We start from the raw sequence: 57,671 nt of genomic DNA, 5'->3' as shown, positions 1-57,671 counted from the left end.
AGCAACAGCATGACGATGCAGGTGAGACGAATCTCAAAGACAGGTCGAAATAGAGCCGTTTGCTTCTAAAAAGAAATGCTTGATTGAACCTTCGCGAAGGCTTAATCAAGCATTTCCTGTATGTTATAATTTACTCAGACGTTGTGCGTATTCACCCGGTCAAGAACGAACTGAAGTTGTTCTTGCTCATTGAGCTCGGTATTGTCTAAAATAATCGCGTCATGCGCTCTAACCAGCGGACTCTCTTTTCTGGTCGTGTCAATGTAATCTCTATGAGCGATATTTTCAAAGACCTCTTCCATAGAGGTACTCTCTCCCTTAGCCAAAAGTTCCTTGTACCTGCGTTCTGCTCTGATCTTCGGGTCAGCAGTCATGAAGATTTTCACCGCCGCATCAGGAAAGACAATCGTTCCGATATCCCGCCCATCCATCACTACGTTCTTTGATCTTCCCATACGTTGCTGCTGTTTTACCAGCTCCTTACGTACAGACTTGATCGTACTGACTTCGCTTACCAGTTGTGATACGTCCATTCTTCTGATTTCTTCAGACACCTCCTCATTATTCAATGTGATATGCGTCTGATAGTCTCTTGAGTGGAAGTTAAGATGGATATTTTTCAACGCTTCCTTGATCTGCTCTTCATTATTCAGGTCGATACGGTTGCGCTGAAAATAAAGGGTAACCGCCCGATACATCGCCCCTGTATCAATATATATATAGTGTAGCTTTTTGGCCAGGGCTTTTGCGAGGGTGCTTTTACCACAGGAGGAATAACCGTCTATGGCAATTACAATGTTATTTGTCATCTATGCAAAGTTATTATTTAAAGGGAAACAGCTAAAATAATTCAACGATTCTAACATAACTGCCAGAGAAATCATCCCGCTATTTGCCGAAACTGTAATGAAGACTTGCGGAGCCATACTGGTGCGACTTTACCTGTGACCGGAGCTCCTTGGTTTTGAAAATCGCTGCAAAGCTCAGCATCCAGCGGGCCTGTGCATATTTGACACCCACTTCCTGACTGTAGACCAATCTGTTAGGCTTATATGTAACGGGTCCTTTATCATCCCGGAAGAGTCCGCCCTGAATGGTTGCGTCGTAAACCACCACTTGAAGTGTCGGTTGGGTATAAAAGAAGAACTCCTTGTGGGGAACTACCGATCCTTGTTGGTTAGAGATTCGGCTGCCTGAACTAACAGACTGAAAAAGTTCGTTGATATCACCGGCTCTGAACAGGATTCCGGCCGCGGCGCCAGTGAAGGTTGTACCGAGCGAAGCCTGGGTACTCAGGCTGAAGTCGGTAGTCGCTCCTGTACGCGCCAGCGGACGTTTGTATTCAAACAGGGCGTTAACACCCAACTCATTTTTTACCTGATATTGCCAGCCGTTGATTTCATAGAATCCTACTACATCATGCAGTAGTTCCTGCGCATCCTGCGCAAGCGAAGTTGGGCCGATGCTGCCAATATTTATACCTGCACTAAGATGTTCTCCTTCTCTGGTGAACCAGTTCATTTTTGCAGAACCATATAGGAAACCGGCAAAGGGTCGGTCAACATAGCTGATGTCGGGTACGGCTCCGGTCTGCGCGTTATAAATAGATTGTCCTAGTTCCGCTTCCCAGGTACGTTTGATAAACTTCCCGCTTGTATCGGTTTGTCGTATCGCGCGACTGTAGTTTATAAAGAGTCCGTTTGTATAGTATCTGTCTGAACCAAATCCGAGATAGGCATCGTTTTCTGTACGAAAACCGAAGCTGTTCTTGTAGTTATTTGTCTGTGCTGAAATCGACGATGCCATGAGCAGCATGAGCGCCACGGCTATTTGATTGAGTCTGGTCATATTGGATAAAAGGCAAATATGTAAATAAATTCAGGGTCAGCCCAGCCTTACTTGAATATTTCTGGTAAGTAGCACCGGCCTGTTTTATATTCTTACTGAAGGGATGTTTAAATGAAAGGACCATGGCCATATTGATGATAATGATAGGGGACTTTCTTAAGATCTCTTAAGGCGACCTTTATATGCGGGCGATATTAGGCTTACTTTCTGCCGGGATGAGTCCGACTTTAATAACGAAAAGTCGGACTCATCCCGGCTTTATATCCCCTTGAATGCCCCTTCATATAAAAGAGCGTTAAGCTCGGGCATCTGCTATGATTAATGCAGATTTAGAACTTTCTTCAACAAAAAAGGGGCTGATCATCTCTTTGATGATGCAGCCCCTTTTTCCGCGAGGTATGAATTCCTACGCTTCTTTTATAGTAAGATCGATTGGATCTTTAACTCTGTCTTCTGAAAGAGCAAGGTCAATTACCTGTTTCATTTCTGTAACGTAATGAAACCTCAGATCTTTAATATAGCTTTCTTTGATCTCCCGGATGTCTTTCTCATTGGACTTCGAAAGGATGATGTCCTTAATATTTGCACGCTTTGCAGCAAGGATCTTTTCTTTTATACCACCTACGGGAAGTACCTTACCTCTAAGAGTGATTTCACCAGTCATCGCCAAATGCTGTTTTACCTGGCGTTGAGTAAAAGCTGACGTAAGTGCAGTAAGCATCGTGATGCCCGCTGAAGGGCCGTCTTTTGGAGTCGCACCTGCAGGAACGTGAATGTGAATATCCCATAGATCAAACAAGCGATTGTCGATGCCGAACTTGCCAGCATGTGCCCGCAAATAGGCCATGGCTATGGTAGCCGACTCCTTCATTACATCGCCAAGATTCCCTGTCAGCGACATCTTGCCCTTGCCTGGGCTCAGGCTCGCTTCAATGAATAAAATGTCACCACCAACCTGTGTCCATGCAAGTCCGGTCACCACTCCAGCAACGTCATTGCCTTCATATAGATCCTTATCAAAAATAGGTGGGCCAAGAATAGTTTCGACATCATTCTTATTAAGGGCAGAGGTATACTCTGTTTCCATAGCGATCTTTGTCGCGATACCCCTTACCAGTGAGCCAATTTTCTTTTCCAAACCACGAACGCCGGACTCCCGGGTATAGTCTTCAATGATCTTCTCGATAACGGCCGGTTTAAGGGTTACATCCTTCTTGTTCAATCCGTGCTGATCGATCTGCTTCTGCAAAAGGTGTTGTTTGGCGATCTCAATTTTCTCTTCGATCGTATAGCCGTTCACCTCTATGATTTCCATACGGTCAAGTAAGGCGGGATGAATAGAGCTTAGCGAGTTTGCTGTTGCAATAAACATGACGTTCGACAGATCATAGTCAAGTTCTACATAATGATCATAGAAAGCGTTATTCTGCTCAGGATCCAGCACTTCAAGGAGTGCAGAAGAAGGGTCACCCCGGAAGTCGTTACCGACCTTGTCTATTTCGTCAAGCACAAAAACCGGATTGGATGTTCCTGCCTTCTTAAGCGACTGGATAATTCGGCCAGGCATTGCGCCGATATAAGTTTTTCTGTGACCCCTGATTTCAGCTTCGTCATGAACACCTCCAAGCGCAATACGAACATATTTTCTTCCCAGTGCACGGGCAATAGATTTACCCAATGACGTCTTTCCGACTCCAGGAGGGCCGGCCAGGCATAGGATGGGAGCCTTCATGTTTTGCTTCAGCTTCAGCACCGCCAGATACTCGATGATCCGTCGCTTTACTTTCTCCAGGCCGTAATGATCCTTATCGAGGATTTTCTCGGCCCGTTTGAGGTCAAAGTTATCTTTTGAAAATTCGTTCCAGGGAAGGTCGAGTATGAGTTCCAGATAGTTTACCTGGACGGAATAATCCGCAGCAGCGGGGTTCATTCTCCCCAGCTTTTCCAGTTCCTTGCCGAAATGCTGACCGATATCGGCGGGCCACTTCTTTTTTGCAGCGCGCTCGCGCAGATTTTCGAGTTCAAGATCGGGACTGTTGCCACCCAGTTCTTCCTGAATGGTTTTTAGCTGCTGGTTAAGAAAATAGTCTCTCTGTTGTTTGTCCAAATCGGTACGGACTTTCGACTGTATCTGGTTTTTGAGCTCCAGCATCTGAAGGTCAACGGTGAGGTGTTCCAGAACCAATGTAGCTCTTTCGTGCAGATTGGCGACTTCAAGCATTTTTTGCTTGACAGTAACGTCCGCATTCATATTCGACGATATGAAGTTGATCAGGAAAGAAGGACTTTCGATATTCTTTATGGCGATGCCCGCTTCGCTTGGAAGGTGCGGAGAAAGCTGGATGATCTGCATGGCCAGATCTTTGATGGAGCCGACCATAGCTTTGAACTGCTTGTCTGATTTCGGGCGAATTTCTTCAAACTTGACAATCGTAGCCTTCATATACGGTTCCACCTGAACTTCTTCATTCAGCTTGAAACGTTGTTTGCCCTGGATGATGACCGTGGTGCTGCCGTCAGGCATCTGAAGCATTTTGATAATCAAAGCAACGGTACCCACCTTGTTCAGTTGGTCAAACGTTGGATCCTCAACCGCAACATCTCTCTGTGATACCACTCCGATCGTACGGTCTCCTTTGTAAGCATCCTTAATGAGTTTGATGGATTTGTCCCTTCCAACAGTTATAGGAATAACGACCCCCGGAAATAACACTGTGTTCCTTAACGGCAATATTGACAGCATTTCCGGAGTATCTTCATTGTTCATTTCCTCCTCATCTTCCTGAGACATAAGCGGAAAGAACTCGGTATCTTCATTTATAATAGGTAATGAGTGATTAAAATCAAGGAGGTTATTCATTTATATCCCTTTTTAACGTCATTCTGACAGTGAATTATTAATTGAACTGGTATTTTTAAATAAGATACTATAGGTACAAGCCGTATGCCAAAAGTATTTAACTATCAGAAATCATACACGGGAGATCTTTTTTAAAACAAATTTTTGCGGATTACGCTTTTAATGGACATATATATACTCGATGACTTTGAGTATTTATATTTTGTAAATAGTAAAAATAGAAATAATATTACACCTCATTCGTTATAAGACGATCAGAACTTAAGTTTTTTAAAATGAAATTAATTGCATCAGTTTTTTCTTTTGTGTTTTTATTAGGCTCAGTAGCAAGTGCACAACAGAGTCAGGAAATTAAGAATAACAATGTTAAACAAGGACAGAAGGCCCTCATGGACGGTGATTTTAAGCAGGCAGTTGTTCATCTCGAAAAGGCTATCCCGGCCGAAGGTTCCAATCCTGACGTGCTTTATATGTTAGGATACTCATATTACCACTCTGGTAACTACAGCAAAGCAATAAGCACTTTTGGCCAGGTGGTTGGTCTTAAGCCGAATAACGTTTCAGCATACTATTACCGCGGTAAGGCAAGAAACGTGCTGGGAACGCAAATGAATTCCACATTATCCGCTACTGAAAAAGAAAAGCTTCTTTTGGCCTCTATAAGAGATTACAGCAAAGCCATCGAGCTCAATGCTGAGGATCAGAAGTTATATCAGAACCGTGCGATTGCTTATCGTGATTATGGTATTTTAAAGGGACAGAAGATTCCTAAGTTCTATGATAAAGCTGCGGCTTCCAACTCTTTCAAATCATGTATCGGGGATCTTCAGAAGGTATTGGATGCGAATCCTGGTAGAAAGGATATAACAGATGAGATGAAGAAGGCGAAGGTTTATATGGCTAATTTAGACAGATAAATCCACATCAAGATATTCTTCTAAAAAATAAAACCCTGGGCTCAGACGAGTTCAGGGTTTTATTTTGCCGTTTATTTTGTAGGTATTGTTTCCGAGTCCTCTGACGTCCTGTTCCTTTTTAATAGAGTAGAGGGAGTCTGGGTAGTACTTGAGCGTCTCGGAAGACGTATAGATTTCGTTATTGACCCGGCTGTTGATTTCAATGGCGGAAATCTTTCTTCCGGATCGCTCTATGCTAATCTTTCTCACCTTGAGGCTGGTATCAAGTGCGGTGTAGCTCGTTACGTTTTTTTCTTTTTTTACGGCATAACTGTTTTTCCAGGACGGCTTGTTGATATCGGAGGAAATGAATAGGTCCAGCTCCTTTTTCCAGTCGGTAATTTTGACTTCTTGCTCCTCAATCTTTCCATTGTGATCTACCTGCTTTAACACGCCCTGATCCTTGCGGTTCAAACGTTCTGCCTCAGTAGTAAAAAAGCCCCCGATATCAAAAAAAGTATTCTGATTATCCGGAGCTTTTTTATCTCCTGTACACGATGTCGCGTACAGAAGAATGAATGTTGTAAAAACTTGTCTATATAAGGACATTACCAGTCATTTTTTCAGGAATAGGGACCCCCAGAAGACGCAGGACGGTAGGCGCAATATCTCCCAGTTTTCCATCAGCCACTTTCGTGCAATCTTTATCGATAAGAATGCAAGGAACCAGGTTCGTGGTATGAGCAGTGTTAACAGATCCGTCTTCGTTGACCATGTAATCAGCGTTACCATGGTCTGCGATAATGATGAATGAGTATCCATTCTTCAAACCACACTCTACGACGTCTTTGAGACAGCTATCAACCGTTTCAACAGCCTTAACTACTGCCGAGAAGACACCTGTATGGCCTACCATATCCGGATTCGCGAAGTTGAGGCATATGAAGTCTGGCTTTCCTTCGGGGATTTCTTCGCAAATGGCGTCTCTGATGCCCAGAGCACTCATCTCTGGTTGCAGGTCATAAGTTGCCACTTTCGGCGAAGGAACTAATAAGCGTTTTTCACCAACGAAGGGTGTTTCTTTACCTCCGGAGAAGAAAAATGTCACGTGTGGATATTTTTCCGTCTCGGCAATTCTTACCTGAGTTTTGTTATTATTCTCCAGCACCTCACCTAAAGTTTCCGAAAGGTCGTCCTTTGTGAATATCGTTTGAACACCTTTGAATGTATCATCGTAAGTGGTCATGGTAACATACCGAAGATTTAGAGGTACCATGTCATAATCAGGGAATGCTTTTTGAGTCAGCGCTACAGTGATTTCACGGCCTCTGTCTGTTCTGAAGTTGAAGCATATGACGACATCGCCCTCTTTGATGCGGGTAATAGGCGCACCGAACTCATCAACCTTAATTGTGGGTTTGATAAACTCGTCTGTAATGCCTTCTGCATAAGACTCCTCCAGGGAAGCAATTAGATCCTGCGTATGTGAGCCGGTTCCGTGAACAAGAAGATCATAAGCTTGCTTCACACGTTCCCATCTGTTGTCGCGATCCATTGCGTAGTACCGGCCGATAAGAGAAGCGATCTGTACCTGTGAATCTGCTGTGTAATCAAGCAGGTCCTTAATATATGCTCTTCCTCCGTTAGGGTCTGTGTCACGTCCGTCAGTGAAGGCGTGCAGGAATACACCCGGGACTGCAGCGGCCTTTGCGGCATCGCATAATCCTTTAATATGTTTAATATGTGAATGAACACCACCGTCAGATACAAGTCCGATCAGATGTACATTCTTATTTTCCGCGATAGCGTATTTAAAAGCGTCCTGAATAACCGGGTTCGTGTTGAACTCCAGATCGTCAACGGCTTTATGAATTCTTCCAAGTTCCTGATACACCACGCGACCTGCGCCGAGGTTCATGTGTCCAACTTCTGAATTCCCCATTTGCCCTGCGGGTAAACCAACAGCGACGCCTGAAGCTTCGAGCTTAGAATTTGGATACGTTTCTATAAGGTGATCGAAGAAGGGTGTTTTTGCTGCTATGATCGCGTTGGAAGCATCAGCCTTGCCATAGCCCCAACCATCAAGAATTATAAGTGCTACTTTTTTATTTTCCACAGAACAAATATAGGCTTGAATAATTAGTATGCAAAGTGAGCTGAATCATATTATTATGTTTTGTAGGATAACAAAACGATAATTTTAATGTATTTGTTAATTTAGCGGACTTTATGAAAGAATACGAAGATTTACTTGACCAATTCATCACAAACGCCCTTTTAGAAGATATTGGATCGGGCGACCATACATCGCTCGCTACAATTCCGGGAGAAAAGCAGGGAGCAGCCCGCTTAATAATTAAAGAGGAGGGGGTTTTGGCCGGGGTTGAAGTGGCGCTGGCAATCTTTCAGCGTGTTGATCCAAAATTAGCAGTTACGGTTCATATCGAAGACGGGGCAAAAGTCTCTTATGGGGATATCGCCCTCACGGTAAAGGGAAATGTGTATTCTATTCTTACCGCAGAGCGCCTGGTTTTAAATACCATGCAGAGAATGAGTGGTATAGCCTCTACAACCTCGAGGATCGTGTCAAGACTGGAAGGTACCGGTACGCGCGTACTTGACACCAGAAAGACGACTCCTAATTTGAGATTTTTGGAAAAAAAGGCTGTTGAAATTGGAGGAGGAGTGAATCATCGCTTTGGGTTGTACGACATGATCCTGATTAAGGATAATCATGTTGACTACGCAGGTGGCATAAAGAATGCTTTAACGGCCACCCGTGAGTATTTAAAGAAAAACTCGTTGTCACTAGAGGTCGAAATTGAAGTAAGAAATCTAGTGGAGCTGGAAGAAGTGATGGAAGCGGGAGGGGCAGACAGAATTCTTCTAGATAATTTTAAATATGACGATCTCAAGAAGGCTGTCAAAATGATCGGTGGTAAGTACGCTACGGAAGCTTCGGGCGGTATTGTGGAAGAGGAAATAGCACATTATGCAGCATGCGGCGTCGATTTTATTTCAATGGGTGCACTTACTCATTCTGTTAAGAGTTTGGATATGAGTTTGAAAGCTATTAGTTAGCTGTCGAACTAAAACAATAGAGCCAATTAATTCTTGATAATTAGTATTATTGCATACTGAATGATATCCATATATTCTATTGCAGCTATTTTCGCTGCTTATCTTTTTGGATCGGTTCCCAGTGCGGTCTGGATCGGACAAGCTTTTTACGGGATCGACGTTCGTGAGTACGGAAGCGGAAATGCAGGCGCCACAAATACGTTTAGGGTACTGGGAACTAAGGCCGGCATTACGGTGATGGTTCTGGACATTTTAAAAGGATTCACCGCCACGAATCTGGCTTACTTCATAGGGCTTTCCATTACAGGACCTCATAACTCGGTGCAATTTGTAAATTATCAGCTCGCCCTCGGTATCACAGCAGTGATGGGACACTTGTTTCCTATTTTTGCCGGATTCAGAGGCGGTAAGGGAATCGCTACCTTGTTTGGGATGGTGTTAGCAGTACATTTTCAGGCTTCTGTAGTCTGTGTTTCGGTGTTTTTAACCGTGCTGATGCTAACCAGGTATGTGTCCCTGAGCTCGATCATTGCGGGATTCTCGTTTCCGTTAAGCATTATATTTATTTTTCATTCGCCGCTCCGGTCTATCGTTTTGTATGGAATGTGCATCTGCGTGCTGATTCTGATAACACATCAGAAAAACATCGAAAGACTGCTAAAAGGGAAGGAATCCAAGATAAATATGTTCAAAAAGAAAACCGCCGTATAGTTTTTTTGTTGCATTGAGAAATCACACACAAGGTTATGAAAAGAATAAAAACCCCATTTACTTTTATACTTATAGCCGTATTAGCGGCATGCTCTACTGTTCCATTGACCGGAAGAAGACAACTAAATCTGGCGAATTCACAGGAAATTCAGACACAATCGGTGCAAGCCTATCGTGAGTTTCTTAAGGATCCGAAAAATGTAGTCGTGACGTCAGGTGCGGATGCACAGCGTGTAAAACAGGTAGGTAGTAAGATTGCCGCTGCAATCGACCGATATCTGCGTGAGAACGGGTACGCGAACCAATATAATTTTACCTGGGAGTTCAACCTGGTAAAGAGCAATGATATTAATGCCTGGTGCATGCCGGGTGGTAAGGTAGCGGTTTACACCGGAATTTTACCAGTAACTCAAACCGAGGCAGGTTTAGCAACCGTTATGGGGCATGAAATTGCGCATGCTATAGCCAGACACTCTGAGGAGCGTTATTCTCAAACCTTGGGTGCTCAGGCTCTGGGAGGAGTTGTAGGTGCAGCAACTGGTTCTGAAGGTATTTCGCAACTTTATGGTCTGGGCGGTCAGCTGGCGCTTCTAAAATACGGCAGAAGTCAGGAGTCGGAAGCCGATCGTTTGGGACTTATATTTATGGCGATGGCCGGATATAACCCAAGCAACGCAGTATCTTTCTGGCAACGCATGGCTTCGGCTAAGCAGAACAACGGGGCAACTCCGGAATTCCTGAGTACGCACCCTAGCGACGCCACGCGTATCAACGATATTCAAAAGCGCTTACCTGAAGCGATGAAGTATTATACAGGCAAATAATCACTATTGGCCTAAAACATCTAACATAGCCTTTGCTTTAAGCATGCATTCCTTGTATTCAAGTTCTGCATCTGAAGCAAAGGTTATTGCACTACCTACCTGAAATGAAAGATACTGATTGGTCTGGTTGTAAATCAGGCTTCTGATCACCACATTAAAATCGAAGTCTTTTTCCACAGTAAAATAGCCTACAGCGCCTGAATAGATGCCTCTTTTAGTCTCTTCAAATTGCTCAATAAGCTCCATGGAGCGAACCTTCGGGGCACCGGTCATTGATCCCATAGGGAATGCATCTTTGATGATAGAAACGACGCTGGTGTCGTCGGACACTTTAGATGTTACCGTCGATATCATCTGATGTACTTGTTGGAATGAATAAATTTTGCAAAGTTCTTCAACCTTTACGGTCCCAGGTATTGCCGATTTGGTCAGGTCATTTCTGACGAGATCTACAATCATGATATTTTCGGCAAGTTCCTTATCATTTTCCAGTAACGTGCGCTTAAGCTCTTCATCCTCTTTCTGATCCGCTCCGCGCGCAGCCGTTCCTTTGATGGGCTGTGATATCACTTTCGCTCCGATTTTTTTCATGAAGCGCTCGGGGGATGAGGACATGATGTACTTGTCGCGCAGCTTAAAGAAGGAGGAAAAGGGTGCGGGCGACAGTCGATTTAGTTGGATAAAAGCCGTAAGTGGATCGATATCTGCGTCCTCAGAAAAGAACTGCTGACAGAAGTTCATCTCGTAAATATCGCCTCTCCGAATGTGCTCCCTGATTCTATTTACTTTTTGGATATATGATTCCCTTGAAATGCTGGATTGCATTTTGCCATCAAAGTTTAACTTTCGCGTTATTGGTTTGACCGCGTTGATCTTCTCAAACAAAGAGGGAGTGTCTGAAAGGATCTCGACCGTATTGTCTTTTATCAATAAGAGATGCTGGGGCACGAAAAAGTACATATCCGGAAAATGGAGCCTGTCGGGATTAGACGAGTTCAGGTCTTCAAGCTCATTTTTTACGTCATAGCAAATGAATCCGGGGGTAAAGGCCGCGTTCTCGTTCAGGAAATCACTCAATCCGCTGAAAGTGTCGTCACTTGTGGGTACAAACTCTTTTTTTACGCCTGCAGCAATAATAGCAGTATAACTCGAGTAACGGTCTTTGTACTCATTGGAATCAAAAAAACAAGCCACTTCGAATGAAGTGGCCCATTGCAAAGCTTTACGCTTAAATTCGGATATACTATCAAGAATACAATCCACAGATTGCATAATCAGAATACTTTAGTTTAAAACCAGAGTCTGAACACGGTCGGGACCGACAGAAAGGTACTTTACCGGTACTCCGACATGCTGCTCTATATACTTGACGTAAGCAGAAAGTCTCTCAGGAATCTCCTCTATGGTCTTGATACCTGTCAGATCCTCATTCCATCCTGGGATTTCTTCGAGGATCGGCTTCGCAGGAACACTGCAGATATCATAAGGCATATAATCGATCGTTTCGCCATTGTAATCGTAATGTGTACAAGCGTAGATCTTATCAAAGCCACTCAGTACGTCTGCTTTGGTCATAACCAGCTCTGTCACTCCGTTCAGCATGACTGCGTATCTAAGAGCAGGAATATCAATCCATCCACATCTTCTCGGTCTTCCGGTAGTTGCACCAAATTCATGTCCGATCTGACGAAGCTGTTCGCCTGTCTCATCGAATAATTCGGTAGGGAAGGGGCCACTGCCGACCCGGGTACAATATGCTTTAAATATCCCGATTACTGAACCGATCTTTTGCGGAGCAATACCCAAGCCTGTGCAAGCTCCGGCAGCTGTCGTGTTTGAAGAAGTAACAAAGGGATAAGAACCGAAATCAACATCCAACATCGCGCCCTGAGCTCCTTCAGCAAGAACAGTCTTGCCTTCCTGCAGGTATTGGTTCACGAAATGCTCGCTATCGACCATTGGAATAGATTTCAGGTACTCTATCGCATCAAAGAAAGTCTTTTCTTTTTCGGAAAAGTCAGGGATCTCTCCATAATGGGAAAGAATGGATTTATGCTTAGCGACGAGTTTGTCATAGCGTTCCTTAAAGTCAGGTAGTTGGGCATCACCTACACGGAGTCCGTTACGGCCTGTTTTGTCCATGTAAGTAGGGCCAATTCCTTTCAGTGTAGAACCAATTTTGTCTTCGCCCATTTTGCTTTCAGACGCTGCGTCAAGAAGCTGATGTGTAGGCAGGATCAAATGAGCTTTACGCGCAATAACCAGCTTTTTAGCGGCTACAGGGTCGAACCCACTTGTTTTAAGATTGTCCAGTTCACGCTTTAAAATTATAGGATCTATGACCACACCATTTCCGATCAGATTCATCGTCTTTGCGTTGAAGATGCCGGAAGGAATAGTGTTCAATACATATTTTTGATTGTCGAACTCCAGGGTGTGCCCTGCGTTCGGTCCGCCCTGAAATCTTGCGATCAGATCGTAATTTTGACTAAGGACATCAACGATTTTTCCTTTGCCTTCGTCGCCCCATTGGAGGCCTAAAAGTACATCAACTGCCATGAGTGATTGTGGTAATATTAATTTTTAGAATATGAATCACAGTATCCTTCCTTTAGTTTGGAACAGTTACCGTAAAGATTAAGTGAATGATGCTTGATTTCAAATTTCAGAAGGTCTCCCATCATACTTTGAATTTGTCCGATACGTGGATCACAGAATTCGACTACTTTTCCGCAGTCTATGCAAATGATATGATCATGTTGCTTGTAACCGTAAGATTTCTCAAACTGAGCCATGTTCTTGCCAAACTGGTGTTTGGTAACCAGGTCGCATGATACGAGGAGTTCCAGGGTATTGTACACCGTCGCGCGGCTGACCCTGTACTTCTTGTTTTTCATATGGATGTATAACGACTCGACATCGAAATGGTCGTTACGTGAATAGATTTCTTCAAGAATGGCAAAACGCTCAGGGGTTCTCCTTAGACTTTTATTTTCAAGGTAAGCCTCAAAAATCTTTTTAACCATTGCTATAGTTTCTTGTAAAGGCATATTCTTTTTAGACTCAGCGTTCAAATTTATCCAAAATATTAACAAAACTTAAATTTCTTTACGATGCCTTAGTAATGTTACGCGGTTCAGAGTCAAATCGTGTTACTGCGGTGACGCCTTTAACCTGTTTCAGTTTTCGGATCAGGTTTTCGAGATGGTGGGTGTCGTTGACATATACCATAATGGAGCCTTCAAAAATGCCTTCGTTGCTATCTACGGTAATCGATCTCATGTTGACTTTAAAGTCGTTTGAGATAACCGTGGTTAATTTGTTGATCAGGCCAACTTCATCTATGCCGGTGATTCTTAGGCCGGTCAGGAACGCAAGTTCTTTTTGGGAAGTCCATTTGGCCTTTACAACACGGTAGCCATAATTTGCCATTAGCTTGGTTGCATTCGGACAGTTTGTGCGGTGAATTTTGATGCCGTCATTAACGGTTATAAATCCAAACACGTCGTCTCCCGGGATAGGATTGCAGCAGTTTGATAGCTTGTAATCAATCTTTTGCAGGTCTTCACCAATGAGTAAGGTATCACTCTCCTTGGCTTTTACCTTGTTCATAATGCCCTCCAGCTGGGTGGCAGCAATCCTTTCAGGAGTACGGCTCTCCACTACCTTTTCAGACGCCTGGAACTCTTTCAGGTTTTTCAGGTCGATACCGCCTTTTGCGATCGTATAGAATAGGTCAAGCGTATTGTTAAACTTGAAGTAGAACGCTATTTTATGGATGTTTTCGGTGTTGTAGGTGATCTTCAGAGACTTTAGCTTTCTCTCAAGAATTTCTTTCCCTTCTTCCGCAACGCGGCGCTTCTCTTCCTTAAGCGAAGATTTGATCTTGGACTTAGCCTTCGCTGTAACCACGAAATTCAGCCAGTCTTCTTTGGGCGATTGCTTACTTGAGGTGATAATTTCAACCTGATCTCCGTTCTGAAGCTTGTGAGATAGCGGTACCAGCTTATGGTTAACCTTGGCACCAATACATCTGATACCGATATCGGAATGAATCTCAAACGCAAAGTCAAGTGCTGTAGCATCCAACGGTAGCTGCATTAACGCACCCTTTGGGGTAAAGATGAAAATCTCGTCCGAAAACAGGTTCATCTTGAAGTCGTCCAGAAAGTCGAGGGCGTTTGACTCCGGATTTTTCAGAAGCTCGCGCACTTTTTGGATCCAAAGATCCAGTCCGCTGTCGGCTGATGATTCTTTGTACTTCCAATGTGCGGCGAATCCTTTCTCCGCAATCTCGTTCATTCGTTGTGTTCTGATCTGTACTTCTACCCATTGACCTTTGGGGCCCATTACAGTGGTGTGCAATGATTCATAACCGTTGGCCTTGGGCGAAGAAACCCAGTCGCGCAGCCGGTCGGGGTTGGGTCTGTAAAGGTCAGTAACGATGGAATAAGCTTTCCATGCATCTGCCTTTTCAGTTTCGGGTTTGCTGTCGAGAATAATCCGGATCGCGAAAAGGTCATAGACTTCTTCAAAGGGAACTCCCTTTTTACGCATTTTGTTCCAGATGGAGTGGATGGATTTGGGTCTTCCGTATACGTCGGCATTCAGACCCTGCGCAGCAAGTATATCTTTGATCGGTCCGGCGAATTCTTTTATGTAAGATTCCCGTTCCGCTTTTTTCTCGTTCAATTTTCTGGCAACGAACTTGTACGTTTCTCTCTCCGTGTACTTCATGGAAAGGTCTTCCAGTTCGGATTTCATGGCGTACAGACCGAGGCGGTGTGCCAGGGGTGCATACAGATAGATCGTTTCAGATGAGATCTTCAGCTGCTTGTCGCGCGGCATGTGGTCCATCGTGCGCATATTGTGCAGACGGTCCGCTAGTTTTATGAGGATCACCCTGACGTCGTCGGCCAGAGTGAGCAACATTTTGCGAAAATTTTCCGCCTGTAAGGAGCTGTTATAATCGAATACTCCGGAAATTTTAGTGAGCCCGTCAATGATCTTGGCTACCTTTTTTCCGAACTCGCGTTCAATATCTTCGAGGGTAATGGCTGTATCTTCGACAACATCATGTAAAAGCGCACACACGATAGAGGTTGTGCCGAGGCCAATCTCCTGTGCGGCGATCTGGGCAACCGCAATGGGGTGGTAGATATAAGGCTCACCCGATTTCCTCCGCATATCTTTGTGACTATCCAAGGCAAGATCAAAAGCCTGTCTTATCAGCCTTTTATCGCCCTTTTGCATGGTAGGCTTGCAAGCTTTTAATAGGGCTCTGTAACGCTTAAGAATTTCGTTCTTCTCCGCTTCAATATCTATCACCAATTCGTTCATCTTCAATTGCTCAGGATTTCGTATTCTTTATACTTATTTACAACTATTTGGGTTACATTTACGTATTGCCGAAATAAATATATATACGATTAAGGGTGTATGTTTCTATTAACTAAGATATGAAAAAAATTACTTTTTTCTTCATTACGGTGATGTTATTGACCGGTTTTGCATACGGTCAGAGCAATAATGACATTCCCGTGAAAGGAATTAACGATACCATCCGCGTAGCTATTACTCGGGATGACATGGGCTATATGATTCCCTGGATACCACTCTCAGATGTTTGGATTACGAACACACGCATTTTCAAATCTCCAGAGGCCAGGCAAAAATTCAACAGGTTGAGATATAACGTTCTTAAGGTGCTTCCTTATGCGAAGTTTGCACGCAGCCGCTACAGCAGATTGCATGAGGAGCTTGAGCTGACCGAGAATAAAAAGGAGCAAAGAAAGCTGGTAAAGGCCTGCGAAAAGGAAATCAAAGACATGTTCAATAAGGAGATCAAGAATATGACCATTACTCAAGGAGAGATTCTGATTAAACTGATTGACAGGGAAACCGGGAACAGTAGTTATGAGTTGGTGAAAGAGCTTAAAGGTGGTTTCAGGGCCTTTTGTTATCAGTCGGTAGCTAAGGTGTTTGGTCATAACCTAAAGCAGAAATATGACCCTGCTCAGGAACGTGACATCGAAAATATCATTCAACGTTCAGGTTATTACGGCAGCTATAGCTTTAACTAACGATCGGATGACTTTTGTTTTTTTGTAAAGTCTTATTTTTGGCCTTACATGAAACTAGATATACTCGTCTTTGCGGTCCACCCGGACGATGCTGAACTTGGATGTTCGGGAACCTTATTGAAACATAAAGCCGCCGGAAAAAAGGTGGGAATTATAGATCTTACCCGGGGAGAGCTCGGAAGCAGGGGCTCCGCCGAGATCCGTGATGCAGAGGCCAGGGACGCGGCTTCGATCCTGGACCTGGACATTCGCGAAAACCTGGCTATGAGGGACGGCTTTTTTAAGAATGATGAGGAGCATCTTTTGGAAGTGATCCGGAAAATCCGCCAGTACCAGCCACACATTGTAATCGGAAATGCATTAACAGACAGGCATCCTGATCATGGGAGGGCATCTAAACTGATCAACGATGCCGTGTTTTTATCGGGGCTGGTTAAGATCCAGACAGAGATGGATGGCCTTCCTCAGCAGCAATGGCGCCCTGATCTTTTGCTTCACTTTATTCAGGATACTTATATCAAACCGGATGTAGTTATCGATGTGACGGAGTTTTGGGACAAGAAAATGGAATCTATCCATGCGTATAAAACCCAGTTCTATTCTCCGGATTATGATGAGGAGAACCAAACTTACATTTCTAATCCGGATTTCGTGAGATCGATAGAGGCCCGGGCGCGTGATTATGGCAAAAGCATAGGGGTAAGGTTTGCAGAGGGCTTTACATCATCCAAGCTACTTGGAGTGGAAAGTTTGTTTGATCTCAGGTAGCGCGCTGGCTTCCTTTGAGGGCATCGGCGATTTGTTCCTTCATACCCAACAACCCAAACAGTCCGCCCGTATGGATCGCCAGGATAGTTGACCCTTTCGGAAAGTGGTCCTTTCGGATCAGGTCATAAAGGGCAAACATCATTTTTCCGGTGTAGACAGGGTCCAGAAGGATTCCCGTCTTTGAGGTAAAATAACCTATGAACTCAAGTAGTTCGGTTGTTGTTCTGGCATAGCCACCAAAGTTATAGTCGTTATGAAAGCTATAGGATGGTGGTGAGTCAAAATATGCATTGATTTCTTCTTTTAAAAAATCCGCACCTTTTAGTACCGGTATGCAGTGGCAGTGAGTGTATAGGTGAGCGTCTTGCATTCCTTTAACAAGCCCCGCGAATGTAGTGCCTGTGCCAGCGGCACAAAATAGGTGATCGTAGGGCCGCTTCAGCTCTGCAACGATGTCCGCACATCCCTGCATGGCATGATATCCGGCACCCCCCTCGTCTATGAATATCGCCTTGGGATCTTGAGAAAACTTTTCATCGAAGAGAGTTTTTTTATCGCGGTAAGCAGTCCGGTCAGTAAAAATAAGTTCCATCCCAAACACTCTGCAGAGAACAAGCACGTCTGAATTGACGTCTTCGCCGCGAACGAAAGCCGTGCTTTTTAATCCATATTTAGCTGCAGCGCATGCGGTGGCCAAAAGATGATTGGACCAAACACCACCGAAAGTTACCAAATGATCCTGGTTTTTATTCTTTGCCTCCTGGATATTCAATTTTAGTTTTCGCCACTTATTCCCTGATATAAAGGGATGTATCATATCATCGCGTTTAAGAAATACCCGTATGCCCTTATCGGTGAAGAGTGGATCATGAAATTGTTCCTCGGGGCTGTATATCTGAAATTCGTTCATATTCGATGATAAGGGTCAAAAATAAAGTAAAATCTTACTTTTGTGCCATGTTGGAAGAACAAGATAGCGTTGAGCAGGAAGAACAGGACTTGTATGAACACTTTAGTATAGTCGTTGATAAGGGACAGTCTCTTTTGCGTATAGATAAATTTCTGATGAACAGAATCGAGAATGCGTCCAGAAACAGGATTCAGAACGCTATTGATGCAGGAAGCGTTCTGGTGAATGAGAAGGTGGTAAAACCCAGTTATAAGGTTAAACCCCTGGATGTAATTTCCATCGTTCTGGCCCATCCGCCAAGAGATACAGAAGTGTATCCGGAAGATCTTCCAATCAACATTGTTCATGAAGATGATGATCTGTTGATCATTAATAAGGTGCCGGGTATGGTTGTTCACCCCGGTTATAACAATTACTCGGGTACGCTTGTAAACGCATTGGTGTACCATTTTCAGCAGCTGCCGCAAATGCCGGGCAATGACGGAAGACCCGGGTTGGTTCATCGTATTGATAAAGATACATCGGGCTTGCTGGTGATTAGCAAGAATGAATATTCCATGGCTTACCTGGCGAAGCAGTTCTTTGACCACTCTATTGAACGGAAGTATTTGGCACTGGTATGGGGTGATCTGACCGAGGATGGCACGGTGACGGGCTATATAGGGAGGAGTTTGAAAGATCGCAGAGTAATGGACAATTATGATGACGAAACGCGAGGTAGATGGTCTGTAACCCACTACAGGATCGTAGAGCGTTTGGGTTATGTAACGCTTATAGAGTGTCAGCTGGAAACAGGCAGGACGCATCAGATTCGTGCGCATATGAAGCATATAGGTCATCCGCTTTTCAACGATGCTATCTATGGTGGCGACAAGATTTTAAAGGGGACTATCTTCAACAAGTACAGGCAGTTTGTAGATAACTGCTTCCAGATCATGCCGAGGCAGGCGCTTCATGCGCGTTCACTTGGGTTCGTTCATCCGAAAACGAAGAAGTCTGTGCTCTTCGAGTCGGAGCTTCCTGAAGATTTTCAGGGAGTTTTAGAAAAATGGAGAAATTATCTCGAGCATCGCAAGGAGGATTAGTGTTAAGAGTAGAATTGTAAAAATGAGCTTTATAAATATAAACGGAGAAATTTTAGCGTCGGGTCAGGCCAATATCAGTGTAGGGAACAGGGCGTTTAAATATGGAGATGGTTTATTCGAGTCCATGCGCATGATGAGGGGAAAGCTTATGTTTGCAGACCTTCATGCACAGCGGTTGAGAGAGGGGATGGATGTTCTTCATATAGATGGTGCGGCCATTATCACGCAGGAATTTCTCGAAGAAAAAGTACGGCAATTGGCTATCCGTAATAATATTAGAGATAATGCCCGGGTGAGGTTAACTGTATTTCGCGATGGAGATGGTCTGTATAGTCCGGTGAGCAACGATATAGGATACGTAATAGAGATGTCGCGCACCGACCAGCAGGACTACACTGCTAACTATAAAGGCTTGATCGCACAGGTGTATGAAGATATGACGAAGCCGATCAACATGCTTTCCAATTTGAAAACGTGCAATTCGTTGTTATACGTAATGGCGGGAATTTTTCGAAAGAAGAATTCGCTGGATGAGGTGTTTATTCTGAATCAGAAAGGCTTTTTGTGTGAAGGGATGAGCACGAACCTGTTTGTTCTTTATCAACAGCATCTTTATACTCCATCGCTGGAAGAGGGCTGTATTGCCGGGGTGATGCGTTCGGTTGTGATTCGCCTGGCAGAAGACAACGGTATCGAGGTAATCGAGGCTCAGATAAATCCGGACATATTGAACGAAGCAGACGAGGTCTTTGTAACCAATGCAACCACGGGTATCCAATGGATAATGGGTTTTAATGGGAAAAGATACTTTAATAAGCTTTCAAATGAGTTTTTGGGATATCTGAATGCAATCGCTTAAAACGTTTCGTCGCTCTCGTCGAAAGTCGCTGCGTGGCTCAAAACATATTTTAAAAATCCTAGTATTATTCCAATGCTGATGATGAGTGCCATAACTACGTGGTTTTAATTCCTTGCCACGTAACAAATGTGGGTATTTATACGTATTTATAATATGATCATCAGATCGTAATAATATGATCTCTCGCATAAATTCTTTGTGTTATCGCACAAAGACTCGGGTGATTTTGCTGGCTTTATGACTAACTCAGTTCATGCTTAGATTCTTTGTACTTGTACTCGTGTTTGTTTGCGCTTCGAATGCTTTCTGCCAGGACGTGAAAGACATTTATGGGTCTGTTACGGACGATACCAATACACCTGTTTCTTTTGCGTCGGTCTTTGTGAAGGATATGAATGTCAGCACGATGGCTAATGAGAACGGTTACTTCAAGTTGAGCATCAAGCCGGGGACCTATACCCTTGTTTTCAGATTTGTAGGTTATAAGAGCGTTGAGCGTCAGATTGAGCTTATTGAGTCGACGCGTGAAGACGTGATATTGTCAAAGGACAGTTACACCCTCGACGAAGTTCATATAACAGAGAAGAAAGAGGATCCGGCTAACGCGGTCATTCGTAATATTATTTCTAAAAGGAAATATTTACGGTCTACGCCGTCTTATGAATGTGATGTTTATACAAAAGGCGTACAGAAGTTGATGGACGCTCCGAAGCGCATCTTGGGCGAGAACGTTGGTAAGACCCTAAAACTAGACTCGAACAGAAGAGGGATTTTATATCAGTCGGAAACACAGTCGAAGCTTTTCTTTCGATACCCTGAGCGGAAGGAGATTATGCTGGCATCTAAAGTGGCGGGCGACAACCAGGGCTTCAGCTTCAACCGCGCACTTGATCTTCAGATAAACTTTTATGATAATACCATAAAATGGGCAGCATTTGGAAATCTGCAGTTCGTTTCGCCAGTAGCCGACAATGCATTTCAATATTATTCGTATCAACTGATGGGCACCATCATTGAAAATGGCCTTGAAATAGAAAAGATTAAGGTTAGCCCCTTGAAAAAATATGCGCCTACGTTCAGCGGTTTTATCTATGTGATTAAGGGCGATGGGCGACTGTATAGTGTGGATCTCTACCTCACTGACGAATCACGGATTAATTTCGTGGACACTATGCATATTTCCCAGCATTACCGGGAAGTGCAAAAAACACACTGGCTCCCGTCTGACATAACCATACGGTTTAAAGGGAAGGTGCTTGGATTCGAGTTTGCCGGTTACTATACGGGGCTATACAGCAACTATCGGCCAAATCCGGTATTTCCAGAGAATTTTTTCAGAGACGAGATATTGCGCATTGAGCCCAGTGTAAATACTTTTGATGACGGCTGGTGGGATGAAAGCCGGCCCGTTCCGCTGACAAAGGAAGAGGAACAGAATTACTCTGATAAAAAGGATGTTTTGAAGAGGACGGAATCTAAAGCATACCGGGATTCGCTGCAGAGGGAAGCAAACAAGTTTAAGCCTGTAAGGTATGCGCTGGTTGGACAGCGAATCGAAAATATAGAGAACAACAGCTATTGGTTTATTTATCCGTTGCATAACACGGTATTCTATAACACAGTGGAAGGATGGGGCGCCAGGCTGCGGGCTCGCCATGTAAAACGCTATGGTTTTAAGCGTTCTCTCGAGATTGAGCCTAATCTGCGCTATGGTACTTCCAGTAAAACAACAAACGCGAATGTTGAAGTGACCTACCGTGTTGACACTTTACATCACGCCAGTTTTTCTTTTAGAGGAGGAAGTGACTTTCTCGATCTGAACAGCCGCGGTACGGTCAATCTTTTCTATAATACGCTGACTACGCTTTTTGAGGGGAAGAACTATCTGAAATTATATCGGTCCAATTTCGCCGCGTTTAGTGCTCAGAGAGAAATTCTCGACGGATTGATGCTGAATGTCGGAACAGAGGTTTCGAGGAGGATTCCGATGCGAAACTCGTCATTCAGTTCGATATTTGACCGTACGGCAAAGATGATCACCTCCAATAATCCACTCGATCCAGCGACTGAAGAAGATGTGTTTCCTATAAACAACGCCTTCAGTATCGAGGCGAAGCTTTCCTATACTTATGGCCAGAAATATACCACGCGGCCCGATGGAAAAATTTATGAGCCGGCGAGATATCCTACCCTGATGGTTAACTACCGAAAGGGCATACCAGGCGCTTTTAATTCCGCTGTAAATTACGATTTCTTCGCTATAGACCTTTTTCAGGACAAGATTTCCGCAGGCTTATGGGGGTATAGCTCTTTTTATATTTCTGCCGGTAAGTTTCTTAACTCAAAATCACTGTTTTATCCGGATATGAGACATTTTACGGGTAACCAGACCGCTATTTATAATCCATTGTTTCCTAATTTTCACTTTCTTGATTTCTACGCTTATACTACGAACGACAGGTATATTGAGGCGCATTATGAGCATAATTTTGCAGGGAAGTTTCTCAGTAAAGTTCCGCTTATCAGAAAGTTAAAATTGGAGGAGATTGTTGGGGGAGCTGTGTTAGCTCAGCCTGTGACGAACTATCAGGAAGCATATATAGGGCTTCAGCGACTTGTATTTCGGATCGACTATGGGTTATCATGGACTCCTGATAAGAAAGTGTATCAGGCGTTCCGCTTCTTCTATGGTTTTTAAGAATTGCTGTTAGAACCAATCATCGCTTACTAATTTCTTTTCAGAAGATAATATCTGGTTTTTCATGAACAAGAGATGTTTATTGTTGATTTTATCTGATAGTTATTTTGTTCTGATGGTGTTATTTGCTGAATCATGGGCCTTTTTGTTCTGATATTTGTTGATGTTGCGTATTTTGTGAACAGTTTTTTGAGATTTTATCTCGAAAAAATTACTTTTTCCGTTTGTTTAATAATTTAATTAGCTAAATTCATTAAAAAGTTACTTAAATCTTGGATAAATGAAAAAAGTATTACCGTTTCTACTACTGATCGCCGCAGTTGTACTGGGATTGATCTTTCCGTCGGTTGAGCCGACGATGGCAAAAGAAAGCACACTTGATTCGGGGGACACTGCCTGGTTGCTGGTTTCTACAGCACTGGTGTTATTGATGACCCCCGGCCTTGCTTTTTTTTATGGAGGTATGGTGAGAAAAAAGAACGTGATTTCTACCATGTTACAGAGCTTTGTGTGTATGGGTTTGATCACTGTCTTATGGGTGGTTTTTGGTTTCAGCCTCGCGTTTGGTGACGATATAGGAGGGATTATCGGAGATCCTTCTACCTTTTTCATGATGAAAGGTATGCTGGGCGATTCTTCCTGGCCGATGATGCCTACGGTTCCCTTAGTATTATTTGCCATGTTTCAGCTGAAATTTGCGGTAATTACGCCCGCACTCATCACTGGTGCATTCGCTGAGAGAATTCGCTTTAATTCCTACCTGATTTTCCTTTGTCTTTTCATGATCGTAATATATGTTCCCTTGGCACATGCAACATGGCATCCGGAGGGGATACTCTTCCAAAAAGGCGTTCTTGATTTCGCCGGGGGTACCGTAGTGCATATGTCTGCGGGCTGGGCAGCACTTGCGTCTGCAATATTCCTGAAGGGTAGGACCTCTCCAGAACACGCCCCTGCACGAATTAGTTATGTGATGCTGGGAACCGGACTTCTTTGGTTTGGCTGGTTTGGTTTCAATGCTGGATCTGCAGGAGGAGCCGGACCGCTCGCAGCAACCGCTCTGGCGACAACCACGACTGCCTCCGCAGCAGCGGCAATGGCCTGGGTATTTTTCGATATGTTTAGAGGAAAACGACCAACAGCCATTGGAGCATGCATAGGTGCGGTTGTTGGTTTGGTAGCGATTACTCCCGCCGCAGGCTTTGTATCAGTGCCTCATTCATTGGTGATTGGTACTGTAGCAGCTGTTGTAAGCAACCTCGTTGTGATCTGGAGAGGCAGGACCAAGATCGATGATACACTGGATGTGTTTCCCTGCCATGGCGTAGGTGGAATGGTGGGTATGTTATTGACAGGCGTGTTTGCTAACCAGAATGTAAATGCCGGAAATACCACTGGAAACGGTTTGTATTTTGGTGAGACTCACTTGTTTTTCACCCACCTGGTTACCCTGATTGTTGTTTCGATTTTCGCATTTGTTGGGTCCTATGTTTTATTGTTGGTTACAAATGCTATCAGCCCGCTGAGAGTTTCGGAAGAAGATGAGATTCTAGGTCTCGACGCAACTCAGCATGGTGAAGAGCTTTAGTCACATTATTATTAGTTAGCGTTTGTAACACTCATCTTAAACAGGTGGGTGTTTTTTTTGGGTGGTATAATTGCCTACATTTGCGTCTTTATGGAAGCACATTCGTTACGCAGAAACCGCCCCGTAGCAATCTGGTTATACATCGGGGCAATTATGATCGTTGTACAGATCTTGCTTGGAGGAATAACCCGTCTAACAGGCTCAGGGCTATCTATTACAGAGTGGCAGCCCATTCTTGGCGCTTTGCCACCTATGAACGAAGAGGCCTGGCAGCAGGCTTTTCATAAGTACCAGCAAATAGCCCAGTTTAAATACATCAATAACCATTTTGATCTCGAAGATTTTAAAGCTATTTACTTTTGGGAATGGCTGCACAGAGACTGGGGGCGTCTTCTGGGTTTTGTGTTCCTTTTTCCGTTTATATATTTCGTTGTAAAGAAGAAAATCGGGAAGTCGATGATTGGCCCAATGATCATTTTATTTCTGCTGGGCGGCCTGCAGGGTGTGATAGGGTGGATCATGGTAAAGAGTGGAATTGGTACGGATCTGGTGTACGTCAGCCATATTCGCCTCGCTGTTCACTTTATTGCTGCCCTGGTACTGCTTGCTTATGTGATTTGGTTTGCATTGAAGATCACGGTACCGAGCGGAAGACTTACAGATAGCAGGCCATTGAAGCGATTGAATTTCTGGTTGCTGGTCGCAATTACGATCCAGCTGGTATACGGTGCATTTATGGCAGGAACGCACGCAGCATTAGCGGCGCCGACCTGGCCGGATATAAACGGACATTGGGTGCCTTCTCAGCAAATGCTGAATCAGGGAAGTTTTATTGCTGACATTACACACAATCTTATCAGTATACAGTTTATACATCGGACTCTGGCTTATCTGATCACCGCACTAATAGTTATCTGGACGTTTAAATCGACGAAATTACCTGTAGATAGTATGTTATACCGGGTAAGATTTATTCCACTGGCTGTTGTTTTGCTTCAGGTGTTGCTAGGGGTCCTCTCTCTCGTAAATAGTATGAATGACATGATGTTAACGTACAGTATATTACATCAATTCGGAGGAATTGTGCTGATGTCAGTAATGGTGTTTACCTATTTTTACAGCAGAGGAGGGAAAATAAGAGGTTAACAAGAAAAACACTACCTATGTCGAACAAATTAATCAATGAAACTTCTCCATACCTTCAGCAGCATGCTTACAACCCCGTGGATTGGTATCCGTGGGGCGAAGAAGCGCTTGAAAAAGCCCGCCTTGAGAATAAGCTGATACTTGTTAGCATCGGTTATTCAGCTTGTCACTGGTGCCATGTTATGGAGCATGAATCTTTTGAGGATGACTCAGTAGCCGCAATTATGAACGAGAATTACGTTTGTATAAAAGTGGACCGGGAAGAGCGTCCGGATGTGGATCAGATCTATATGCATGCGGTGCAGCTTATGACAGGACAGGGAGGATGGCCATTAAATTGTATCTGCCTTCCTGATCAGCGGCCAATATATGGAGGCACGTACTTCCGAAAGGATGATTGGAAAAATGTGCTGTCTCAGTTGGCAGAATTTTGGCAGGAAAAGCCTGAAGAGGCGATTGGATATGCGGAGAGACTGACAGAAGGGGTACAGCAGGTTGAGAAGCTCAATCTCTCCACAGACGAGATCGAATATTCCCAGCAGGATCTGGTAGACATTTACAGACCATGGAAAAGAACTTTCGATTTTGAGGAGGGCGGTTATAAGCGCGCTCCTAAATTCCCCCTACCAAACAACTGGCAGTTTATGCTTCGCTACGGGCATTTTATGAACGACCCCTCGGCTAAAGAAATTACCCATTTTACGCTGAGTAAGCTCGCGTATGGTGGTATTTATGACCAGTTGGGCGGGGGCTTTGCCCGTTATTCTGTTGACGGAGAGTGGCATGTTCCGCATTTTGAAAAGATGCTGTATGACAACGCCCAGCTGGTTAGTCTGTATGCAGAAGCTTATCAGTCAGAACCCCAGGTGCTTTATAGGCAAGTGATTTACGAAACTCTTGACTGGGTGGAAAGGGAAATGCTATCGGACCAAGGTGGTTTTTATTCTGCACTTGATGCTGATAGCGAAGGTGTTGAAGGTAAGTTTTACACCTTTACGCTTGCTGAACTAGAGGCAATACTGGATCCGGAGGAAAGTACGGTATTTAACTCCTTCTACTCGGTAACGCCAGATGGAAACTGGGAGGAAGAACACACCAATATTTTGAAGCGATCTGTCGACATTCATGGGCTTGCTGAAAAATTGACCATGTCTGCCGATGCAGCTGAGGCTCTATTAGCCGCGGCGAGATCGAAAGTGTTTGCTTATAGGAGTAAGCGCGTCAGACCCGGGCTTGATGACAAGATAATAGCCGGTTGGAACGGCATGATGTTGAGGGGATATGTAGATGCATACAAGGCCTTTCATGATGAAAGATTCCTTCAGGTTGCCATCCGGAACGCGAACTTCATTCTAGACAATATGGTCGATCAAAATGGTGCATTGCGCAGGATCTATAAAAAGGAGATTGCCGGAAGTGTTCCTTTGTCCGCTTTCCTCGACGACTATTCCTTCGTAATTGATGCTTTTATCGCCTTATACGAGGCTACATTCGACGAACGTTGGTTGAATGAAGCACGGCAGCTTTCTGAGTATGTGATCAAAAACTTTTTTGACGCAGGCACGGGACTCTTTTTCTATACTTCGCAGACAGATAAGGAGCTTATTGCGAGAAAGCATGAGATTATGGATAACGTTATTCCGTCTTCGAACTCGTCGATGGCCATCAATCTTTTCAAACTTGGACATCTGTTTCAGGAGGAAATGTATCTTTCGCAGTCTGCTGAAATGCTGAGAACAGTATTCCCTTCAATAAAATCGTATGGCTCCGCCTACTCCAATTGGGGCATTTTACTGATGAACATCGTTTTTGGTGTTTATGAAATAGCGATTACAGGATCAGAAAACGAGCGATTAAGGGCAGAACTGGAAAATAATTTCATTCCGAATAAAATTCTCTTGGGAGGAAGCACAGGAACATTACCTTTGCTGCAGGATAAATTTGTTGGGGAGACCAAAATATTTGTTTGTAAAAACAGAACTTGCCGCTTGCCTGTTACAACTGTATCCGAAGCACTAGGGCAACTTACTTAATTTTTTAGGGGTCTGTGTTTCTTTTTGAATAGAAGCAGACCGAATTTATATAATATGAAAATTCAACCAAACAGCGTGGTGGCGCTTACATACGATCTGTATACCACTCAAGATGGAGAAGAAGTGTTTGTAGAAAAGGCAACAGAAGAACAGCCTCTGGTTTTTCTTTATGGTGTAGGGATGATGCTTCCAAAATTCGAAGAAAACTTAACAGGACTTGGAACCGGAGACGCGTATGACTTCCATTTAACCGCTGCTGATGCATATGGTTTGAAAGATGATAACGCCGTTACTGAGCTGCCTTCTGATATGTTCCAGGGAATGGATGTCCCTGAAGTCGGTTCGGTTCTTCCTTTACAAGATAATCAGGGCAATCAGTTCCGCGCTCGCGTTACGAGTGTATCTGAAACAGGCGTGCAGGTTGATTTGAATCACCCGATGGCAGGTCAGGATCTACATTTCAAAGGTCAGATCTTGAATGTACGTGAGGCTACTGAAGAGGAGCTTTCTCATGGTCACGCTCATGGCGCTGACGGCCATTCAGGTCACTAATTGTTTAATAGCATATTCTTAAGCCATTTCGAGTTATCGGAATGGCTTTTTTTATGTCTGAACTTTCTTGATACATATGTAAGGTTTTGGAATTAAAATAATAGTCTATTGAGTTGGTAGATTAAAGATAAGCTTCTATATTTGAGGTGTTAGACGGGCAGCTGTCGCCCTGATTGCCGGGTGACAAGAAGCATACGGCGTCTTGAAAACTCATTATGATGCAAAAAATATCGGCTTTATTCCTATTGTCATTTCTACACGCATGTTCGGCTGATACCGTTCGCTATCAGGAGTTACAGACAGAGCAAGCAAACTTCAGTGAGGAGACCCCGGACAATTGGCCGAAGAGCTTTGGTTTGGGAAAGGAGGCAAGCGTTGCCAGGATATCATCTATGGATATTGATGTCAGACCCGACGGAAAGGGCCTTCCGTCCGGATCAGGAACTGTTGCCTATGGTAGATCTTTGTATCTGACAAAGTGTGTTTCCTGTCATGGTAGTAAAACTTCCAGCGGTATTTATGATCGGCTGTTCTCGTATGATCAATCGAGAGTACATCCAGATTCGCTTAAGGGGAACAAGCGTAATAAAACTATTGGAAACTATTGGCCTTACGCCACTACACTCTACGATTACATCAATCGGGCGATGCCTTTCAATGCTCCTGGCTCTCTTCGTCCGAATGAAGTTTACAGTCTCACAGCATATCTGTTATATGAAAACAGTATCATCGATGAGAATACAGTGTTAACTGCTATGTCGCTTCCCCGCGTAAAAATGCCGGCTCAAAAGAGGTTTGTAAATGATACTCGCAAGGGTGGAGCAGAGGTGGAATAAATACTAATGGGAAAAATAAATATGGAAAATCCGGGCAGTGGCGGCAGGATGAGTCGCAGAAAATTACTGCTTGGTGGGGCAGCCACTGCGGCAGTTGTTCTGGTAAAATCGACTTTTGGGAAGATGGTTCAGACCTCGCTCCCGGAATCGTCGCTACTGTTAGCTGACCCTACAAAAGTACCGGGGCCTTTTCCCGGAGAAATTGGCACACGATCGGAATTTGAGTCCCTGGCTAAGAAAGCTACTCTTACATCCTCACGAACGCCGCTGCAGTCTTTATACGGAACTATAACACCTTCAGATCTTCATTTTGAGAGGCATCATGCAGGTGTTCCGGTAATGGATCCGGAGAAGTACGAATTGCTGATTCACGGTATGGTGGATAAGGCAATGGTCTTTTCGCTTAATGATTTGAAGCGATTTCCCTCGGTCACCCGGATAGCCTTTCTGGAGTGCTCTGGAAATTTTCGAACCGGTAAGGTCGAGATGTCTCCGCAGGATATCTGTGGGCTTACTAGTCAGAGTGAATGGACAGGTGTGATGTTGTCAACCTTGCTGCGGGAAGCCGGTCTGCAATCCGGTGCTAGCTGGCTACTGGCAGAAGGATCAGATGCTGCGGTTATGACAAGAAGTATTCCAATGAGGAAAGCACTCGATGATGCAATGATCGTCTACGCGCAAAATGGGGAAGCCATTAGGCCGGAACAAGGTTATCCTGCCCGTTTGTTTTTGCCAGGCTGGGAAGGTAATACTTCGATCAAGTGGATCAGAAGAATCGAAGTAGGTGATCAGCCCTATATGACCCGTGAGGAGACGTCTAAGTATACAGAGGAAGTCAAAGATGGCAAAATTCGGCAATTTAGTTTTGACATGGATGCGCGATCCATTATCACCTTTCCCGCCTTCCCGCAACAGATCGAGAGGGGGTGGGTAGAGATTAGAGGAATTGCATGGAGTGGGAGAGGTAGAATTGTAAAAGTTGAAGTTAGCACCGATGCAGGTAAAAGCTGGGATGCTGCAGGTTTGACCGGACCAGTTCTGGATAAAGCTCATACCCAGTTTAAATTATTGTGGCATTGGAAGGGGCAGGAAACCGAGATATTGAGTCGCGCTACAGATGAAACCGGATATCTGCAGCCCACTATGCATCAGTTGATTGCGGCAAGGGGCGAAAGTATGGGCGGATATCATCTGAATCCAATAACAGCCTGGTATGTCAAAAAGGACGGTCAGGTTTTACACAGGCCTGAAAGATGATAACTAAATACAGTTCTCTTTGTATAGCTTGAACAAAAGTAGGTGAATGATTGTGATAATTCAGTTGACAATCAAACATTTACCCTGATTTTGTATTTATATGTTAGTATATCAATCTAAGTCTTATGAAAGTATTAAAACCGGAGGACTTCCTAATCGGAGACATTGTACAGCTGAAGTCAGGTGGACCCAAAATGACCGTTATTGAGATTGAGCTTAATTTCATAAAGTCCAAATACTGGAATATTGATAAAGGTACGTTTGAATACGATCACTCAGATTTTGAAACGTTGATTAATTTCACGGCAGAGAAGAGAGATTAAGGAATTGTTGTCATCTTTCGTGACAAGGTTCAGCCTTCCAAGAGATTATAGGATTAGATTTCAGGATGCTTAACCTTCCGGTTAATGCGTTTCCTGTTTTTCTTCATTTTCGCAATAAAAAGTGATTTTCAATTTCCAGTAAATGAATTTTATCGTATTTTTGACGCAGTTCTGTAGTGTAATGGCTACCACGTCAGATTCTGGTTCTGAAGATCTAGGTTCGAGCCCTAGCAGGACTGCTCAATAATGCAAAAACCCTCTTTAAATGCGTTTAAAGAGGGTTTTTTATTTTTTGTCGTCAGGTTTAGGTGTTAGCCCTTCTTTAATTTAGCCAACGAACTTTTAATCTTCTCGATATCTTTGTTTATGCGTTTCGCGGTGACAACGAGGCTATTACTCATCTCAGCAAACAGAGCTGGGTCTATCAGCTGCTCTTCCCTGTCGCCTAAGTCTTCAATATGCTCGTAGGAATGACCGAGAAACTCCTGCATTTCCTCCCAGCTTGCACCCATATTTTTGTTTTCAATCCCTTGAGCGATCCGGATTCTTTTTTCAATAAGTGCAAGTTGGTCTTCTTTCGTTTTAAGCTGTAGTTCTAAAATCTCTTTCATTTTTCGTTATACTGAAAGGCATCATCGCCAAGAGGGGAGATGTCTAGTGTTCAACCCTTATATAATATTAAATGTACGGCAATCTCAGGGCAATAAAGAACCAAGGGTTTACTCTTCTCCCTCGTTCAATATAGCCTCGCCTAATGCCGCTTCAAGAGGGAGAAACCCGGCAGGGCAATTTACAGGGTCTGCGATTTTGAACACCCCATCCGGATTGACTTCCATATGAAACCGATGCCTTGTCTCGCCTTGATTTACGTACACTTGGAACAGTTGTAATTTCAGGATGTTCATTGGGTTAAATTCGAATTCTGTGCCTTCTATTTCCTTGGTGAATTTTCTGATCATGGCGTAAAGATAGCTATTTACCCGTAATTAGGCTATTTAATCGCCATATATAGCGATTTTATCAATTTATCGTATTTTAAGGCGATATTATTGTATAATCGCTATATATGGCTATATTCGTGTATGGAATCAAATAAAGCGGTGCTCACAGCTGATATTGTTAATTCATCCTTAATGGAGGGAAAGGACCTCAACGACCTTATCGTAATGATTCGCTCGGAATTCAAAAAAGCGAAGGTTGCGTCCGAGTTTTACAGAGGCGACAGTTTTCATCTTTTAACTGATGTAAAGGATGCTTTCAAAATGGCTTTATCATTACGGGTTTTGGCGCGTCAGATTCCTAATGCGGGTACGGGAGAGAATGCGGACATAAGAATCGCCATTGGATTAGGCAAAGTGCAGGATGGAATAAAAAGCATGGCTTTAGGAAAAGGGGAAGCGTTTCTGTTATCAGGCCGGGAGCTGGATGCCATCAGCAAGTCATCAGTACGTCTGTCTATCCGCTGTTCTGACGACAAAATTGGAGCGGGTATGGAGGCTCTCGCTCTCCTGGCTGATATGATATTAAAAGAGCTTTCAATAAAGCAGGCAGAAGTAGTAAGCGAATTACTGATGGGCTATACTCAGATGGAAGTAGCTTTGAAATTAAAAAAGAGTCAATCCACTATAAATAAACTTGCCCAGGCAGGGAAGTGGTCGCAGCTGGAAAAAGCTTCACAAATATATCGTAAACTTGCAAACTATATTCTGGATTGATATGCTTTTACTCTGGTATCTGAAAATGTTTGCTGCACATCTACTTACGGATTTTGCTCTGCAGCCAAATTCCTGGGTGGAGGGTAGAAATGCGCATCATTATAAATCCAGGCATATCTACTATCACATTGCTATAACAGTGCTAATAGCTTGTTTATTTGATGGTTTTACCAACTGGATAGTGCCCGTCGTTATTGGACTGTCACATTTTTTTATAGATCTCTGGAAGTCGTACAAACCGCAAAGGATACAGTATTTTGTGCTGGATCAAGCCCTGCATCTTTTGATTATCCTGGTAACTGGATTGCTGCTATACGCACCCGATCCCGCAATCGCAACTTCTTTTAAGTCCATATTTAACAATGAGAATTATTGGGCTGTAACGCTTGCTCTGGTGTTCCTGGCTCAACCATCAGGTATCATTATAGGAATGCTGACCCGCAGGTGGCGAGAACAACTCGCCGATACATCAAACAGTCTGGCAGATGCGGGCAAGTGGATTGGGATACTCGAACGGCTGATCATATTTGTGCTGGTTGTCTTTAATCAGTATGCAGCAATAGCCTTGCTAACCGCTGCTAAGTCGATCTTGCGCTTTTCAGAGAGTAAAAATGCTCAGGAGAGAAGCGAGTATGTTTTGATCGGCACATTAATTAGTATCACATTTGCCCTGGTCGCGGGATTAATTATTAAAACCTTTCTGCCGTTATCGATCTGATACACCACCCAGGCAGACATCATAAAAAAATATTGTTTTACAAATGATTACACATGTAAGAAAGATTGCGGAAGAGCTGAATATCGCTGAAAAGCAGGTGACCACTACGTTGACTCTGCTTGACGAGGGAGCAACCGTTCCATTTATTTCGCGATATAGAAAAGAGATGACGGGCAGCCTGGACGAAGTGCAGGTAGCTGCCATCCGCGACCGGGCTGAACAGCTTCGCGAACTGGATAAAAGAAGACAAGCGATCCTTAAATCACTCACTGAGCTGGGAAAATTGGATGCCACCCTTGAAAAGAAGATCATGGATGCGCTGACAATGGTTGAACTGGAGGATATCTATCTTCCCTACAGACCGAAAAGAAAGACCAGGGCGAGCATTGCAAGAGAAAGGAACCTGCAGCCTTTGGCGGATAAGTTAATGGAACAGGGGGCTTTTAACGTTCTGGAGGTAGCCTCTAAATATGTAGATGACGCTAAGGGCGTGAGTTCAGATGTCGAAGCGCTGGCAGGTGCGCGGGACATCCTCGCAGAGCTCATCAATGAAGATGCAGAGGCTCGTGCTAAGATCAGGCAGCTGTTTCTTGAGAAAGGTCAGTTTGTGTCGAAAGTCATTGAAGGCAAAGAAGAGGCCGGACAGAAATACAAAGACTATTTTAACTGGACAGACTCGGTTAAAGACGCACCCTCGCACCGTATTCTGGCGATGAGGAGGGGTGAGAAAGAACTTATCCTTACGCTCGATATCATGCCGCCAGAGGAGGAGGCCCTCGCTCTGCTTGATCGTCAATTTGTGAAAAGTAATTCAGAGGCGTCCAGTCAGGTACGACTTGCTATCGCGGACTGTTACAAGCGGCTGCTAAAGCCTTCTATGGAAACCGAAATTCGGTTGCATACTAAAAAGCGGGCTGATGAAGAGGCAATAAGGGTGTTTGCAGACAATGCAAAACAACTGCTGATGTCCCCGCCATTAGGACAAAGAAATATTCTTGCTATCGATCCGGGATTCCGAACCGGATGTAAAGTGGTTTGTCTTAATGAACAAGGTAAGCTTTTGATTAATACTACTATATATCCACATAGTGGAGCCGGAGGCTTGGCGGAAGCAAACAAGGTGATTAAACAATTAGCAGGTGAATATTCGATTGATACGATCGCCATCGGTAATGGAACCGCCGGGCGCGAGACGGAGGTTTTTGTTAAAAACCTCAAACTATCAGATGTGAAAATCATGATGGTGAACGAGAGCGGAGCTTCCATTTACTCTGCCTCAGACGCCGCCAGAGAAGAATTTCCCGATAAAGACATAACGGTTAGGGGAGCTGTTTCGATTGGGCGGCGACTGATGGATCCCTTAGCGGAGCTTGTCAAGATAGATCCCAAGTCGATAGGCGTAGGGCAGTACCAGCATGATGTCGACCAAAATAAGTTGCAATCGTCTCTCGATGACACGGTAATCAGCTGCGTAAACGCTGTGGGCGTTGAACTGAATACGGCTTCGAAACAAATTTTGTCATATATCTCGGGGCTCGGTCCTCAGTTGGCTAAGAATATTGTAGAGTATAGAGAAACAAACGGCGCCTTTAAAAAGAGGTCTGAGTTAAAGAAAATCCCCAGGCTGGGAGAGAAAGCTTTTGAACAGGCTGCGGGCTTCCTGAGGATTCATAATGCGGTTAATCCACTCGACAGGAGTGCTATACATCCGGAAAGATATGCTGTCGTAGAGCAAATGGCAGCAGACCTTGGTTGTACGATACATGACTTGATGAAAGATGAGGCCCTTCGAAAAAGAATACGTTCCGAAAAATATATCAGTGATTCCATTGGCTTACCAACTATAACGGATATTCTTGAGCAGCTCGCTAAGCCGGGGAGGGATCCCAGGGAGCAATTCGAGGCTTTTAGCTTTACAGACGGAGTCAATGCAATCAGCGACCTAAAAGTGGGAATGGTCCTTCCGGGAATTGTGACAAATATAACCAGTTTTGGAGCGTTCGTGGATCTCGGCGTACACCAGGACGGCCTTGTGCATTTAAGTCAGTTGGCCGACAGGTTCATAAAAGACCCTAATGAGGTGGTAAAAGTACACCAGAAAGTGACGGTCAGGGTTACAGAAGTAGACGAAGCACGTAAGCGGATTGCGCTCTCCATGAAGATGGAGGGGGCGAAGAGTTCGTCTAAGGGCGAAGCGGGTACAGAAAGGAAGGCATCATCGGTTAAAAATAGCGGACACGGGAAGAGTGCTGGGCCAAAAGAAGACTTCAAGGATAAGCTGGCGGCGTTAAAGAATAAATTCTCTTAGAGACTTGCATTGATTGTCGATAGCTTTCAACGAATGTTAAAAAAACTGTAAAAACATAAGAACAAATTCCTTCCATCGAAGGTTATCCATCTATGGGAACTGATATGAGCAACTTGGAACAGCATGCTTCAACCTGCTACAATTTCTTTGTTAACTTATTTGACAATGGTGAGTTCAACGAAATTGTAGTTACTCAGAACCAGGATGGTTATAGTGTGAACCTGGAAGACAATACATTCCTGGGCACGCTCGCACGAAACAGCGATCATTCATGGAGTCTGGTTAAAGGAAATATGCCTGCTTATCTGTTTAATGAAATTATAAAAAGCATTAATCAGAAAATTAAAAATTAATTGTTGGTATAACCTCAGAAATGAGGCAGGTGAACAAATATGTTCTTTAAAAGGGCGATACCACTAAAGTATCGCCCTTTTAATTTGAGTATAAGTATTTGTAGGACAAGGATGTCGTATTATCCATCTTTGCTAATACTTGATTTAGTATACTTTTTCTGATCTCAATCGTAATAGTACAATCATTGTCAAAGACCTGCTCAATAATGCGCAAGTCATTATCCTTTAAGATCCTCATGACAGCGTTCATTTGCAGATAGTCAAAATGAATACTATAAACGTCTGTCAAGTTAAGCTCAACAATCTCGCTCGCCTTCAAAGCTTCTATCGACGCTGCTTTATAAGCATTAATCAGACCCGGGATTCCAAGCAAAGTACCTCCAAAATAGCGAACTACGATAACCGCAACATTGGTAAGATCTTGCGAGAGAAGTGTATTGAGGATGGGTCGTCCTGCGCTACCAGATGGCTCCCCATCATCGTTAAGCTTGAAAACTGAGCGATCAGTAGTGAAGCGCGCCGCCCAGCAGTAATGTCTTGCCTTCGGATGTTCCGCCCGAATAGCAGCAAGGCGATCTTTTAGCTCATCTTCAGTGCGCGTGGCAAACGCGTAGCCGATAAACTTGCTGCCTTTATCCCTGAAAATGCCTTCGCCCGGCCGGCCTATAGTTCTATAGGTGTCATCAAACAACATATGACAATGATAACCAAATTGCGTAAATTATAAAAATATGGCACTTTTATTCAGAATTTATCCCTAGCTTAATAAATATTTTCGAAGCATTTTAAATGAAGAGGATAAAGGCTTGTTATGTATGACCTTATGATCGCTTTCACAAGGTGTTCAAACGCTTAATCCTCTAAGTTTTATAGACTATACCGTTTTAACGGCAATAAAAAATTTTGTGAAATGCTTTATCCTTTTAATTTTGTTTAAAACAAGTACACTTAATAAATGAAACTTAGCCAGAAAGAAGCAGTCTTTGCTAGTGAGGTGGTAACACGATTTGAGTTATATAATAGCTTATTCCTGACCCTTCCTTTTTACCGTGTAAAACATACAGGCACCCTGTTGCCATTCTTTACCTCTCATTGCGAAGAAAGTGTCAAACAGAACATTGCTCCATCTGATATAATTGAGAGTTTCTTTGGTCAGTACGAACAATACGTTCAGGCTTCTGATCGCTTTGACTTGCTGTTTCGTTTCATACAATATATCGAGAGACAAGTTGTGCTGTTTGATGCGATAGAAGACTCAGCTTTCAACAAAACGCATTCCGCCGACGAAGTAGGTTCGCTAGCTGTATTGCTTCAGCACGCATCCTCTAATCCTTCTATGAAGGCAGATATACGCAAGATGCTGGAAGACTTCTCATTGAGACTCGTTCTTACGGCTCACCCCACCCAGTTCTACCCGGGTAGGGTCCTGGCCATTATCACCGATCTCACAGAGGCGTTGAAGACCAACGATATCAATAGCGTTCACTTGCTGTTGCAGCAACTGGGCAAAACCCCTTTCTTCAATAAAACTAAACCCACACCGGTAAATGAGGCTGTAAGCCTAGCCTGGTTTCTGGAGAACGTGTTTTATAACGTCGTTTCGAGCATACAGAAGCAGGTCGAGAATGAGTTCGAAACACCGATCTTCAACACCCATCAGCTGATAGAACTTGGATTCTGGCCGGGAGGCGACCGTGACGGAAATCCTAATGTAACATGCGAAAGTACAAAGACAGTTTCTGAGTTGCTCAGGGAACTGCTCTTCCGTTGCTACTACCGGGACTTCAGGGTTCTCAAACGTCGAATCACGTTCAGAGGGGTGGAAGAGTATATGGAGCGTTTACAGCACCTTTTTTATCAGAATAGTTTCATCAAAACTGAGGAGCCAACTGATTTACGCGACGAGATATTAGCAAACCTGAACTCTGTCAAAGACGTTCTTGTCCGTGCTCATGACGGCCTGTTTGTAGATGCCGTTGAGGACCTTATTCATAAGGTTAAATTATTTGGTTGTTACTTCGCATCTCTCGATATCAGACAGGATAGCAGGGTTCTCAGAAAAGCGCATGCTGAATTGAGGGGCGCCATATCGCATGCTTTCCCCGAAGGCTATGATGAGTTAAACGAAGAAGAGAAACTTCAGTCCATTCGCTTCGATGAGGCGGATGCTCCGGCCTCGGGATTTGAACCGCTAAGTGATGATACGTTTCAAACGATCAGACTGATGAAGAAAATGCAGTTTGCGGGCGGAGAAAAAGCCTCACATCGCTTCATCATCAGTAACTGCCAGAAAGCTTCTGATATTTTGCAGTTGATCAACCTGTTCCTTTGGAGCGGCTGGAAGAAAGACGAACTGAGCGTAGACTTCGTTCCTTTGTTTGAAACCGTACAGGATCTCGCTCTGGCAGGACCTGTTATGGAAACGCTGTATACACATCCGTTCTATAAAGAGCATCTTGCCAAGAGAGGTAACAAGCAAATTATCATGCTTGGCTTCTCCGACAGTACCAAAGATGGCGGTTACCTGATGGCAAACTGGTCTATCTATAAAGCGAAAGTCGTACTGACAACACTCGCCAGAAAGAACGGTATTCAACTAGCTTTCTTTGATGGTCGTGGTGGTCCTCCTGCTCGCGGAGGTGGTAAAACGCACCGCTTCTATGCTTCCATGGGAAGCGAAATTGCCAATGACCATATACAGCTCACCATTCAGGGCCAAACCATCAGCAGCCAGTATGGCTCTTTTGATACGGCCTACTTCAATATTGAACAGATGGTAAATGCAGGGATCGTTTCTGCTTTGGATACCAGTGATAAAAATACTTTTACTCCCACTCAGAAGTCGATAATCGACGGCATGGCCGATACAAGCCATCGTGCTTTCGTAGCATTGAGGGAGGACCCGCTATTCCTGCGGTACCTGGAGCAGCTAAGTCCGCTTAAACTTCTTGCTCATATAAATATCAGCAGCCGTCCGGTTAAACGTGACTCCGGAGCCGAGCTTAAGCTGGAAGACCTCCGTGCCATTAGCTTTGTTACTTCCTGGAGCCAGCTCAAGCAGAATGTCCCTGGCTTCTACGGCGTAGGTTCTGCATTAAAGAAGGCTAAGGAAGACGGTGTTTGGGATGACGTGAAAAGTATGTATGAAACTTCCGGACAGTTTAAAACAATGATCGACAATTGTATCATGTCGATGTCTAAAGTAAACTTCAACATTACATCTTTCCTTGCCAACGATAAGGTATATGGCGAATTCTGGACGAAGCTTAAAACCGAATACGACCTGACGAAGTCGCTAATGCTGGAGCTTACAGGAACTACCGTGCTTATGGAGCTTTATCCTGTAGAACGCCGCTCTATTGCCTTGAGAGAACGCATTGTTCTGCCTCTGGTAATCATTCAGCACTACGCGCTGCAGCAATTGGATAAGCATAAAGACGACGAGGAGAAGGTGAAAATATTTAACAAGCTGGTAATCCGCACAGTGTATGGTATCGTAAACGCGGGTAGAAATCTTGCATAAATTAAAAGGATGACTTATTGTCTGGCGATTAAGGTTAAAGAAGGTCTTGTGGCAATTGCCGACACCCGTATTACTTCGGGAACGGATACCACCGTTAAAAAAAAGGTGTTTGTTGATCAGAAAAATCAACACTCCCTTTTTATCATGACCAGTGGCTTGAGATCTGTAAGGGATAAAGCAATCATCTACTTCCGTGAGCTTATTGACGGCGGCGCTGAATACAATAAACTCTATAAGGCAGTCAATGCGTTCGGACAGCAGGTTCGCCGGGTTGCTGAGGAGGATAGAGGGCCTCTTGAAAAATCCGGATTCAAATTTAATCTGAACACCATAATAGGGGGGCAGCTATCAGACGATGATGAGCACAAACTCTTTCTTCTTTACCCTGAAGGTAACTGGGTAGAGCTCGACCAGGGTTCACCCTTTGTAATCATCGGCAACTCTGGTCCTGGAAAACCTATTCTCAACCGTACGCTCAAGGAAGATTCTTCTATGAAGCTGGCGCTGAAAACGGGCTTCTTATCCTTTGATTCTACACGTACAAGTACTAATGACGTCGATTTTCCAATTGACGTCATTCTTTATAACAAGGATAGCTTTGCAATGAGCGAATACCGGTTTGAAAAGCAAGACCTGGAGCACATATCAGCTCAATGGGCGAATGAGTTGAAAACAGCTTTGTTAAATATTCCCGAAGACTGGATGGAGCCGGCCTTTGAAAAGTTACGTGTATTAAATGACGATTGCAGGAAGATTGATCTATGAGATTCAACGTATCGTCCGAACTGGCCTATCAATTCCGTTCCCCGGGAACGCTTATCCTCAATATTCACGCGCTAAAAACCTCATCCCAACAGATACTCGAAGAGTTCTTCCTGGTGGAACCCTATTTTTTCTACGAAGAACTCCTCTCGCTAAGTGCAGATAATCGCTTCGTGCGGATTAATGTTACTGAACCATCTCCCTTGAAACTGCGGTATAAAGCAACCGTCGACAATTCTTATACACTACTGGATCCCTCCGATCTTTATGAAGTACCCTTGAGGGATATGGATGCCCTCGTGCTATCGTATCTCAATCCAAGCAGGTATTGTCAGTCTGATAAACTTTATCGGCTGGCTAACAATATGTTTGGCCACATCGAGAATGCCTTCGAAAAGGTTCTGGCTTTGACAGAGTGGATTTATAACAATGTGGAATATCTGAGTGGCTCAACAAACTCACAAACCTCAGCCTATGATACCGTTACGGAACAGGCGGGTGTCTGCAGAGATTTCGCTCACCTCGGAATCGCTTTATGCAGGGCTTTGACTATTCCGGCGAGATATTTTACGGGGTACTCTTATAAACTTAGTCCCCCGGACTTTCATGCCTGTTTTGAAGCCTACCTCGGAGGCAGATGGATTATATTCGATCCCACCAGGCTGGCTCCCCTCAATGGGCTGGTTAAGATCGCAACAGGAAGAGACGCGGCCGATACCGCCATCGCCAGCATCTTCGGCGATGTACAGTTTGACGCCATTTCGGTAACCTGTGAGTCTGCGGAGGATAATTTTGTACCCCATTCCTACACTCAGCTGAATGCCCGCCCACTCTCTTACCTTTAGCTGAAGGATAAACTTTAATGCAGCTTCGTTGTTCATGTGTTGATGAGAAAAAACATACTGATTGCTGTAATCGCAATGACTGTTCTGACTGCGGGTGCTCTGTTCTATTTCAAATTTAGAAAACTTGACGATTTTGAACCACTGATCAAGGCTAAATTACAAAAGGTCGTTCATGATGCATCCGGAGGATTGTATAAATTAGACGTAGAAAAAATCAACGCTGATGTCGTCAACTCCCGGATTATCCTCTCTAAAGTACGAATATCCTATGATTCTGTCGTTTATAAGCAGATGAGGGAAGCGAAGCAAGCTCCCGCGGATGTCTTTGATATTAGTCTGAGCTCCCTTGCCATAGACGGGCTCACACCTGCTGATCTGATAAAAAAACGGGATATCCGTCTCAATATCCTGATGATCGAGCAGCCTTCAGTACATGTCTATCACCACCACCTTGATTACGAGCGTCCAAAAAAGGCCACAAGCGTCTCATCCCTTATCGAGAAAGAGATTGGTAGCTTTGGGTTGAACGTCCTTACCCTTAAAGATGTCGATTTTGTTTACCATAACGGAGGTTCTAAAATACAGACGAGCCTGAAAAAATTGAATGTTAGTCTGAAGGATATCCTGATCAATCAGGACACAGAGCAGGATACATCCAGATTTCTCTATGCGAAGGACGCCACGATGAGTCTGAAGAATTTCACCCACAAGACTGCAGACAGCCTCTATACATTTATTCTCGACAGCATCACAGTCTTTGCCGCTCGTAGCGAGCTTCGTGTCCACTCGGTAAAGGTTCAGCCCAGAATATCAAAAGCCAACTATGCGAAGGTAATGAAGGCAAGACAGGACCGCTACGATGTAAATATGAAAGACGTCGTTCTCGAAGATATAGCCTGGTGGACACTTCTGGCCGGAGACGGGTTTTATGCCGGAAAAGCCAGTATAAACGGAGGTAGTCTCGAAATATACAGTGACCGTACCATTCCCCTCGGTAAGAGCAAGAAAGTTCGCTATCCGCACCAACAATTATTTGAGTCGGACATGGCCATTGGAATCAAAGACGTCAGCGTGAAAAATCTGGACATAACGTTTATGGAAAGAAGCCCCGAAACCATGCAACGGGGCGAGATAACTTTTGTCAATACAAGTGCCTCCATTTCAAACGTTACCAACATCCCCGCATGGGTAGCCAGGAACGGAATATTAAAAATCGATGCCAATACCCGTTTTATGAATGAAGGGCGGTTGAAGGCAGGTTTCAGATTTAATCTGAGGCGACAGAAGGAGGGAGTGTTCTCGGTATACGCAGATCTTGGACCTATGTCTGGCTTGACGCTAAACCGTGCGACGAGGCCTTTGGCAGCAGTTGAAATAAAGAAAGCGCAGATTTCCAAGCTCAGGGTAGATATCAACGGAAATTACAAAGATGCCAGAGGAAAGGTGCTGCTCACATACCACGATTTGAAGGTCGACGTTCTTAAAAAAGGAAATGATGGGACGTTAAAAAAGCGGGGATTAATTACCTTTATAGCCAACAACTTCAAAATAAACGAACAAAGTCCGAAGAAGGGCGAAAAGGCGCAGGCAATAGATGCCTATTATCAACGGCCCCCTGATAAATCCTTTTTTACGTTAATTTGGAAAACTATTCTGGCGGGCGTAAAGGAGTCAGCCGGCCTGTAAATAAAATACTGAAATGAAGAAACCTATCATCACAGGGATACTATCTTACGGAATGTCCGGCAGAGTATTCCATGCTCCATTTATCCACACAAGCAGCGACTTCGAACTCAAGGCAGTGACGGAGAGATCCACTAAAGTGATACACGAACGCTATCCGGGGGTAGTCAGCTACGACAGCATCGACGAGCTTCTCCAAGATACTCAAATTGAGCTGGTGATCGTGAATACGCCAAACAATACGCATTACGAATACGCCAGGAAGGCTCTCCTGGCCGGAAAACACGTTTTGGTAGAAAAACCCTTTGCCGCCTCCAGTTCAGAAGCTCAGGAGCTCTTTACCTTAGGCAGGGAAAGGAATTTGAAGGTGCTCGTCTATCAAAACCGCCGTTGGGATTCTGACTTTCTTTCTCTGAAGGCTGCTCTGGATAGCGGAAAGCTGGGTGAGCCTATCGAAGTGCACTTTCGTTTTGACCGATACCGTAGCGAAATAAGCAAAAAGGCCTTCAAAGAACTTCCTCTTCCGGCGAGTGGTCTGACCTTTGATCTCGGTCCTCATCTTCTAGATCAGGTCATCAGCATCTGGGGAAAGCCCGCTTCTTTCGTTAAAACCACCGGTATATTTCGTCCCGAATCCAAAGTGGATGACTATATGCACGTGCACCTCCGCTACGAACAAGGCTTGAACGTGTTTGTTACAGCGAACCTGCTTACCGCTTCACCTTTGCCTTCCTTCGTAGTTCATGGCACGAAGGGTTCATTTATCAAGTCTCGTGCCGACGTTCAGGAGGACCAGTTGCAGGCAGGGGTGACGCCCGATAGTCCGGAATATGGCATAGAACCGGACGGAAATGAAGGGATCCTCGTCACTATCAACGAATCAGGTGAGCGCTCTACCGAGCACATCACCGCTCTGAAAGGTAATTACAATCGTTTATTCGCCGCTGTTTATGAGGCGATACGCGATGATGTACCTTATCCCATCTCCGAAGAAGATATCATGGCGCAGATGCAGATACTGGAAGCAAAAGAATCCAATTAGTCTTTCGAGTGCTCCGCAGGCACAATCATCGTTAAACAAGAAGGAATGATCTCGGCACGGATCTCGTTCACCCGGCCGCAGATCTCTCCGTCGACCTGCAGAGTCGTCTTTTTGGATGAACGGATCTGTAATTTACTGCAGCTATGGACTTCTACATATTCGGAAGTCTGCAGCTTATTCGTAAACATTTTCCAGGCGATAGAAAGCAGCTTTATGTGGGGGAAAGGCCTGACGATAACGAGCTCAAACTTTCCATCATCAATAAGTCCTACCGGGTTGATGACCGCGCCTGTGCCATATTTGGAAGCATTTGCAAAAGTTAACGATACCGCTTTTCTCTTAAGCAGTTTACCGTCAATTTTGATCTGAAACCTGTATTGTTTGATCAGGAAGATCTCCCGAAACAGATATTTTGCGTAAGTTATCAATCCCCTTCCGGGGTCTTCCTCAAATCGCTTGACAATTCTCGCATTCAGCCCTACATCTGCCAGATGGATACAAATCTTTCCATTGATCTTCAGCACGTCTATATGTTGCTTTACACCATGTCTGATCAGGCTCAAAGCGTTCTCCAGACGGCCGCCTATGCCAAGCTCGCTCGCCATTCCGTTGGCTGAACCGGTTGGGATAATAAGCATGGGGAGGGAACTGTTATGGATCAGTTTAGCGATGAGGTTGACTGTGCCGTCGCCGCCCGCTACTCCGAGCGTTTCCGGCTGATATTCTTCTATGGCGTTTAATATCTGATCTTCGGAAAAGCCTTTCGTCAGCTCAAATATGGAATATTCATAATTCAGCTCCTCAGAAGAGTTCTGAATCAAAGCCTTCAGGCTTCCGTCGGTCTGATTCCCAGACCGGGTATTGATTATAAATAATACTCTCACTTCATTTATGATAAACCTGGAGAGCGTTGAATTTACAGCTGGTCTTTCACTTCAAGTAAAAACTTTTTAAGTTTTTCTAGGGAGTCAATTACTTTCTGGTTCTCTTTTATTTCCGTCTTGTTCGTTTTCAGGTGCTCCTTAGCTCCCGCCAATGTGTAACCCTTGTCTTTAACCAAATGAAAGATAATTTTAAGATTTTCAACGTCTTCCGGTGAGAACAGCCTGTTGCCTTTTTTGTTTTTCTTGGGTTGCAGAATTTCAAACTCACGCTCATAAAACCGTATCTGGGAAGCGTTAACCTGAAACATTTCAGTTACTTCTCCCATTGTGTAGTAGAGTTTGTTGATGTCTCTTTCTTTATATGGCATACTACAAATGTAGTACGATTTCCCAACAATCGATAAGAGAATGCCGAATTATGGCCGCTGATATTCCAAAATCCAAATCTGATATTAACTTTGCAACCAAATATTTAAAGGATGACAACGAAGGAAATCAGAAAAGGATTTTTAGATTTTTTTGCAGGTAAGGGCCATCAGGTAGTTCCTTCTGCGCCAATTGTGGTAAAGAACGACCCTACACTGATGTTTACTAATGCAGGAATGAACCAGTTTAAAGATATTTTTCTGGGAGAGGCACCCGTCAAGTATTCAAGGGTTGCCGATACGCAACGCTGTCTGCGTGTATCCGGTAAGCATAATGATCTGGAAGAGGTGGGTATTGATACCTACCACCATACCATGTTCGAGATGTTGGGAAACTGGAGTTTCGGCGACTATTTTAAACAAGATGCAATTGCCTGGAGCTGGGAGCTCCTCACCAAGGTTTACGGCATTGAAGAGGATAAGCTTTATGTCACCGTCTTTGAAGGCGATGAGAAAGAAGGCTTGCCTAAAGATCAGGAAGCGTATGACTTCTGGAAGCAATGGATTTCCGAAGACCGCATCCTCCTGGGAAATAAGAAAGACAACTTCTGGGAAATGGGTGACACAGGTCCCTGCGGACCTTGTTCGGAGATCCATGTCGATTGCCGCTCTGCGGAAGAGCGTCAGCTGGTAGATGGAAAGACTCTGGTAAATGCCGACCATCCTCAGGTTATTGAGATCTGGAATAATGTATTTATGCAGTTCAACCGATTGAAAGACGGGTCATTACAGCCTTTACCTGCACAGCATGTAGATACTGGAATGGGACTGGAAAGACTGGTACGCATTCTCCAGGGAAAATCATCTAACTACGATACAGACGTTTTTCAGCCACTTATTTCCTTTATCGCCGCCGAAAGCGGTATTCCTTATAGCCAGGGAGAAAGTCTGGCTAAAACAGACATAGCCATGCGGGTTATGGCAGACCACATCCGTGCCATTGCTTTTGCAATAGCCGACGGTCAGCTTCCATCCAACGTGAAGGCAGGGTACGTTATCCGACGCATCCTCAGAAGGGCGGTACGTTATGCATACAGCTTCCTCGGCATCAAAGAGCCTTTCTTTAACAAGCTGGTTCCTGTTCTTGCAGATCAGTTTGACGGTGTGTTCCCCGAGCTAAAGGCACAACAGGACTTCGTACAGAAGGTTATCCTCGAAGAAGAGATTTCTTTCCTCAGAACGCTTGCTACGGGCATTCAGCGCTTTGAAAAATATACCTCAGATAATAAATTGGTAGATGGGAACTTTGCGTTCGAACTCTACGATACTTTCGGTTTCCCGATTGACTTAACCGACCTTATGGCTCGAGAACGTGGGATGACCGTCGACATGGAAGGCTTCAGTCAGGCTCTCGAAGCTCAGAAGGCACGTTCAAGAGCTGCAACGGCGGTTGATACCACTGACTGGGTTATCGTTAATCCTGGCGACTCTAACGAGTTTGCAGGCTATGATCTGACCGAAACTCCAGCGCTGATTCTAAAATACAGGAAAGTTACTGCTAAAGGCAAGGTTCAGTTCCAGATTGTACTCGACAGAACTCCTTTTTATGCAGAGAGTGGTGGCCAGGTTGGCGATACTGGCTTCCTGACAGCTGAAGACGGTCTTCAGATTCGTATCACAGATACCAAGAAGGAGAACGCCCTGAATATTCACTTTACCGATGAGATTCCCGAAGGATTTGACCTGGAAGCTCAGGTAATCGCGACGGTGGATGCAGACAGAAGGACACTCATTCAGAGCAATCACTCGGCGACACACCTGCTGCAGGCTGCTCTTAGAGAAGTTCTTGGTACTCATGTTCAGCAGAAAGGATCTCTCGTTAATGCAGACTATCTTCGCTTCGACTTTTCACACTTTGCAAAAGCTACAGATGAAGAGCTGGCCAGGGTGGAAGCTATTGTCAACCAAAAGATCCGCCAGAATATTGCCCTCAAAGAAGAGCGAAATGTTCCTTTCCAGGAAGCGGTAAATCGTGGCGTCACTGCTTTATTCGGGGAGAAATACGGTGAGTTCGTCCGGATTATCACTTTCGACGATGCTTACTCCAGAGAGCTCTGCGGAGGAATCCATGTTCAGGCTACCGGACAGATCGGCTATTTCAAGATTGTGTCCGAAAGTGCCGTAGCTGCGGGCGTGAGAAGGATAGAAGCCATTACCGGAGTAACCGCTGAAGAATACTTCAATAACCAGGCTGGTCTTCTTAATCAACTTAAAGGCTTGCTTAAAAATCCAAAGGATCTGGCTAAATCACTTGAGTCGCTCCTGGAAGAAAACAGCCGCCTGAAGAAAGAGATAGAGAAGAGCGTTTTCGAGAAGGCAGCTAACATCAAAAATGAACTGGCCACTAAAGCAGAATCCATAAACGGAATGAACTTTATAGCCGCGCGCATTGATTTCGCGAATGCGGATGCAATCAAGAATCTGGCTTTTTCATTAAAAGAGATCGTATCTGATCTGTTCCTGGTTCTTGCATCTGAATCCGATGGCAAACCAGGATTAACTGTTATGATCTCCGAGGATCTAGTCGATAAAAGATCTCTGAACGCTGGCAATATCGTTCGTGAACTTGCTAAGAACATCCAGGGTGGAGGGGGCGGACAGCCTTTCTACGCTACAGCAGGAGGGAAAGATAGTTCCGGACTCGATGTAGCTCTGGCTAAAGCAAGGGAACTCGCAATCCAGGCCCGATAAAATTCTAACTTTCAGGAGGTCAAACTGCTGTGATCTGACCTCCTGAATATCTTTAAAAATCCCTAAACTTTTTTGGAAGTTATCCGTTATGGGGGTAAAATTAAAAGCTTGAAATATGCATTTTGATAAGATAAAAAATACAGGTCAGGCTCGTCTGTTCAAAAGTGACTTTTTAGAGAGTTTAACCAAAACGAGGCCCTGGATTATATATAGCATCTACATACCACTCTGCACTTACCTCATCTACTTTAGCCACGAAAACCTCGGATACGACTATTCTTTCATTGCTTTGATGTTCTTTGGTGCTCTGGCCTTCTGGACCCTATTCGAATACTTCGCCCACCGCTACCTTTTCCACTATGAACCGAGCAGCGAATGGGCCACCAGAATCGTCTATATCTTCCACGGCAATCACCATGAATATCCGCGTGATCGCATGCGCCTTTTTATGCCTCCGGTTCCCAGCATAATTCTGGCGGCGGTAGTCTTTAGCCTTATGTACCTCCTTTCTCTATTATTCACGGGTATCGGGGACTATGCATATATGTTCTTTCCCGGCTTTATGATCGGATATCTGGCTTATGTATCCATGCACTATGCGATCCATGCGTTCGCCCCACCAAAGCCGCTGAAAGCCCTGTGGAGAAATCACCACCTTCATCATTACAAATATCCGGAGAGAGGCTTCGGTGTGAGTTCTGTCTTTTGGGATGTTATTTTTCGGTCCTTACCTGAAGATAAGAAGGAAAAGGCGAAATAGGCTGTCAAGCTTCGGAAAGATCCTTAAGCGGCTGGCTCAGGGCTGAATGGTGAAAGAGGTACGACGGTTCTGTTGTCTGCCCTCATCGGTTTGATTATTCGCAATCGGCAGTCTTCTTCCATATCCTTTAAAGCTCAATCTTACGGGATCTATCTTCTTATTCAAGAGGTATTTATAAACTTCCTTTGCCCGGTTCTCTGAAAGCTTGAGATTCCATTCTTCTGTCCCCTCACTATCGGTATGTCCACCTATTTCAATCCTGACTGAAGGATTGTCTGTGAGGAAACGAACCAGGAAGTTTAACTCTGTTCTCGAAGCAGTGAGTAGGGTATATTGGTCTGTTTTAAAGAAAATGTTTTTGAGTACGGCTTGTTCCTGTACCTTGATTTTTCTAAGCTCAACAGATTGGCTATGCGATTCAGACGGAACCATCTCAGGAACGCTGATATTCTCCGCATAAGGCATGTATCCTTCTTTCAAAATGCGTAGTGTGTACTGCTTCCCGGCCGGCAGAACAGCCAGCATTTCCGGCCCGCTTAAAGCGTCGTGTTCAAACAGCAGCTCCCCCGATTCGTAATCCTCTATTGTGATCTTGCCTTCGGCTTTCTCACCCGTCGCAGCATCCCGCAGACTTCGTTCAATGACAAACACCCTGCGGGGGCGATCTTCAGGCGCAAGCACGAACGAATAGATGTCCATTCCTCCCAGGCCCTCAGGCCGCTCGGAAGCGAAATATGCGGTAATACCATCTGTACTGATCGTTAAACCGCTCTGCTCTCCGGCAGTATTCACAGGATAACCCAGGTTCTCCGCCTTTTGCCAGAAGCCACTTGCATCACACTTGCTTACAAAGAGGTCCTGTCTGCCAAAGCCCGGCCAGCCGTCCGACGAAAAATAGAGCGTCTGGTTATCTGGGTATATGAAAGGGGAATGCTCATTATAGGGAGTGTTGATGTTTGGTCCCGCGTTCAAAGGGGCCGCCCAGCTGCCGTCGGCTTGCAGATCCGCATACCAGATGTCATTTGCTCCATAACCGCCTTTTCTGTCGCTTACAAAGTATATCCTGCGTCCATTGGAACTAACTGAGGCTTGAGACTCCCAGGCCCCTGTATTGAGCGGCGCGCCGGGATTATAAGGCTCCGACCAGCCCGAGGGTGTTCTCCGGCTGATATAGATATCACAACGCCCCTGACCGTCGGGTTTGTTACAGCCCGAGTAAAAAAGGTAATTGCCGTCGGGGGAGATGCTCTGAGAGCCTTCATTGAAATCCGGAGTATTGATCCTCCCGTCAAGCTCAACCGATGCAGACCATGATCCCGGGGCCCGAACGCTCTCGTACAGATCTTCATTGTTGGCGGTCCGTCTGGTGAAAACCAAACGCTTATTACCGGCCGTTACGACTGGGAAGTACTCTTGTTCAGGGGAATTGATCTCTGGTCCCAGATTAACCGGCACAAACGCTTTAGGGTTTTTAATCGCCTGAATGCTGAAGATGCAATCTTTAATGTGTTTTTCGACAAGTGCCTTGCTGCTCGCAGACAGGGATGGGGTTTCTAAGTATTTTCGAAATCCCGGGAGTGCTGATTCATACAAGCCGCAATAAAAATCGCTTACGGCTAGCCCGAATATCGTCAGGCTGCTATATCCCGGGTCGAGCTCCAATACTTTTCTATAAGATTTCCCCGCTTCTTCGTATGCTCCCGTTAGTCTCAAACAGTCACCTAATTGCTGATGCGCCTTTATGAAAGAGGGATTCAGTCTAACGGTCTCCCGCAACTGCGGTATTGCCGACGCGTAGTCTTTCTGCTGCAGGTACTTGCTCGCATTCTGATAGGCTTTAGTAGATGCCCGCTCATTCCGACCGGGCAGGTTTTGCGAAAACAACGCCTCACTGATCAGGCATAAAATACAAACGATCAAAGTACAGGCGAAGGATTTCATAGGTTTCTCCTCCTTTTGGCCTTAGGGAATATTCAGGAATTTATGTGTCTGAAGAGAGATCTCCCATTTAGGGTTTTCTTTAACATAGTCAATGATCAATGGAATCATCTCCTGCGACTTAGACCATTCAGGCTGAAGGTAAAGTTTACAACCAGGTGATACCAGCTGAGCATGTGATTCAGCCCAGGCGAAGTCACTCTTGTTAAAAACGATGACCTTTAATTCTCCGGCATGCTGACCGATGGACGGTACTGGCGACTTGAATTTCTTTGGAGAGAGACAGATCCAGTCCCATTGTCCTGATAAAGGATAAGCACCCGAAGTTTCAATAAAAGTTTTTATTCCGCGCTTCTGTAATTCAGAGGTGAGGTAATCCAGATTATAGATCAGCGGTTCCCCTCCGGTGATGACCACAGCCTTTCCGGGGTATTGTTCTGCGTTAGCCACGATCTGATCAGCGTGAGTAAGCGGATGCAGGCTCGCATCCCAGCTCTCTTTCACATCGCACCAATGACAACCTACATCACATCCGCCAAGTCTGATGAAATAAGCGGCTTTTCCACTATGGTAACCCTCGCCCTGGATCGTATAAAACTCCTCCATTAATGGGAGCAGGGTTCCGTCTTCTGGTACTTGTAAACTCATTTTTCTTATAAGGCTGCAAATATACCCAATAGTTGAAGGGATATCAGCAGGGCAATGTCATTTTAGCAAAGCCCGCTGTGGCTAGCCGTAAATTTCTTTTTTAGCGGATGCAAGCGTGTTTTTCAACAAACCTACAATCGTCATTAATCCTACGCCACCGGGAACTGGCGTAATCCAGGAAGCTTTCTCCGACACGTTGTCGAAGTCGACGTCACCATATAGCTTATATCCCGACTTCGTGGTTTCTGAAACCTCTCTGTTAATCCCTACGTCTATGATTACTGCACCAGGCTTAACCATGTCGGCAGTGACAAAGTTCTTTTTACCGATGGCCGCTACAATAATATCTGCAGAGGCAACCACGTTTTTCAAGTCCTTTGTTCTGCTATGCGTTAAGGTCACTGTACAATTGCCCGGATACGCATTTCTGGCCATGAGGATGCTCATCGGACTGCCCACGATATTACTGCGACCTACCACCACACAATGCTTTCCCGATGTTTCAATTTTGTATTCTTCCAGCATCATCATGATGCCGTAAGGTGTAGCCGGAATAAAGCAGGGAAGGTTCCGCATCATGCGACCCAAGTTCACGGGATGGAATCCGTCTACGTCTTTTTTGTAGTCAATCTTCTCTGTAACTTTCTCCGGGTCAATATGTTTAGGGAGAGGAAGCTGAACAATAAGTCCATCTACATCTTCGTCCCGATTAATCTCTTCAATCTTCGCTAGAAGCTCCTCCTCGGTTACCGAGTTGTCATAACGATGAAGGGAAGACTTGAAGCCAACCTTCTCGCAATTCTTCATCTTGCTCGCTACGTAAGTTTCGCTTCCTCCGTCATTGCCCACCAGAATTGCCACCAAATGAGGTTTTCGGCCTTTGGTTGCCAGTACGCCTGCGGCCTCAGCAGCAATCTCCTGCTTGAGTTTTTCTGATACGAATTTTCCGTCTAATAACTGCATGTTGCTATCGTAGAGTATGGTTCTTATTTGTCTTTAATCGAGTTTCAGTACCGCCATAAATGCCGATTGTGGGATTTCCACGTTACCAACCTGGCGCATTCTCTTCTTACCCTTCTTCTGTTTTTCCAGGAGTTTACGCTTACGGGAAATATCACCACCATAACATTTGGCGGTAACGTCCTTTCTCAGGGCGCGAACCGTTTCTCTTGCGATTACTTTAGCACCAATAGAAGCCTGGATGATGATTTCAAACTGCTGCCTAGGGATCAACTCACGCAGCTTCTCACAGATACGTTTTCCGAAATCATAAGAGTTCGACCGGTGGATAAGAGACGACAATGCGTCAACCGGCTCACCGTTTAAGCGGATATCCAGTCTTACAAGATCTGACTTACGGTAGCCTATCTGGTGATAATCGAAAGAAGCATATCCCTTTGATATCGTTTTAAGACGGTCGTAGAAGTCAAACACAATTTCTCCCATCGGAAGCTCAAATACAAGCTCCACACGATCAGAGGTCAGATACGACTGGTTGATGATGATCCCCCTCTTTTGAATACAAAGAGACATGATCGGACCAACAAATTCTGATTTAGTGATGATGTTCGCCTTTATAAAAGGTTCTTCCACAGAATCCATCTTGCTCGGATCCGGAAGGTCAGAAGGGTTGTGGACCTGTATTACATCGCCTTTAGTGGTATGAGCCACGTACGATACGTTAGGTACCGTCGTGATGACGGTCATGTCGAACTCGCGTTCCAGACGTTCCTGAATGATCTCCATGTGAAGCATTCCCAGGAATCCGCATCGGAATCCAAATCCAAGGGCGGCAGAAGACTCTGGTTCGAAAACAATGGAAGCATCATTTAACTGAAGTTTGTGCATTGCTTCGCGAAGTTCCTCAAACTCATCCGTATCGACAGGGTAAATCCCTGCAAATACCATTGGCTTTACTTCTTCAAAACCTTGAATAGCTTCTCTGGAAGGCTTGTCAACGTGCGTAATCGTGTCACCTACCTTTACTTCTCTGGCTTCCTTAATACCGGAGATAATATATCCTACGTCTCCCGTCTTAACAATGCCGCGAGGCTCGGGGTTTAGTTTCAATATACCAACTTCATCCGCGATATATTCCTTGCCTGTTGCGATGAATTTTACCTTATCGTTCTTTTTGATCTGTCCGTGGACCACCTTAAAGTAGGCGATGATGCCACGGAAGGGATTAAATACGGAGTCGAAGATCAATGCCTGCAGTTCGCCGTCTTCCTGTCCGACAGGGGAGGGTACCCGCGAAACGATGGCTTCGAGAATATCATGAACACCTAAGCCGGTTTTTCCGGATGCAGGAATAATCTCTTCGCGCTTGCAGCCGATCAGTTCGATGATCTGATCTTTTACCTCCTCAGGCATCGCACCCGGGAGATCCATCTTGTTCAAAATTGGAATGATTTCCAGATCATGTTCCAAAGCAAGATAGAGGTTGGATATCGTCTGAGCCTGGATACCCTGAGAGGCATCTACAATAAGAAGTGCTCCCTCACACGCGGCGATTGACCTGGACACCTCATATGAAAAGTCAACGTGTCCCGGCGTGTCGATCAGGTTGAAGATATAGTCCTCTCCATTGAGGCTATAGTTCATCTGTATCGCATGGCTCTTTATGGTAATTCCCCGCTCACGCTCGAGGTCCATGTTATCAAGTAACTGGGCCTGCGCGTCGCGCTGACTGATGGTGTTTGTATATTCTAAAAGTCGATCTGCTAAAGTACTCTTTCCGTGATCGATGTGTGCAATGATGCAAAAGTTACGGATATTCTTCATTCGTAGCGCAAAGATAATTTATTGATCTTACATTTTTGAGGTGTTGTTTGACAATGATGGTCAAACGAGCCATTTGAAACGAAAACCCGGCTTTATAGTACTCGAAATTAAATTCTGTTAGGGTTATAACCTATTCTTTTTCAAATTGGTATAACATTTATGTAAATGTATTCCTGATATACGTAGGGAATCATGTGTGATGACCGCTAAAATCCGCCAAATTAAATTCTGTACGCCCGTTTATTTGCTTCTAAGTGCCTATTATCTAAATAGATGAAGCCTAAACCTAAAGTAAATCTTAAGTGATTATCTAGGCCTCATATCTCTTCCAGGCCAGGGAGAAGTCAGACAGCATTTTATCAAATCTTGCCACTACCTTCTGAATGAACTCTTCGTCCAGGAGTTGAAAAACGCCATCCAATCCGTCTAGCAAATCCATCTCAGCAAGCTTATAGGTCTGTTCAAAACTCCCCTTCTCGAACTTGATGATATACTTTCCATTCATGGAAAAGATGGTGATCTTACAGTCTGGTCTCGGTAACTCGGCAACTACTCGCATGTGTTTTTTTAGCAAATGTATTACAAAATTCCAGTCTTTTCCGCCAAAGGATCTGACCCATTTAATGAGCCTTCGGATCCGAGGATCTTAAACCTGGCGAACAATTCCTCACTATACCATTTCTCTTCCCTGGTCTTCTTGATCACTTCAGCATGGTCAAGAGATTTGTATGCAAAGTTTTTCATATCCTCCGCAGATGTCCAGACCGAAAATGTTGCCTGCCTAAAGAACGGTGCTTCCCCGATACCGAATGAGGTGATGAACCCGGGTGCGCGAGACATGAGTTGGGCAACTCTGTCGACGTGCGACCAAAATCCCTTTAGCTTATTCAGGCGAATGGTGGCTCGCGTCAACACGGCAATCGGTCCCTCAACAGCATTCTTCTCAAAACGCGTTCCAAAGGGCTGTTGTCCATCCCAGGTTCCATGACTGCTAACAGGCTCCAGCAAGGCCGTCCATTGTTCCTTTGCAAAGCGTTTCCACCAACGGCTAACGAAGGAGTGTTCCTTGAACTCGTCAAAATCTTTCTGCGTTTTCCACACTGCAAGAAGAGCCCATTGCTGGAGATCAGGCGTCAGATCAAATGTCCCGTTCCTTCCAGAGCCCATGAGTTTATAGAATGTGCAGCCGCCCGTAAGCATCAGCGGTAGCCTGTGTACGGCCATCGAAAGGAAAGCAACAGGAATAAGTCTCTTAGGGTAGCGAACAATGGTAAGCGAAACGATCATTTTGGAGCCCGGATAGTAAAGGTTCTTCTGGATAAATATAGGCATAAAAAAAAGGGTCATAGACCCTCTTTATATGATAAGCAGAGCATAATAGCTCTAAAGCTGAAGTCGATTAATCTTCGCCTCCCTCGTCGCCGTAGCTAACTTTAGGGATCTGTTTGTCAATCTGCCAGCGTCCTGTTCCCTCTTCTCCGATGATATCGAAAAGCTCCAGAATACGTCTCGCTACATATTCTTCCTCAATCTGTTCTTTCAGGAACCACTGCAGGAACTGAAGAGTCACATAGTCATTCGCTTTCTGGCATCTGTCTGATATGCGGTTGAAGTTTGAAGTTACCTGAATCTCCTGCTGTAAAGCAAGCTCAAATATTCCTTTAAAAGAATCGAATTCCTGGGGGATGTTGGTTACTTCCGGAGAGATAGCTTTTCCTCCAAGATCGTTGATGTATCTGAACAGTTTCAGCATATGTTCACGCTCTTCACCCGACTGGCGTTCCAGATATCCGGCACTGTTGTCGTAACCATTGCGGTTACACCAGGAAGACATCGCTAAATATAGGGAAGATGAATATGCTTCAACTTTTATTTGTTCGTTTAGAAGAGTCTCTATTTCCTCTGACAGAGAGGTTCTTAATCTGAGAAGGTCTTTCATAGTATTCTGAGTTTATTATTAGATACAAATAAACATCAAAATGTTTTGAAAACAGGAGAATATTTCTAATACGTATTCAATCTAAATCATCGCACTAGGCAAATTGTAGCTGGCTCGTTCTGAGGATACTATTCAAATGAAGGATTGTCTTGGCGCCGCCGAGGATACGCTGCAGTGAAATCACCTCTGTAATGGTCAGAAGGAAGCAGGTCTCGCAATAGGGAGGCATGATGATGGCCAGGTCTGCATGTTTAGCCGGACTGCATAACATTTCTGCCAAATTTATGGCAAACAGCCTTTTGCTAAAGTCGATGAAGTTTCCGGGTTTAAAAGCGGTACTGCGATCTGCAAACTCAAGAATAAAGTTATTCGATGCTTCACATTGGTAAACAGCCCCGGCTTCTGTCCTAAAAACTTCTATAAGGTGAGTATTCGCTTTAATTTGCATTGACTTGATGTGTACTACAAACTTAGTATTTGTTTATAATCAATCCAAATAAAAAGGCTCTCTTTTTGTAATTATTCTAAATAGGGGAGGTTGGCTTGTTGAAGTACGGTTCAAAAGCAGGGCTGTTGCGTGTCATTCGAAAGCTTCAGAAGCCTGGAAGAACACGAACAAAACAGGAAGCTCACTCCATAACACGATGAACCCCAAAAGTTATGGTGAAACTTTCAGGGTTCAGCTTAGACAGAGGTCGCTCTGTTATCAGTGGTTTCTTTTAGGATCTTAGCCTCTTGTTAACCTGCCGGATCCTCTCGAAGGTCTTTCTCCCGAAGAAGAACCGCGGTTACTACGTGAATTATCAGAAGATTGTGATCGCTCGCGAGGTGCCCTCTCCATTTGGGGAGTAGCTCTTTGCGGAGCCTGGGCCCTTTGGCGAGCCTCAGCCTGGTTGCTTCTTGTCGCTCTTTGCGAGGCCTGAGCCTCGGCGCTTCGCTCTGTTTGGCCGCCTGGTATATTTCTCTCCGGCCTCCTCTCAATTCTTCCTGCTCCTGCAGAACGTCTCTCCGAGCTTTCGGTATTCCGGCCGCTTGGTCTGCTTTCAGGCAGTGTTCCCGAAGGACGGGTTTCAGCCTGCTGGCTTCTGCCTGGTCTGTTTGTCCAGGTATCCCGATTCCCGCGGTTGACAGCCGGATTCTCCCGGTTTCTTATCTCTCCGGAATTTGGTCTGGAGTTATTATCCTGTCCAGGACGAGTGGTCGACGGTCTGGTATTATCCCTGTTGCGATTGTCATTCGTAGGGCGATTGTTGTTATTGTTTCCGTAACGTTCCGCATTACCTCTTGCCGGACGGTCTACAGCATTACCTCTGTCACGATCGTTTCTGCCGTTCAAGTCCGGACGATAAACCCGAACTGCACCCCGCTCTGCGACGGTTCTGCCCGGTCTGTTGGAAGCATGCACCTGATGAACAGGAATTCTGCCACGGGTGTAGCGTTCCATTTCGCGTCGTTGCGGCCCTGCGAAGTACCTTCTGTTATCACGTACATAGATGTTATTGATCACAGTAGTATGTCCGTAAAAATTGGAATACCTGTTTCTGGGTACGTGATAATTGTATACAGAGCGGTGTGTAATATATCGCTGTGGTACAAAGATCCATCTGGCCAGTGGGATGTTGATGTTGATATTGATGTCGAGACCCGGACCAAGCGGCGCCCATCCGTAGTAGCCGCCTCCTGATCTCCAATTCACCCAGGCTGGACCCCATTCAGATCCCGGCACCCAAATCCATCCGTAATAATCGTCAAATAACCAGCGTCCGTAGTGGAAAGGCGCCCAACCCCAGTCATAGTCGGAAACCCACGTGTTGCCGTAGTCAGTAACTACCCAGTGTCCCCGCGTACCATAAGGCTGAAATCCTTCCTCTACATTCGGAATCCAAACACGGCCGTGATCCTGATAGTTGATCCACTGTCCGTATGGTGAAAGCTCGTCATAGAAAGTCTGGAAAGATACACTGGCTCCTGGCTGTGATAGGGTGCTTGCTGTGCTGCTCAAGCTGCTGAACATTGTCCCCAATATTAACAGCATTAAAACCCGTTTAAGATCTTTCATAAAGTGTGTGTTTTAATGATTAGAGGGGGCAAATGAGAAAAGGTTTACTCTGCTGCCCCCTTATTTTCAATTGTTACGTGTGTTACATAAGACGTTAGAAACCAATTAAAAGTGTCAGAGGCTTCCAACAAAAATAGATCCTCCCTGCCTTAATCGTGCTTGGAATGATGGGGACAAGAACGGGACGTCCTACTGAGATAAGTCCGACTGCAGTATCTGTAAGTGGGACTTATCCC

52 protein-coding genes and 1 tRNA gene (1 of these 53 running past the window's edge) are annotated in these 57,671 nt (G+C 44.6%); 29 read left to right on the top strand and 24 right to left on the bottom strand.

Annotated elements, in window-relative coordinates; all coding sequences use genetic code 11:
* Positions 1 to 53 carry the end of a hypothetical protein gene (locus B0I27_RS11140; protein WP_106293335.1) on the top strand. The gene continues 148 nt to the left of window position 1, outside the view, so 53 of the gene's 201 nt are visible here — the last part of the coding sequence; its start codon lies off the left edge, out of view; its stop codon occupies positions 51 to 53.
* A gap of 81 nt (positions 54 to 134) precedes the next feature.
* Here B0I27_RS11140 and cmk read toward each other — a convergent pair whose 3' ends face one another.
* The 3 genes from cmk to lon form a co-directional block, all read right to left on the bottom strand.
* Positions 135 to 809: a (d)CMP kinase gene (gene cmk, locus B0I27_RS11135; RefSeq protein WP_106293334.1), complete on the bottom strand. Its 675-nt coding sequence runs from the start codon at positions 807 to 809 to the stop codon at positions 135 to 137.
* Positions 810 to 888: 79 nt separating this feature from the next.
* A complete protein-coding gene (locus B0I27_RS11130) occupies positions 889 to 1,848 on the bottom strand; it encodes a lipid A deacylase LpxR family protein (protein ID WP_106293333.1) in 960 nt (319 codons plus the stop codon).
* Between the two features lie 406 nt (positions 1,849 to 2,254).
* The gene (lon, locus tag B0I27_RS11125; protein ID WP_106293332.1) at positions 2,255 to 4,708 is read right to left on the bottom strand and encodes an endopeptidase La; all 2,454 of its coding nucleotides are present in this window, start codon (positions 4,706 to 4,708) and stop codon (positions 2,255 to 2,257) included.
* Between the two features lie 275 nt (positions 4,709 to 4,983).
* Here lon and B0I27_RS11120 point away from each other — a divergent pair, with 275 nt between their 5' ends.
* Entirely contained in the window at positions 4,984 to 5,625 is a 642-nt protein-coding gene (locus B0I27_RS11120; RefSeq protein ID WP_106293331.1) for a tetratricopeptide repeat protein, read from the top strand.
* A 51-nt stretch (positions 5,626 to 5,676) separates the two neighbouring features.
* Here B0I27_RS11120 and B0I27_RS11115 read toward each other — a convergent pair whose 3' ends face one another.
* Both B0I27_RS11115 and gpmI read right to left on the bottom strand, forming a co-directional pair.
* A complete protein-coding gene (locus B0I27_RS11115) occupies positions 5,677 to 6,213 on the bottom strand; it encodes a hypothetical protein (protein WP_106293330.1) in 537 nt (178 codons plus the stop codon).
* Complete coding sequence (gpmI, locus tag B0I27_RS11110; RefSeq protein WP_106293329.1) at positions 6,200 to 7,720, bottom strand: 2,3-bisphosphoglycerate-independent phosphoglycerate mutase; 1,521 nt, start codon at positions 7,718 to 7,720, stop codon at positions 6,200 to 6,202. Before gpmI ends, B0I27_RS11115 begins: the two co-directional genes overlap by 14 nt.
* Positions 7,721 to 7,833: 113 nt before the next feature.
* On the opposite strand from gpmI, the gene nadC reads away from it, so the two are divergent.
* From nadC to B0I27_RS11095, 3 genes are read left to right on the top strand one after another with little or no spacing between them, the layout of a single operon-like run.
* Positions 7,834 to 8,685 (top strand): carboxylating nicotinate-nucleotide diphosphorylase, encoded by an 852-nt coding sequence (nadC, locus tag B0I27_RS11105; RefSeq protein WP_106293328.1) that lies wholly within the window; start codon positions 7,834 to 7,836, stop codon positions 8,683 to 8,685.
* Positions 8,686 to 8,745: 60 nt separating this feature from the next.
* On the top strand, positions 8,746 to 9,396 hold the full coding sequence (gene plsY / locus B0I27_RS11100; RefSeq protein ID WP_106293327.1) for a glycerol-3-phosphate 1-O-acyltransferase PlsY: 651 nt from the start codon (positions 8,746 to 8,748) through the stop codon (positions 9,394 to 9,396).
* A 35-nt stretch (positions 9,397 to 9,431) separates the two neighbouring features.
* Complete coding sequence (locus tag B0I27_RS11095) at positions 9,432 to 10,220, top strand: M48 family metallopeptidase (RefSeq protein WP_106293326.1); 789 nt, start codon at positions 9,432 to 9,434, stop codon at positions 10,218 to 10,220.
* A gap of 3 nt (positions 10,221 to 10,223) precedes the next feature.
* Here the strand turns inward: B0I27_RS11095 and pabB are convergent, their stop codons facing one another.
* From pabB to B0I27_RS11075, 4 genes are read right to left on the bottom strand one after another with little or no spacing between them, the layout of a single operon-like run.
* Positions 10,224 to 11,492: an aminodeoxychorismate synthase component I gene (pabB, locus tag B0I27_RS11090; protein WP_106293325.1), complete on the bottom strand. Its 1,269-nt coding sequence runs from the start codon at positions 11,490 to 11,492 to the stop codon at positions 10,224 to 10,226.
* A 12-nt stretch (positions 11,493 to 11,504) separates the two neighbouring features.
* Positions 11,505 to 12,779 carry an adenylosuccinate synthase gene (locus tag B0I27_RS11085; protein ID WP_106293324.1) on the bottom strand — a complete coding sequence of 425 codons (1,275 nt, stop codon included), beginning with the start codon at positions 12,777 to 12,779 and terminating at the stop codon, positions 11,505 to 11,507.
* A 17-nt stretch (positions 12,780 to 12,796) separates the two neighbouring features.
* Positions 12,797 to 13,270 carry a Fur family transcriptional regulator gene (locus B0I27_RS11080; RefSeq protein WP_106293323.1) on the bottom strand — a complete coding sequence of 158 codons (474 nt, stop codon included), beginning with the start codon at positions 13,268 to 13,270 and terminating at the stop codon, positions 12,797 to 12,799.
* Between the two features lie 58 nt (positions 13,271 to 13,328).
* Positions 13,329 to 15,560 carry a RelA/SpoT family protein gene (locus B0I27_RS11075; RefSeq protein WP_106293322.1) on the bottom strand — a complete coding sequence of 744 codons (2,232 nt, stop codon included), beginning with the start codon at positions 15,558 to 15,560 and terminating at the stop codon, positions 13,329 to 13,331.
* 119 nt (positions 15,561 to 15,679) lie between these two features.
* Between B0I27_RS11075 and B0I27_RS11070 the strand changes: the two genes are divergently transcribed.
* Positions 15,680 to 16,303 carry a DUF4294 domain-containing protein gene (locus B0I27_RS11070; RefSeq protein ID WP_181276753.1) on the top strand — a complete coding sequence of 208 codons (624 nt, stop codon included), beginning with the start codon at positions 15,680 to 15,682 and terminating at the stop codon, positions 16,301 to 16,303.
* A 48-nt stretch (positions 16,304 to 16,351) separates the two neighbouring features.
* Entirely contained in the window at positions 16,352 to 17,071 is a 720-nt protein-coding gene (gene bshB1, locus B0I27_RS11065; protein ID WP_106293321.1) for a bacillithiol biosynthesis deacetylase BshB1, read from the top strand.
* Here the strand turns inward: bshB1 and B0I27_RS11060 are convergent.
* Positions 17,064 to 17,981, bottom strand: coding sequence for a 1-aminocyclopropane-1-carboxylate deaminase/D-cysteine desulfhydrase (locus B0I27_RS11060; RefSeq protein WP_106293320.1), 918 nt, complete (start codon positions 17,979 to 17,981; stop codon positions 17,064 to 17,066). The genes bshB1 and B0I27_RS11060 overlap by 8 nt on opposite strands.
* Before the next feature lie 47 nt (positions 17,982 to 18,028).
* Here B0I27_RS11060 and B0I27_RS11055 point away from each other — a divergent pair, with 47 nt between their 5' ends.
* The 11 genes from B0I27_RS11055 to B0I27_RS11005 all read left to right on the top strand — a co-directional run bounded on the left by B0I27_RS11055 (position 18,029) and on the right by B0I27_RS11005 (position 30,597).
* Positions 18,029 to 19,066 (top strand): RluA family pseudouridine synthase, encoded by a 1,038-nt coding sequence (locus tag B0I27_RS11055; RefSeq protein WP_106293319.1) that lies wholly within the window; start codon positions 18,029 to 18,031, stop codon positions 19,064 to 19,066.
* 22 nt (positions 19,067 to 19,088) lie between these two features.
* On the top strand, positions 19,089 to 19,925 hold the full coding sequence (locus B0I27_RS11050; RefSeq protein WP_106293318.1) for an aminotransferase class IV: 837 nt from the start codon (positions 19,089 to 19,091) through the stop codon (positions 19,923 to 19,925).
* 253 nt (positions 19,926 to 20,178) lie between these two features.
* A complete protein-coding gene (locus tag B0I27_RS11045) occupies positions 20,179 to 22,623 on the top strand; it encodes a DUF5686 and carboxypeptidase regulatory-like domain-containing protein (RefSeq protein WP_106293317.1) in 2,445 nt (814 codons plus the stop codon).
* Positions 22,624 to 22,903: 280 nt separating this feature from the next.
* Positions 22,904 to 24,211 (top strand): ammonium transporter, encoded by a 1,308-nt coding sequence (locus B0I27_RS11040; protein ID WP_106293316.1) that lies wholly within the window; start codon positions 22,904 to 22,906, stop codon positions 24,209 to 24,211.
* A gap of 90 nt (positions 24,212 to 24,301) precedes the next feature.
* Positions 24,302 to 25,357, top strand: a complete 1,056-nt coding sequence (locus B0I27_RS11035) for a COX15/CtaA family protein (protein WP_106293315.1) — start codon at positions 24,302 to 24,304, stop codon at positions 25,355 to 25,357.
* Between the two features lie 17 nt (positions 25,358 to 25,374).
* Positions 25,375 to 27,390 carry a thioredoxin domain-containing protein gene (locus B0I27_RS11030; protein WP_106293314.1) on the top strand — a complete coding sequence of 672 codons (2,016 nt, stop codon included), beginning with the start codon at positions 25,375 to 25,377 and terminating at the stop codon, positions 27,388 to 27,390.
* A gap of 54 nt (positions 27,391 to 27,444) precedes the next feature.
* Entirely contained in the window at positions 27,445 to 27,942 is a 498-nt protein-coding gene (locus tag B0I27_RS11025; RefSeq protein ID WP_106293313.1) for an FKBP-type peptidyl-prolyl cis-trans isomerase, read from the top strand.
* A 215-nt stretch (positions 27,943 to 28,157) separates the two neighbouring features.
* Positions 28,158 to 28,778 carry a c-type cytochrome gene (locus B0I27_RS11020; protein ID WP_219905013.1) on the top strand — a complete coding sequence of 207 codons (621 nt, stop codon included), beginning with the start codon at positions 28,158 to 28,160 and terminating at the stop codon, positions 28,776 to 28,778.
* Between the two features lie 6 nt (positions 28,779 to 28,784).
* Positions 28,785 to 30,035 (top strand): sulfite dehydrogenase, encoded by a 1,251-nt coding sequence (gene soxC, locus B0I27_RS11015; protein ID WP_219905012.1) that lies wholly within the window; start codon positions 28,785 to 28,787, stop codon positions 30,033 to 30,035.
* Positions 30,036 to 30,160: 125 nt separating this feature from the next.
* On the top strand, positions 30,161 to 30,358 hold the full coding sequence (locus tag B0I27_RS11010; RefSeq protein WP_106293312.1) for a DUF2158 domain-containing protein: 198 nt from the start codon (positions 30,161 to 30,163) through the stop codon (positions 30,356 to 30,358).
* A 167-nt stretch (positions 30,359 to 30,525) separates the two neighbouring features.
* Positions 30,526 to 30,597, top strand: a tRNA-Gln gene (locus B0I27_RS11005).
* Positions 30,598 to 30,669: 72 nt separating this feature from the next.
* On the opposite strand, the gene B0I27_RS11000 is transcribed toward B0I27_RS11005, so the two are convergent.
* Positions 30,670 to 30,969, bottom strand: a complete 300-nt coding sequence (locus tag B0I27_RS11000) for a hypothetical protein (RefSeq protein ID WP_106293311.1) — start codon at positions 30,967 to 30,969, stop codon at positions 30,670 to 30,672.
* A 108-nt stretch (positions 30,970 to 31,077) separates the two neighbouring features.
* Positions 31,078 to 31,317 (bottom strand): hypothetical protein, encoded by a 240-nt coding sequence (locus B0I27_RS10995; protein WP_106293310.1) that lies wholly within the window; start codon positions 31,315 to 31,317, stop codon positions 31,078 to 31,080.
* Between the two features lie 123 nt (positions 31,318 to 31,440).
* Here B0I27_RS10995 and B0I27_RS10990 point away from each other — a divergent pair, with 123 nt between their 5' ends.
* From B0I27_RS10990 to B0I27_RS10975, 4 genes are all read left to right on the top strand, one after another.
* Positions 31,441 to 32,073, top strand: coding sequence for a hypothetical protein (locus B0I27_RS10990; protein ID WP_106293309.1), 633 nt, complete (start codon positions 31,441 to 31,443; stop codon positions 32,071 to 32,073).
* Between the two features lies 1 nt (position 32,074).
* Positions 32,075 to 32,791, top strand: coding sequence for a DUF3307 domain-containing protein (locus tag B0I27_RS10985; RefSeq protein WP_106293308.1), 717 nt, complete (start codon positions 32,075 to 32,077; stop codon positions 32,789 to 32,791).
* Positions 32,792 to 32,834: 43 nt separating this feature from the next.
* Entirely contained in the window at positions 32,835 to 35,099 is a 2,265-nt protein-coding gene (locus tag B0I27_RS10980; RefSeq protein WP_106293307.1) for a Tex family protein, read from the top strand.
* Positions 35,100 to 35,203: 104 nt separating this feature from the next.
* On the top strand, positions 35,204 to 35,452 hold the full coding sequence (locus tag B0I27_RS10975) for a hypothetical protein (protein WP_146133121.1): 249 nt from the start codon (positions 35,204 to 35,206) through the stop codon (positions 35,450 to 35,452).
* A 79-nt stretch (positions 35,453 to 35,531) separates the two neighbouring features.
* On the opposite strand, the gene B0I27_RS10970 is transcribed toward B0I27_RS10975, so the two are convergent.
* A complete protein-coding gene (locus tag B0I27_RS10970; protein WP_106293305.1) occupies positions 35,532 to 36,146 on the bottom strand; it encodes an IMPACT family protein in 615 nt (204 codons plus the stop codon).
* Between the two features lie 261 nt (positions 36,147 to 36,407).
* Between B0I27_RS10970 and B0I27_RS10965 the strand changes: the two genes are divergently transcribed.
* The 5 genes from B0I27_RS10965 to B0I27_RS10945 are packed head-to-tail and all read left to right on the top strand — an operon-like array spanning position 36,408 to position 43,307.
* A complete protein-coding gene (locus tag B0I27_RS10965; protein WP_106293304.1) occupies positions 36,408 to 38,975 on the top strand; it encodes a phosphoenolpyruvate carboxylase in 2,568 nt (855 codons plus the stop codon).
* Positions 38,976 to 38,984: 9 nt separating this feature from the next.
* A complete protein-coding gene (locus B0I27_RS10960; protein ID WP_106293303.1) occupies positions 38,985 to 39,740 on the top strand; it encodes a proteasome-type protease in 756 nt (251 codons plus the stop codon).
* Positions 39,737 to 40,582, top strand: a complete 846-nt coding sequence (locus B0I27_RS10955) for a transglutaminase-like domain-containing protein (RefSeq protein ID WP_106293302.1) — start codon at positions 39,737 to 39,739, stop codon at positions 40,580 to 40,582. Before B0I27_RS10960 ends, B0I27_RS10955 begins: the two co-directional genes overlap by 4 nt.
* Positions 40,583 to 40,624: 42 nt before the next feature.
* Positions 40,625 to 42,268: an AsmA family protein gene (locus tag B0I27_RS10950; protein WP_106293301.1), complete on the top strand. Its 1,644-nt coding sequence runs from the start codon at positions 40,625 to 40,627 to the stop codon at positions 42,266 to 42,268.
* Between the two features lie 13 nt (positions 42,269 to 42,281).
* Entirely contained in the window at positions 42,282 to 43,307 is a 1,026-nt protein-coding gene (locus B0I27_RS10945) for a Gfo/Idh/MocA family oxidoreductase (RefSeq protein ID WP_106293300.1), read from the top strand.
* Here B0I27_RS10945 and B0I27_RS10940 read toward each other — a convergent pair.
* Together B0I27_RS10940 and B0I27_RS10935 are read right to left on the bottom strand one after the other, a co-directional pair.
* Positions 43,304 to 44,191, bottom strand: a complete 888-nt coding sequence (locus tag B0I27_RS10940; RefSeq protein WP_245925490.1) for a diacylglycerol/lipid kinase family protein — start codon at positions 44,189 to 44,191, stop codon at positions 43,304 to 43,306. The genes B0I27_RS10945 and B0I27_RS10940 overlap by 4 nt on opposite strands.
* Before the next feature lie 32 nt (positions 44,192 to 44,223).
* A complete protein-coding gene (locus B0I27_RS10935) occupies positions 44,224 to 44,559 on the bottom strand; it encodes a MerR family transcriptional regulator (RefSeq protein WP_106293298.1) in 336 nt (111 codons plus the stop codon).
* 111 nt (positions 44,560 to 44,670) lie between these two features.
* Between B0I27_RS10935 and alaS the strand changes: the two genes are divergently transcribed.
* Positions 44,671 to 47,307: an alanine--tRNA ligase gene (alaS, locus tag B0I27_RS10930; RefSeq protein WP_106293297.1), complete on the top strand. Its 2,637-nt coding sequence runs from the start codon at positions 44,671 to 44,673 to the stop codon at positions 47,305 to 47,307.
* A 115-nt stretch (positions 47,308 to 47,422) separates the two neighbouring features.
* Complete coding sequence (locus B0I27_RS10925; RefSeq protein WP_106293296.1) at positions 47,423 to 48,067, top strand: sterol desaturase family protein; 645 nt, start codon at positions 47,423 to 47,425, stop codon at positions 48,065 to 48,067.
* 36 nt (positions 48,068 to 48,103) lie between these two features.
* Here B0I27_RS10925 and B0I27_RS10920 read toward each other — a convergent pair whose 3' ends face one another.
* The 9 genes from B0I27_RS10920 to B0I27_RS10880 all read right to left on the bottom strand — a co-directional run bounded on the left by B0I27_RS10920 (position 48,104) and on the right by B0I27_RS10880 (position 57,435).
* Positions 48,104 to 50,008: an OmpA family protein gene (locus tag B0I27_RS10920; protein ID WP_106293295.1), complete on the bottom strand. Its 1,905-nt coding sequence runs from the start codon at positions 50,006 to 50,008 to the stop codon at positions 48,104 to 48,106.
* 21 nt (positions 50,009 to 50,029) lie between these two features.
* Positions 50,030 to 50,653: a 7-carboxy-7-deazaguanine synthase QueE gene (locus B0I27_RS10915; RefSeq protein WP_106293294.1), complete on the bottom strand. Its 624-nt coding sequence runs from the start codon at positions 50,651 to 50,653 to the stop codon at positions 50,030 to 50,032.
* A gap of 81 nt (positions 50,654 to 50,734) precedes the next feature.
* Complete coding sequence (locus tag B0I27_RS10910) at positions 50,735 to 51,616, bottom strand: bifunctional 5,10-methylenetetrahydrofolate dehydrogenase/5,10-methenyltetrahydrofolate cyclohydrolase (RefSeq protein ID WP_106293293.1); 882 nt, start codon at positions 51,614 to 51,616, stop codon at positions 50,735 to 50,737.
* A 33-nt stretch (positions 51,617 to 51,649) separates the two neighbouring features.
* Positions 51,650 to 53,437 carry a translation elongation factor 4 gene (gene lepA, locus B0I27_RS10905; RefSeq protein WP_106293292.1) on the bottom strand — a complete coding sequence of 596 codons (1,788 nt, stop codon included), beginning with the start codon at positions 53,435 to 53,437 and terminating at the stop codon, positions 51,650 to 51,652.
* A 310-nt stretch (positions 53,438 to 53,747) separates the two neighbouring features.
* Positions 53,748 to 53,996 carry a hypothetical protein gene (locus tag B0I27_RS10900; RefSeq protein WP_106293291.1) on the bottom strand — a complete coding sequence of 83 codons (249 nt, stop codon included), beginning with the start codon at positions 53,994 to 53,996 and terminating at the stop codon, positions 53,748 to 53,750.
* A gap of 20 nt (positions 53,997 to 54,016) precedes the next feature.
* Positions 54,017 to 54,784 carry a DUF3291 domain-containing protein gene (locus B0I27_RS10895; protein ID WP_245925489.1) on the bottom strand — a complete coding sequence of 256 codons (768 nt, stop codon included), beginning with the start codon at positions 54,782 to 54,784 and terminating at the stop codon, positions 54,017 to 54,019.
* 52 nt (positions 54,785 to 54,836) lie between these two features.
* Positions 54,837 to 55,376, bottom strand: a complete 540-nt coding sequence (locus tag B0I27_RS10890; protein ID WP_106293290.1) for a ferritin — start codon at positions 55,374 to 55,376, stop codon at positions 54,837 to 54,839.
* 94 nt (positions 55,377 to 55,470) lie between these two features.
* A complete protein-coding gene (locus tag B0I27_RS10885; RefSeq protein WP_106293289.1) occupies positions 55,471 to 55,824 on the bottom strand; it encodes a hypothetical protein in 354 nt (117 codons plus the stop codon).
* 279 nt (positions 55,825 to 56,103) lie between these two features.
* Positions 56,104 to 57,435, bottom strand: a complete 1,332-nt coding sequence (locus tag B0I27_RS10880) for a DUF6600 domain-containing protein (protein ID WP_106293288.1) — start codon at positions 57,433 to 57,435, stop codon at positions 56,104 to 56,106.
* Positions 57,436 to 57,671: the final 236 nt, after the last annotated feature.

It is taken from the genome of Arcticibacter pallidicorallinus, from assembly GCF_003002875.1.
Lineage (GTDB): Bacteria > Bacteroidota > Bacteroidia > Sphingobacteriales > Sphingobacteriaceae > Arcticibacter > Arcticibacter pallidicorallinus.
This window is presented reverse-complemented; position numbering and strand designations above follow the sequence as displayed.

Coding starts and splice junctions, on each gene's coding strand:
- cmk (WP_106293334.1), bottom strand. CDS start 809: ATGACAAATAACATTGTAATTGCCATAGACGGTTATTCCTCCTGTGGT.
- B0I27_RS11130 (WP_106293333.1), bottom strand. CDS start 1,848: ATGACCAGACTCAATCAAATAGCCGTGGCGCTCATGCTGCTCATGGCA.
- lon (WP_106293332.1), bottom strand. CDS start 4,708: ATGAATAACCTCCTTGATTTTAATCACTCATTACCTATTATAAATGAA.
- B0I27_RS11120 (WP_106293331.1), top strand. CDS start 4,984: ATGAAATTAATTGCATCAGTTTTTTCTTTTGTGTTTTTATTAGGCTCA.
- B0I27_RS11115 (WP_106293330.1), bottom strand. CDS start 6,213: ATGTCCTTATATAGACAAGTTTTTACAACATTCATTCTTCTGTACGCG.
- nadC (WP_106293328.1), top strand. CDS start 7,834: ATGAAAGAATACGAAGATTTACTTGACCAATTCATCACAAACGCCCTT.
- plsY (WP_106293327.1), top strand. CDS start 8,746: ATGATATCCATATATTCTATTGCAGCTATTTTCGCTGCTTATCTTTTT.
- B0I27_RS11095 (WP_106293326.1), top strand. CDS start 9,432: ATGAAAAGAATAAAAACCCCATTTACTTTTATACTTATAGCCGTATTA.
- pabB (WP_106293325.1), bottom strand. CDS start 11,492: ATGCAATCTGTGGATTGTATTCTTGATAGTATATCCGAATTTAAGCGT.
- B0I27_RS11085 (WP_106293324.1), bottom strand. CDS start 12,779: ATGGCAGTTGATGTACTTTTAGGCCTCCAATGGGGCGACGAAGGCAAA.
- B0I27_RS11080 (WP_106293323.1), bottom strand. CDS start 13,270: ATGCCTTTACAAGAAACTATAGCAATGGTTAAAAAGATTTTTGAGGCT.
- B0I27_RS11075 (WP_106293322.1), bottom strand. CDS start 15,560: ATGAACGAATTGGTGATAGATATTGAAGCGGAGAAGAACGAAATTCTT.
- B0I27_RS11070 (WP_181276753.1), top strand. CDS start 15,680: ATGAAAAAAATTACTTTTTTCTTCATTACGGTGATGTTATTGACCGGT.
- bshB1 (WP_106293321.1), top strand. CDS start 16,352: ATGAAACTAGATATACTCGTCTTTGCGGTCCACCCGGACGATGCTGAA.
- B0I27_RS11060 (WP_106293320.1), bottom strand. CDS start 17,981: ATGAACGAATTTCAGATATACAGCCCCGAGGAACAATTTCATGATCCA.
- B0I27_RS11055 (WP_106293319.1), top strand. CDS start 18,029: ATGTTGGAAGAACAAGATAGCGTTGAGCAGGAAGAACAGGACTTGTAT.
- B0I27_RS11050 (WP_106293318.1), top strand. CDS start 19,089: ATGAGCTTTATAAATATAAACGGAGAAATTTTAGCGTCGGGTCAGGCC.
- B0I27_RS11045 (WP_106293317.1), top strand. CDS start 20,179: ATGCTTAGATTCTTTGTACTTGTACTCGTGTTTGTTTGCGCTTCGAAT.
- B0I27_RS11040 (WP_106293316.1), top strand. CDS start 22,904: ATGAAAAAAGTATTACCGTTTCTACTACTGATCGCCGCAGTTGTACTG.
- B0I27_RS11035 (WP_106293315.1), top strand. CDS start 24,302: ATGGAAGCACATTCGTTACGCAGAAACCGCCCCGTAGCAATCTGGTTA.
- B0I27_RS11030 (WP_106293314.1), top strand. CDS start 25,375: ATGTCGAACAAATTAATCAATGAAACTTCTCCATACCTTCAGCAGCAT.
- B0I27_RS11025 (WP_106293313.1), top strand. CDS start 27,445: ATGAAAATTCAACCAAACAGCGTGGTGGCGCTTACATACGATCTGTAT.
- B0I27_RS11020 (WP_219905013.1), top strand. CDS start 28,158: ATGATGCAAAAAATATCGGCTTTATTCCTATTGTCATTTCTACACGCA.
- soxC (WP_219905012.1), top strand. CDS start 28,785: ATGGGAAAAATAAATATGGAAAATCCGGGCAGTGGCGGCAGGATGAGT.
- B0I27_RS11010 (WP_106293312.1), top strand. CDS start 30,161: ATGAAAGTATTAAAACCGGAGGACTTCCTAATCGGAGACATTGTACAG.
- B0I27_RS11000 (WP_106293311.1), bottom strand. CDS start 30,969: ATGAAAGAGATTTTAGAACTACAGCTTAAAACGAAAGAAGACCAACTT.
- B0I27_RS10995 (WP_106293310.1), bottom strand. CDS start 31,317: ATGATCAGAAAATTCACCAAGGAAATAGAAGGCACAGAATTCGAATTT.
- B0I27_RS10990 (WP_106293309.1), top strand. CDS start 31,441: ATGGAATCAAATAAAGCGGTGCTCACAGCTGATATTGTTAATTCATCC.
- B0I27_RS10985 (WP_106293308.1), top strand. CDS start 32,075: ATGCTTTTACTCTGGTATCTGAAAATGTTTGCTGCACATCTACTTACG.
- B0I27_RS10980 (WP_106293307.1), top strand. CDS start 32,835: ATGATTACACATGTAAGAAAGATTGCGGAAGAGCTGAATATCGCTGAA.
- B0I27_RS10975 (WP_146133121.1), top strand. CDS start 35,204: ATGAGCAACTTGGAACAGCATGCTTCAACCTGCTACAATTTCTTTGTT.
- B0I27_RS10970 (WP_106293305.1), bottom strand. CDS start 36,146: ATGTTGTTTGATGACACCTATAGAACTATAGGCCGGCCGGGCGAAGGC.
- B0I27_RS10965 (WP_106293304.1), top strand. CDS start 36,408: ATGAAACTTAGCCAGAAAGAAGCAGTCTTTGCTAGTGAGGTGGTAACA.
- B0I27_RS10960 (WP_106293303.1), top strand. CDS start 38,985: ATGACTTATTGTCTGGCGATTAAGGTTAAAGAAGGTCTTGTGGCAATT.
- B0I27_RS10955 (WP_106293302.1), top strand. CDS start 39,737: ATGAGATTCAACGTATCGTCCGAACTGGCCTATCAATTCCGTTCCCCG.
- B0I27_RS10950 (WP_106293301.1), top strand. CDS start 40,625: ATGAGAAAAAACATACTGATTGCTGTAATCGCAATGACTGTTCTGACT.
- B0I27_RS10945 (WP_106293300.1), top strand. CDS start 42,282: ATGAAGAAACCTATCATCACAGGGATACTATCTTACGGAATGTCCGGC.
- B0I27_RS10935 (WP_106293298.1), bottom strand. CDS start 44,559: ATGCCATATAAAGAAAGAGACATCAACAAACTCTACTACACAATGGGA.
- alaS (WP_106293297.1), top strand. CDS start 44,671: ATGACAACGAAGGAAATCAGAAAAGGATTTTTAGATTTTTTTGCAGGT.
- B0I27_RS10925 (WP_106293296.1), top strand. CDS start 47,423: ATGCATTTTGATAAGATAAAAAATACAGGTCAGGCTCGTCTGTTCAAA.
- B0I27_RS10920 (WP_106293295.1), bottom strand. CDS start 50,008: ATGAAATCCTTCGCCTGTACTTTGATCGTTTGTATTTTATGCCTGATC.
- B0I27_RS10915 (WP_106293294.1), bottom strand. CDS start 50,653: ATGAGTTTACAAGTACCAGAAGACGGAACCCTGCTCCCATTAATGGAG.
- B0I27_RS10910 (WP_106293293.1), bottom strand. CDS start 51,616: ATGCAGTTATTAGACGGAAAATTCGTATCAGAAAAACTCAAGCAGGAG.
- lepA (WP_106293292.1), bottom strand. CDS start 53,437: ATGAAGAATATCCGTAACTTTTGCATCATTGCACACATCGATCACGGA.
- B0I27_RS10900 (WP_106293291.1), bottom strand. CDS start 53,996: ATGCGAGTAGTTGCCGAGTTACCGAGACCAGACTGTAAGATCACCATC.
- B0I27_RS10895 (WP_245925489.1), bottom strand. CDS start 54,784: ATGACCCTTTTTTTTATGCCTATATTTATCCAGAAGAACCTTTACTAT.
- B0I27_RS10890 (WP_106293290.1), bottom strand. CDS start 55,376: ATGAAAGACCTTCTCAGATTAAGAACCTCTCTGTCAGAGGAAATAGAG.
- B0I27_RS10885 (WP_106293289.1), bottom strand. CDS start 55,824: ATGCAAATTAAAGCGAATACTCACCTTATAGAAGTTTTTAGGACAGAA.
- B0I27_RS10880 (WP_106293288.1), bottom strand. CDS start 57,435: ATGAAAGATCTTAAACGGGTTTTAATGCTGTTAATATTGGGGACAATG.